At 69.3% G+C, this 57671-nt stretch carries 37 protein-coding genes and 1 pseudogene (2 of these 38 only partly in view); 14 read left to right on the top strand and 24 right to left on the bottom strand.

Going from position 1 to position 57671, the window contains the following annotated elements; genetic code table 11:
* The 3 genes in view from POL67_RS08580 to POL67_RS08570 are tightly spaced (each overlapping or abutting the next) and all read right to left on the bottom strand, a layout consistent with a single transcriptional unit that may run on beyond the window.
* Positions 1-1325 carry the 5' end (the start) of a VWA domain-containing protein gene (locus POL67_RS08580; RefSeq protein ID WP_271916629.1) on the bottom strand. 1819 nt of this gene lie to the left of the window's left edge, so only the first 1325 of its 3144 coding nucleotides appear in the window; its start codon is at positions 1323-1325; its stop codon lies beyond the left edge, outside the window.
* Complete coding sequence (locus POL67_RS08575) at positions 1322-3316, bottom strand: vWA domain-containing protein (protein ID WP_271916628.1); 1995 nt, start codon at positions 3314-3316, stop codon at positions 1322-1324. Before POL67_RS08575 ends, POL67_RS08580 begins: the two co-directional genes overlap by 4 nt.
* Positions 3317-4213, bottom strand: a complete 897-nt coding sequence (locus POL67_RS08570; RefSeq protein ID WP_271916627.1) for a DUF58 domain-containing protein — start codon at positions 4211-4213, stop codon at positions 3317-3319. It lies immediately after the preceding gene.
* A gap of 211 nt (positions 4214-4424) precedes the next feature.
* Between POL67_RS08570 and POL67_RS08565 the strand changes: the two genes are divergently transcribed.
* Positions 4425-7283, top strand: a complete 2859-nt coding sequence (locus tag POL67_RS08565; protein WP_271916626.1) for a hypothetical protein — start codon at positions 4425-4427, stop codon at positions 7281-7283.
* 63 nt (positions 7284-7346) lie between these two features.
* On the opposite strand, the gene POL67_RS08560 is transcribed toward POL67_RS08565, so the two are convergent.
* On the bottom strand, positions 7347-8771 hold the full coding sequence (locus tag POL67_RS08560) for a serine hydrolase domain-containing protein (protein ID WP_271916625.1): 1425 nt from the start codon (positions 8769-8771) through the stop codon (positions 7347-7349).
* 267 nt (positions 8772-9038) lie between these two features.
* Positions 9039-11639 carry a helix-turn-helix domain-containing protein gene (locus POL67_RS08555; protein ID WP_271916623.1) on the bottom strand — a complete coding sequence of 867 codons (2601 nt, stop codon included), beginning with the start codon at positions 11637-11639 and terminating at the stop codon, positions 9039-9041.
* A gap of 112 nt (positions 11640-11751) precedes the next feature.
* On the opposite strand from POL67_RS08555, the gene POL67_RS08550 reads away from it, so the two are divergent.
* Entirely contained in the window at positions 11752-12330 is a 579-nt protein-coding gene (locus POL67_RS08550; RefSeq protein WP_271916622.1) for a prolyl hydroxylase family protein, read from the top strand.
* A 3-nt stretch (positions 12331-12333) separates the two neighbouring features.
* Here the strand turns inward: POL67_RS08550 and POL67_RS08545 are convergent, their stop codons facing one another.
* The 5 genes from POL67_RS08545 to ybiA are packed head-to-tail and all read right to left on the bottom strand — an operon-like array spanning position 12334 to position 17345.
* Positions 12334-12933, bottom strand: a complete 600-nt coding sequence (locus tag POL67_RS08545; protein WP_271916620.1) for a Uma2 family endonuclease — start codon at positions 12931-12933, stop codon at positions 12334-12336.
* A gap of 19 nt (positions 12934-12952) precedes the next feature.
* The gene (locus POL67_RS08540) at positions 12953-14254 is read right to left on the bottom strand and encodes a beta-helix domain-containing protein (protein ID WP_271916619.1); all 1302 of its coding nucleotides are present in this window, start codon (positions 14252-14254) and stop codon (positions 12953-12955) included.
* Complete coding sequence (locus tag POL67_RS08535; RefSeq protein ID WP_271916618.1) at positions 14254-15276, bottom strand: peptidase associated/transthyretin-like domain-containing protein; 1023 nt, start codon at positions 15274-15276, stop codon at positions 14254-14256. Before POL67_RS08535 ends, POL67_RS08540 begins: the two co-directional genes overlap by 1 nt.
* On the bottom strand, positions 15273-16757 hold the full coding sequence (locus POL67_RS08530; protein ID WP_271916617.1) for a serine/threonine-protein kinase: 1485 nt from the start codon (positions 16755-16757) through the stop codon (positions 15273-15275). The genes POL67_RS08535 and POL67_RS08530 overlap by 4 nt, the downstream gene beginning before the upstream one ends.
* A gap of 30 nt (positions 16758-16787) precedes the next feature.
* A complete protein-coding gene (gene ybiA / locus POL67_RS08525) occupies positions 16788-17345 on the bottom strand; it encodes a riboflavin biosynthesis intermediates N-glycosidase (RefSeq protein ID WP_271916615.1) in 558 nt (185 codons plus the stop codon).
* A 126-nt stretch (positions 17346-17471) separates the two neighbouring features.
* On the opposite strand from ybiA, the gene POL67_RS08520 reads away from it, so the two are divergent.
* Entirely contained in the window at positions 17472-18029 is a 558-nt protein-coding gene (locus POL67_RS08520) for a hypothetical protein (RefSeq protein ID WP_271916614.1), read from the top strand.
* On the opposite strand, the gene lepB is transcribed toward POL67_RS08520, so the two are convergent.
* Positions 18026-18805, bottom strand: a complete 780-nt coding sequence (lepB, locus tag POL67_RS08515; protein ID WP_271916613.1) for a signal peptidase I — start codon at positions 18803-18805, stop codon at positions 18026-18028. The genes POL67_RS08520 and lepB overlap by 4 nt on opposite strands.
* A gap of 130 nt (positions 18806-18935) precedes the next feature.
* Between lepB and POL67_RS08510 the strand changes: the two genes are divergently transcribed.
* Both POL67_RS08510 and POL67_RS08505 read left to right on the top strand, forming a co-directional pair.
* A complete protein-coding gene (locus tag POL67_RS08510) occupies positions 18936-19463 on the top strand; it encodes an RNA polymerase sigma factor (RefSeq protein WP_271916611.1) in 528 nt (175 codons plus the stop codon).
* Positions 19460-21484, top strand: coding sequence for a YfbK domain-containing protein (locus POL67_RS08505; protein WP_271916609.1), 2025 nt, complete (start codon positions 19460-19462; stop codon positions 21482-21484). The genes POL67_RS08510 and POL67_RS08505 overlap by 4 nt, the downstream gene beginning before the upstream one ends.
* A gap of 20 nt (positions 21485-21504) precedes the next feature.
* Here POL67_RS08505 and POL67_RS08500 read toward each other — a convergent pair whose 3' ends face one another.
* Genes POL67_RS08500 through POL67_RS08480 form a run of 5 tightly spaced genes read right to left on the bottom strand, consistent with a single transcriptional unit; the run spans position 21505 to position 29469 of the window.
* Positions 21505-23223, bottom strand: coding sequence for an ABC transporter permease (locus tag POL67_RS08500; RefSeq protein ID WP_271916608.1), 1719 nt, complete (start codon positions 23221-23223; stop codon positions 21505-21507).
* On the bottom strand, positions 23220-24461 hold the full coding sequence (locus tag POL67_RS08495; protein WP_271916607.1) for an ABC transporter ATP-binding protein: 1242 nt from the start codon (positions 24459-24461) through the stop codon (positions 23220-23222). Before POL67_RS08495 ends, POL67_RS08500 begins: the two co-directional genes overlap by 4 nt.
* On the bottom strand, positions 24458-26560 hold the full coding sequence (locus tag POL67_RS08490) for a hypothetical protein (RefSeq protein WP_271916606.1): 2103 nt from the start codon (positions 26558-26560) through the stop codon (positions 24458-24460). Before POL67_RS08490 ends, POL67_RS08495 begins: the two co-directional genes overlap by 4 nt.
* Entirely contained in the window at positions 26557-27582 is a 1026-nt protein-coding gene (locus POL67_RS08485) for an AAA family ATPase (protein WP_271916605.1), read from the bottom strand. Before POL67_RS08485 ends, POL67_RS08490 begins: the two co-directional genes overlap by 4 nt.
* 30 nt (positions 27583-27612) lie before the next feature.
* A complete protein-coding gene (locus tag POL67_RS08480) occupies positions 27613-29469 on the bottom strand; it encodes a hypothetical protein (protein WP_271916604.1) in 1857 nt (618 codons plus the stop codon).
* 121 nt (positions 29470-29590) lie between these two features.
* On the opposite strand from POL67_RS08480, the gene POL67_RS08475 reads away from it, so the two are divergent.
* From POL67_RS08475 to POL67_RS08460, 4 genes are all read left to right on the top strand, one after another.
* Entirely contained in the window at positions 29591-33043 is a 3453-nt protein-coding gene (locus tag POL67_RS08475) for a hypothetical protein (RefSeq protein ID WP_271916603.1), read from the top strand.
* Between the two features lies 1 nt (position 33044).
* Entirely contained in the window at positions 33045-33497 is a 453-nt protein-coding gene (locus tag POL67_RS08470; protein ID WP_271916601.1) for a hypothetical protein, read from the top strand.
* A gap of 511 nt (positions 33498-34008) precedes the next feature.
* On the top strand, positions 34009-35241 hold the full coding sequence (locus POL67_RS08465; RefSeq protein WP_271916600.1) for an AAA family ATPase: 1233 nt from the start codon (positions 34009-34011) through the stop codon (positions 35239-35241).
* Complete coding sequence (locus POL67_RS08460) at positions 35238-35981, top strand: GNAT family protein (protein ID WP_271916599.1); 744 nt, start codon at positions 35238-35240, stop codon at positions 35979-35981. The genes POL67_RS08465 and POL67_RS08460 overlap by 4 nt, the downstream gene beginning before the upstream one ends.
* A gap of 53 nt (positions 35982-36034) precedes the next feature.
* Here POL67_RS08460 and POL67_RS08455 read toward each other — a convergent pair whose 3' ends face one another.
* Positions 36035-37087: an AgmX/PglI C-terminal domain-containing protein gene (locus POL67_RS08455; RefSeq protein ID WP_271916598.1), complete on the bottom strand. Its 1053-nt coding sequence runs from the start codon at positions 37085-37087 to the stop codon at positions 36035-36037.
* Between the two features lie 843 nt (positions 37088-37930).
* Between POL67_RS08455 and POL67_RS08450 the strand changes: the two genes are divergently transcribed.
* On the top strand, positions 37931-43543 hold the full coding sequence (locus POL67_RS08450; RefSeq protein WP_271916596.1) for an AAA family ATPase: 5613 nt from the start codon (positions 37931-37933) through the stop codon (positions 43541-43543).
* A gap of 97 nt (positions 43544-43640) precedes the next feature.
* On the opposite strand, the gene POL67_RS08445 is transcribed toward POL67_RS08450, so the two are convergent.
* The 3 genes from POL67_RS08445 to POL67_RS08435 form a co-directional block, all read right to left on the bottom strand.
* On the bottom strand, positions 43641-44384 hold the full coding sequence (locus POL67_RS08445; RefSeq protein ID WP_271916595.1) for an ABC transporter substrate-binding protein: 744 nt from the start codon (positions 44382-44384) through the stop codon (positions 43641-43643).
* 129 nt (positions 44385-44513) lie between these two features.
* Entirely contained in the window at positions 44514-45185 is a 672-nt protein-coding gene (locus POL67_RS08440) for a hypothetical protein (protein WP_271916594.1), read from the bottom strand.
* A 126-nt stretch (positions 45186-45311) separates the two neighbouring features.
* Positions 45312-46316, bottom strand: coding sequence for a hypothetical protein (locus POL67_RS08435; RefSeq protein WP_271916593.1), 1005 nt, complete (start codon positions 46314-46316; stop codon positions 45312-45314).
* 617 nt (positions 46317-46933) lie between these two features.
* Between POL67_RS08435 and POL67_RS08430 the strand changes: the two genes are divergently transcribed.
* Together POL67_RS08430 and POL67_RS08425 are read left to right on the top strand one after the other, a co-directional pair.
* Positions 46934-47830: a serine hydrolase domain-containing protein gene (locus POL67_RS08430; RefSeq protein ID WP_271916591.1), complete on the top strand. Its 897-nt coding sequence runs from the start codon at positions 46934-46936 to the stop codon at positions 47828-47830.
* Positions 47827-48150 carry a hypothetical protein gene (locus POL67_RS08425; protein WP_271916590.1) on the top strand — a complete coding sequence of 108 codons (324 nt, stop codon included), beginning with the start codon at positions 47827-47829 and terminating at the stop codon, positions 48148-48150. Before POL67_RS08430 ends, POL67_RS08425 begins: the two co-directional genes overlap by 4 nt.
* Before the next feature lie 156 nt (positions 48151-48306).
* Here the strand turns inward: POL67_RS08425 and POL67_RS54140 are convergent.
* From POL67_RS54140 to POL67_RS08410, 4 genes and pseudogenes are all read right to left on the bottom strand, one after another.
* Positions 48307-49011: pseudogene (locus POL67_RS54140) on the bottom strand (sterol desaturase family protein); the annotation flags it as partial.
* Positions 49012-50000: 989 nt separating this feature from the next.
* Positions 50001-51206: a tetratricopeptide repeat protein gene (locus POL67_RS08420; RefSeq protein WP_271916589.1), complete on the bottom strand. Its 1206-nt coding sequence runs from the start codon at positions 51204-51206 to the stop codon at positions 50001-50003.
* An 884-nt stretch (positions 51207-52090) separates the two neighbouring features.
* Positions 52091-52978 (bottom strand): hypothetical protein, encoded by an 888-nt coding sequence (locus tag POL67_RS08415; protein ID WP_271916588.1) that lies wholly within the window; start codon positions 52976-52978, stop codon positions 52091-52093.
* Positions 52979-52982: 4 nt separating this feature from the next.
* Positions 52983-53765: a hypothetical protein gene (locus tag POL67_RS08410; protein ID WP_271916586.1), complete on the bottom strand. Its 783-nt coding sequence runs from the start codon at positions 53763-53765 to the stop codon at positions 52983-52985.
* A 1433-nt stretch (positions 53766-55198) separates the two neighbouring features.
* Here POL67_RS08410 and POL67_RS08405 point away from each other — a divergent pair.
* The gene (locus POL67_RS08405; protein WP_271916585.1) at positions 55199-56491 is read left to right on the top strand and encodes a matrixin family metalloprotease; all 1293 of its coding nucleotides are present in this window, start codon (positions 55199-55201) and stop codon (positions 56489-56491) included.
* 251 nt (positions 56492-56742) lie between these two features.
* Positions 56743-57671: the 5' portion of a hypothetical protein gene (locus POL67_RS08400; protein ID WP_271916584.1), read on the top strand. The gene runs 184 nt beyond the window's last position; only the first 929 of its 1113 coding nucleotides appear in the window; its start codon is at positions 56743-56745; its stop codon lies beyond the right edge, outside the window.

The following is a 57671-nucleotide window of genomic DNA, read 5'->3' as shown; positions in this document are numbered from 1 at the left end:
AGGCCGCCGCCGAGGTCGCGCACGTAACTCGCGAGCGCGTCGATCTGGCCGGGCGACAGATCCGAGGCGCGCACGTCGCCCATCACGACGAGGTCGTAGCCGACGAGCCCCGCAAGATCCGCGGGCACGCTGCTCGTCGAGCCCTCATCCACCTGGAACGCCGCGGCCTGCAGGGCGCGCGCGACGAACGCCGTCTTGCCCGCGTCCCCGTCGAGTACGAGCGCCGATGCCTGGCCACGCACACGCATGAAGGCGCTGCCCGCGTTGTCCTCGGGCGATTGATCGAGCGCCGGGTCGGCCGCCGTGATCTCCACGTCGTAGCGATGAAACCCGGGGCCGGGCGCCTTCTCGCGGATACGCAAGACGTCCTCGCCCGCGGCGATCTTCGCGCCCGACTCCGCGATGAGCTCGCCGTCGCGACGCAGCCGGATCTGGATCGCGGCCGGGCTCGGCGACGAGGTCACGAGCCGCAGATCGATGGGCTCGCCCTCGTCCGCGCGCGTCGGCGCTCGGAGCGCGACGACGCGGATGTCCGGGATCGAGCGTTGTTCGAGCGGGACCACGTCGACCGGGATCTCCGCCGCGACGGCCGCCGCGGCCGCGGCCATCGTGTCGCCGCGCGTCGCCACGCCGTCCGAGAGCACCACGATGCGCGCGGCGCTGTCGGCGGGCACCTCGGCCAGCGAGCGCCGGATCGCCGCGCCGAGATCGGTCCCGTCGCGCCCGATGGAGACACGCTGCGGCGCGGGCAGGTCCGACTTCGGCCGCGGCGGGTCCTCCGTCGCCGCGTCTGCGCCGAAGATGATCGTGCCGATCCGATCCTCCTCGCGCATGCCGATCTCGGCCACCGTGAGCTCCTGCTTGATGCGCTGCTCGGCGCTCGGGACGAGGTCGATCGAGCGGCTGCGATCGATCGCCACGAGCACGGTGAGCCGGTCGAGCGGCCGCCCGAGCTCGGGGCCGGCCGCGGCCATGGCCGCGATGAACGTGGCGAACTGGGCGAGGAGATCGCCGAGCCGCGTGCGGAACGGGCCCTGGTTCGTCCAACCCGTCGCCATGCGGTACGCGACGAACATCGTCGACGCGAGCGCGAGCAGCGTGATCTGCGGCCGCGCGAGGCGTAGGTAACCGCCGGGGACGAGGCCCGTCCAGACGAGGCCCACGTAAAGCGCCGGCAGCGCGCCCGCGATCATCCCCGCGAGCAAGATCTTGCGTTTCGTGAGGCCCGCCTCGCGGATCACCCACCGCGCGAGCAGGACGAACACGAGCAAGCCGATGCCAACGACCACGAAAGGCACGTACGGGCGCAAGTGGCTCGGGATCACGCTGCGGCTCTCCTCTCCGGCGCCGGCGGACGCTTGGGCGCGGCGGGCGCAGCGGCGGGCGCGAGGCGGGGCTTGCGCGTCAGGTACCAGATGTCGAAGACCACGAAGCCGAGCGCCACGAGCGCGAGCACCCAGCTCCACTCGTTGTGCGCGTCGGGCTCGACGCCCGCGGCCGTCACCTTGATCTCGTCCTTGCCCGATCCAGCCGGGGCCATGACGCTGCCGAGGTCACTCTCGGCCGCGCTGGTCAGGTTCGCCGGGGCCACGATCGCGCCGCCCTCGGGGCCTTGCCACGAGAGCTGGTAGAGGCCGACCTTCGAGATCTCCGGCACGACCGCGAGCCCGCTCCGCAGCGACACGTCGAGCCGATCGCCGGTGGGTCCTTTCACCTCGACGTCTTTCGCCGACGCGGGCAAACGCACGCGGAGCGGCTCGCCGGCGCGCGCGGGCCCCGTGATGCCGTGCGCACGGTGGATACGCCCCTGCTCGAGGAGGTTTCGCATGAAGAGCACGAAGCTCGCCTTGAGCGGCCAGTCGCTGTCGCCGACGTCGAAGCCGAGCAGCGTGCCCGTGCGCGTCGGCGTGGAGATGTCGGTGGCGATCGTGCCGTCCTGCGTGCGGATGAGCTCCTGCGTGGGGCCCTCAGGCTTGAGCGCCATCGCGCGCGAGATCGACACGCCGTCGAGCGAGAGGAACCGCATGCGCGCGTCGCCCGTCTCCCACGACGTGATCGACGGGGCTTCGAGCGTCCTTCCGACCACGGTGCCGAAGCAACGCCCCGCGGGTGGCGCGACGATCAGGAGATCGCCGCCCGGCACGAAGTCCGGACATGCGCCCTCCACCACGACGAACGCGTCCATCTCGACCGCGGCCGGCTGCGCGAGCTCCGCCACCGAGAGCGTCTTCAGCGTCGTCGCCGGATCACTCACGATCGCCCGCTCGATCCACGGCGACGTTTTCTGCGGATCGGGCGCCGCGTACGCCACGGGCAGTTTGTCCCCGGCCGGCACGCGCGCGAAGGCCGCGTCGTCGACCTCCATCGCGTCGTGCGGCGCGATGTCGAAGATGAGCCCGCGCCGGTAGTCGCCGGGCGCCGGCAGGAAGTCGAGCACCACGGCCTGACGTTCGCCCGGCGCGACCAGGATCTTCCGCGATGCGAGCACGTCCGACGCGTTGTCCTCGCGCATCGTCACGTAGAGCTCGCGCGGCGCCTTGCCGAAGTTCGCGATCACGAGGAACGCCTGCACCTGCTCGCGCTTCAGCGTCGGCTCGATCCCCGACCGCACGTCGACACGCACGATGGCCGCGTTGTCCACCGGCGTGCCCACGGTGATCACCTCGATCGGGAGCGACGCACCCGAGAGCGCTGCCGGCGCGGCGAGGTTGCCGTCCGTGATCACCACGATCCGCCGTGATCCGCCGAGCTGCCGCAGCCGATCCACCGCGAGCGCCACGGCCGCGCCGAGGTCGCCCTCCACGTCGTGTACGCGCAGCGTCTTCAGCGCGGCCTTCAGCCGGACCGCGTCCCGATCGAGCGGCGCCACCACGCGCGCGTCGCGCCCCGCTTCGAGCAGGAGCGCGTCGCTGCCCGGGCCGAGCGACGACAGGATGTCCTCGGCGACCTTGCGCGCGAGCTCCATCCGCGTCTTCGTCTCCGCGCCGGCCACGCTCTGCGCCGACATCGACGCGCTCGCGTCCACGATGATCGCGAGGTGATCGCCCGTGATCGCCCTCCCCCGCGTCGCCGGCCGCGCGAGCGCGAACGCGAGCAGGAGCAGCGCCAGCGCCTGCAAGATGAGCGGCACCTGGGCGATGAGCTTCTGGAACGGCGAGCGCGCGATCAGATCCCGCTTCGCCGAGGCCCACAGCCACGTCGACGCGACGCGCTTTCGCTTCCGCCGCACCTTCAGGATGTAGAGGAGCACCAGTGGGCCGAGCAGCCCGAGGAGCGCGAGTCCCTTCGGCGCGAGCAGATCGAGCGGCGAGGACATTCAGTCGATGCTCCTCGCGACGATCCGCCGGATCGCGCTCTCCAAGGGTTCGTCCGTGCGAACCCGCACGTACGTCGCGCGCAACCGCTTCGCCATCTGCCGGAGCTCCTCGCAGAGGCCCGCGAACCGGAGCACGTACGCCTCGATCGACGCGGCATCCATGGTCACCTCGACGACCGCGCCGGTCTCGGCGTCCTCGAGCGCCCAGTCGCCCTCGTACGAAGGCTCGATCTCCTCGGGCGCGACGACCTGCACGAGCACGAGATCGTGCCCGGCCGCGGCCGCGCGGGTGAGCGCGGGGCCGAGCGGCCCGCCGTCGAGGAAATCGGAGACGACGAGGAGCATCCCTGCACGCTTGTTCTTTTGTATCAGCCGATCGACGGCGCGCGCGAGATCCGTCCCGCCGCCCGGCGTGATCCCGCCGAGCGCTCGCAAAAGCGCAGGCAGTCCACTCCGGCCCCGCACCGGCGTCTCTTCGCGCTGGATCCCCTCCCCGGCCGAGATCACCTGCACTCGCTCCGAGGCCGCGAGCGCCATGTAGCCGAAGGCCGCGGCGATACGACATGCGGACTCGAACTTCGGCGGCTCGCCGAAATCCAGGGACGCGGACGTGTCCACGAGGAGCCGCACGATCACGTCTTCCTCGGCGCGAAAGAGCTTCAGCACGGGCTCATCGGTGCGCGCGTAGGCGGCCCAGTCGATGCGGCGTAGGTCGTCGCCGGGGCTGTAGGGCCTGTGCTCCTGGAACTCCGCCGCGCCGCCGCGCCGCCGCGCGACGTGTTCGCCGGAGGCGCCCGAGCGCGCGCGGATTTCGAGCCGGCGCCTGAGCACCTCGAGCTCACGTACGAAGGCCGGATCGAGGAGCCGGGAGGGGATCCCCGGACGCGTCGCCTGCATCCGAGCCCTTCTGGCCCAGCGCCGCCGCGGCGTCGAGAGCGTCGCGCCCCGCAACCGGCCCCGGGCGTGAAGTGTTCTCGATCACCGCGCCATGGCGTCTCAAGAACGACCAAGCGCGAAGAGTAGCGGTAACAACATCTACCATCCTCCGTCGTTGAATTTTTGGGCTTACGCTGTGCTCGTCGGGCGGCTTCTTGCGACGGAGGGGGCGATGCTGAAGCGGCGAGGGTTCCAACGGCATTGGTTCGCGTGGGTGGCGATCGCCGCGATCGGCTGCGGCGACGGTGCGATCCTTCAAACCACGGGGAGCGGGAGCACGACCGGCTCCGGCGGCAGCGGCGGCATTGGAGGAATGGGCGGGAACGGGGGAAACGGCGGCTCCGGCGGCTCCGGCGGCACGATGGCCGGCTCCGGCGGCACGATGGCCGGCTCCGGCGGCACGATGGCCGGCTCCGGCGGCACGATGGCCGGCTCCGGCGGCACGATGGCCGGCTCCGGCGGCACGATGGCCGGCTCCGGCGGCACGATGGCCGGCTCCGGCGGCACGATGGCCGGCTCCGGCGGCACGATGGCCGGCTCCGGCGGCACGATGGACGGCTCCGGCGGCACGATGGCCGGCTCCGGCGGCACGATGGCCGGCTCCGGCGGCAGCGGCGGCAGCGGCGGCGGCGGCGGCAACGGAGGCTCGGGCGGCGTCGGCGGCGTCGGCGGCGTCGGCGGCATGATCGCCGGCTCCGGCGGCAGCGGCGGTATCGGTGGCTCGGGGGGCAGCGGCGGCGCCGGAGGCATCGGCGGCTCCGGCGGCAGCGTGATGGCCGGCTCCGGCGGCTCCGGCGGCGCGCCCGCATGCGTGAACGACGCCGACTGCGACGACGCCATCGGGTGTACCGCGGACGCGTGCGTGTCCGGCGCATGCATCCACCTGCCGAACAGCGCGTTCTGCGACAACGGCGCGTACTGCGACGGCGTCGAGGTCTGCGACCCCGTGAACGGCGCGGCCGGCACCGGATGCACGGCGAGCTCGGGATCCCCCTGCGACGACGGCATCGCGTGCACCGTCGACGCCTGCAACGAGCAGCTCGACGGCTGCACGAACACGCCGAACAACGCCCTCTGCGACAACAACATCACCTGCGATGGCGTGGAGACGTGCAGCGCGCTCGGGTGCGAGGCGGGGACGCCGCTCGCCTGCGACGACGGCATTGCCTGCACCAACGACTTCTGCGACCAGGCTGCCGACGGCTGCAAGCACGTCGAGAACGACGGCGCCTGCTCCGACGGCGCGTTCTGCAACGGCGCCGAGACCTGCGACAAGGTCGCGGGCTGCAAGCCCGGCGCGCCCGTCGACTGCAACGACAGCTTCCCCTGCACGGCCGATGGCTGCGACGAGGCCATGGACACCTGCACGCACGCGCCGAGCGACGTGGCCTGCGACGACAACGTCTTCTGCAACGGCGTCGAGACGTGCCAGGTCGGGCTCGGTTGCCAGGCGGGCACCCCCGTCGTTTGCAACGACAACCTCTCCTGCACGGCCGATAGCTGCTCGAACGCACAAAAGAAGTGCGTGGTTTCGCCGAACGACGCGGCCTGCTACGACGGCATGTCCTGCAACGGCGACGAGGTCTGCGATCCGGCCGGCGGCGCCGCCGTCACCGGCTGCAGGGCCGGCACGCCCGTGATCTGTCCGTCCGACGGCATCGCCTGCACGAACGAGGCTTGCAAGGAGCCGTTCGGCGCCTGCGGCTCCTCGCCCGACAGCAGCCAGTGCCCCGCCGGAGAGGTCTGCGTCCCGCTCCTCGGCGGCTGCACCACGGCGAAGCCCTGCACGACGGACGCGGAGTGCGACGACGGCGACGCCTGCGACGGCGTCGAGTTCTGCGACGTCGTATGCAAGGACGGCGTCCCGCCCAACTGCAACGACGGCGTTCCCTGCACCGTCGACGCCTGCGACCCGCAGACGGGCGCGTGTTCGAACCTGCCGAACAGCAACGTCTGCAACGACGGCCTCACCTGCAACGGCACCGAGACCTGCAACCCGTTCGTCGGCTGCATGGGCGGCACGCCCGTCAACTGCAACGACGGCGTCGCGTGCACGTACGACCTGTGCAACGAGCCCACGGGCACGTGCGCGCACTTCCTGCAGGATTACATCTGCGACGACGGCGTCTTCTGCAATGGCGCCGAGTCCTGCGGGGCCTCCGGCTGCAGCCCTGGCTCGCCGCCCGTCTGCAACGACGGCATCGCCTGCACGACCGACGTCTGCGACCCGATCCTCGACACCTGCAAGGGCCTCCCGAACAACAATCTCTGCGGCTGCGGCGAGACGTGCAACCCCGCGCAGGGCGGCTGCGGCAACTTCTGCCAGGTCGCGACGTGCCAGGGCAAGACGTACGCCTGCGGCGACTGCATCGACAACGACGGCGACTGCAAGACAGACGCGGCCGACGACCAGTGCCTCGGCCCCTGCGACAACACCGAGAACAGCTTCTACGGCGGCATCCCCGGCCAGAACAACTCGCCCTGCAAGTCGGATTGTTATTTCGATCAGGACACCGGCGCGGGCAACGACGATTGCTACTGGAGCCACAAGTGCGACACGCTCGAGGTCCCGCCGAACTACCCGCCGGAGGGCAGCCAGTGCGCGTACAACCCGAACGCGAACATCGCCGGGTACAACGGAACGTGCGCCATGGCGTTCGCCACGCAATCGCAGACCTGCCTCGATTATTGCGGCCCGCTCACGCCGAACGGCTGCGACTGCTTCGGCTGCTGCGCCCTGCCCGGCCTGAATCACACGGTCTGGCTCGGCTCGGAGAACCCGGCCGGCACGGGGAGCTGCAACGCGAACACGCTGAACGACGCGTCGAAGTGCAAGCCGTGCACGCAGGTCACCGCGTGCCTCAACACGTGCGAGCTCTGCGAGGTCTGCATCGGCAAACCGGACCTGCCGCCCGGCTGCATCGAGCAAGTCTGCCCGCCCGGCGTGCAGAAATGCGGCTTGCCCGGCCAGGACCCCTGCCCCCTCGGCGAGAGCTGCATCACCGGGTGCTGCCAACCGAATCCGCAGTGAACCCTTGAAACGAAGCGAGGGGACGCGCGCCGACCTCACGACGCGCGCCCCTCGGGCTTGGGATCACGGCCCCGTGATCGAGAGCTGCACGAGGTCGTTCACGACGTGCGGCTGGATCGCGCCGAGCATGTTCTCGTACCCCGGCCAGAGCAGGTTCCCGCTTCCGTCGACCTGAATGCCGTCGGGCCCGACGAACGACGGCAAACCGTGGTTCGTCAAGAGGACGATCACGAGGTCCCGCGAGGGATCCGGGTCGACCGTGAGGAACGTGCCGGAGCCGCCGATCTTCGAGGCCGCATACGGCGACGCGTAGAGGCCCGTCACGACGTGGGCCCCCGGCGAGGCGTCCGCGAGCTCCCAGCCGTATCCCTTGTTCGCGAAGAGCAGGTCGTCGAGCCAGCTCGACGTCGCGCCGTGGATGCCGAGCGGCGTACCCGAGGCGTCCTTCGACTGCACCTCCATCATCTCCTCGACGAGCGCCGGCGCCGCGAGCGAGTCGATGCCGCACGACCACATCCAGGGCGTGCAGTAGCCCCAGCTTGGATTGCCGAGGACGCGCGCGCCGCGGTTCAGGAACATCTGCCCGAGCAGCGCCAGATCCCACGCCGTCGAGAAGGTCCCGTCGCAGCCCGTCACGCCGTGCCCTTGCGACTCGATCCAGTAGTCCTGGTCGTCGGCCACCTCGCCGCGCATGTACCGGGGCGAGCCGTCCGGCTCGCGCACCGTCGAGTAACCCGTGCCGACGAAGCGGCTCGACTTCGACGGCATGGTCACGAGCGGCCTCCACGCCGTGTCCTTCATGCCGAGCGGGCTCAGGATCCGGTTCTTCGCGAGCACGTCGAGCGGCGCGCCGCCTGCCGCCTCGGCGACGCGGCCGAGCAAGCGATACGCGATGTCGCTGTAGAACACCGCCGTGCCCGGCGTGTAGGTGAGGCTCTCGGCGATCATCGTGTTCCACGGATCCGGGTCGCCGACGAGCGACGCGGCGGCGTCGATGGCGTGGCCCGACGTGAAGCGGACGAGGTCGGCCACGAGCACGCCCGACTTCTCCGGCGTGGCGAACTCCGGCAGGTACGCCGCGACCGGCGCCGAGAGGTCGAGCAGGCCTTGGTCGTGGAGATCGATCGCCACGAACGCCGTGAAGATCTTGGTGATCGATTGCAGGTCGAAGATGCCGTCTTTGGGCATCGAAGGGTTTTGCCAGGAAGGACCGGCGAAGTTCCCATCCCGGCGGCCGTACGCCTTGTGGAGCACGACCTTGCCGTGACGCGCGACGAGCAACACGGCCCCGTCGATGCCGCCGGCGTTCACGGCGTTCTGCACGTGCGCCGACGCCTGCGCGAGGCCGTTCGGGTCCATCGAGACCTGATGGGGCGTGACGGCGTACTGCAGGCTGTAGGGGCGCGATGCGCTGGAAGGCGTCGCGGAAGCGAGGGCCGGAGCTGCGAGGATGGAAGTTAACAGCGCCGCGAAAGCGAGACGTCTCATGGTTCCTCCGTCGGGGGAGCAAGGATCTTGGGTGCCCCGCAGGGTTTTTCGGATCGTGGCGGCGCTCGAGGCGTTTCGTGGGATCTCCGGGTCGACGCCGCGCCGGGGCGCGATCGTCGTGTCCCCGAGGCTCGGCGTGGGTACACCGCTCGTTACGAGCACTCGTCGACAATCCGGGGGCGTTACAAGGATAGTTGCCTTTCTGGATGCTTGTGAATCCTGGTACGTGACGAAACGAAATCGATTGCCTCCGTGGCAGACATAAAGTCAGCGCCGACACACCTCCTCGCGCGTCGCCTCGCACCCGGGATGGCCGATCCGCTCCCGCAAAACGAGCGCCTCTTCGAGGTACCGCTTGCCAAGCTCCGCTTCGCCCACGCTCGAATGACAGAGCCCAGCCCAATGCAACACGTCTGCGCGCCCCCAGGTATCTTCGCCAAGGGCTTGGCGCTGCACGTCCTTGGCCCGCCCCATCGCCGCCTCGTCGCCCCGCGCGTGCGCGATTTCGAGCCCGAGCGCGAGGAGCCGCGTCCGGAACAGCCCGAGCCCACACGCCTCCGCGAGCTGCTCGCCCGCGAGCGCCTCCCGCGCCGCCTCGAAAAACGCCCCCCGCGAAAGCGCGATCCGCGCCGTGAGCTCGTGCACGCGCGCCGCCATTTCCACCTCCCCGGAGACAGCGACCCACGCCCGCGCCGCGTGGAGACGTCGCTCCGCCTCCGCCGGATCCTCGTCCACCACGGCGAGCCCGAGCAGCACCTGCCCCTGCGCCGCGTGCCCGGCCCAGCCGAGGCGCTCACAGGCGGCCACGTTCGCCTCGGTCATCTGGACGGCCTCCTCGCGCTGCCCGAGCGCGAGCAAATGCTCCGCCTCCCATAAACCGCGCCGCGCGACCCGCGCGTCCCCCATCGCCACGAGCCGCGAAAACCCCGCGCGCGCAGCATCGATGTCCCCGAAATCGTGCGCGATCGACGCGGAGAGCGCGATTCCGCGGGCGATGTGCGTGCCGAGCCCGGCCGACTCCGCCATCACGAGCGACTGCGACACGTGCGCCCGCGCCGCCGAAAGCGCCCCCGCGAGCCGCTCGGTGTACGCCAAGGTACGCAATCCCGTCACGAGGTGAGACACCTCGGGTGTCCCTTCGACCAGCGTGTTGTGCGCCTCGTAGGAGCGCCGGGCAAACGTGAGGTCGCCGAGCGCCCCCGCATAAAGCCCGCGCTCGTAGAGCAATGCAAGACGAAAGCCCAACGCAAGCGACGCGGCGGGCGAGGCCGGATCGGTTGTCTCGCCAAACAATCGTAAAATCCGTGCTCCGCGGCTCATTTCACCGAGGACAAGCCCGAGGTGTGAAAAGGCGCCCAGGGTTTGCGAGTACACCCGATATGCCTCGGTCGGCTGGCCCGCGTCGTTCAAAGCCCGGATCACCTCCTCGACGGCGTCGAGGCGGCCGCGGTCCCGGGGTTTTTGCCGCGGCGCGAAGATCAACGTGCCCTCGGACGGCGCGGTCATCGCCGCCTGCACGGCCGAGGGCGAGACCGGGACCAACGAGCGGAAATGGTCCCGGACGAACGGGTGCGACGACCACCGCGGCGGCTCACCCCCGGCGCGGAAGACGAGCCCGAGCCGTTCGAGGCGGGCGAGCGCGCGGCGAACGCCCTCCGTGGAGGCCCCCGCGAGCGCGCCCGCGACACGCGGGGAGGCCGATGCAAGCGCGAGCAGCGCGTCCTCGTCGGCGCCGGACGAAAGCACGGAGAGGCGCGCGAGGAGATCCCGCTCGGCGTCGGGCAACGCGGCCGCGTACGCCGAGAGGACCCGCGCGAGGCGCCGGGCCAGCGGATCGTCACGCGCGGCCTCGGCGAGATCGAGCGGATCGAGCGGACGCAAATCGCCCCCGAGAAACGCCCCCGCATACGAGCCCGCGACCGCGAGCGAGAGCGCATGCCCGCCCGAGGCATGAACGACGCGCGCGAGCGCCTCCCCATCCCCGTCCGCGCCCCACGACCGGAGCAACCGCTCGGCGTCGATCGGCGAGAGCGGCCCGAGCTTCACGGTGCGCGCGCCCGCGTCCGCCCAGGGCGCGAGATCGCCCAGCAAAAACCTCGACGTGACGAGCGCGCGCGCCGCTCCGAGCCCCCGCGCGAGCGCCACGAGCAGCCGCCGGAGCAGCGGATCTTCGAGCTCGCCGTGCGCACGTGAGGCCCCGCCCGCGGCCTGCACGGTCTCCAGCCCATCGAGCACGACGAGGTGCGGCGGCCCGCTCCCGAGCGCCAGCAAGAGCGTCTCCAGCCGCTCCCCGGCTTGCGGCTCCGCCCCCGCGAAATACCGCACGGCGTGGGCCAAAAACGCCTCGGTTCGTTCGTCGTCGTAAAAACTCCACACGAAGAGCCCGCCGCGCCGCGGCGCATCCCCGATTCGCGTGACGAGCCGCTCGGCGATGGCTGTCTTCCCCGCGCCGCCCACGCCCACGAGCGCGACCACGCCCGGCCCCTTGCCTTTCTCGGGCGCCGACGCCCACGTCCAAAGCTCCTCCAGGATGTCCTCGCGCCCCACGAAATGCGGCGCGCGCTGGAGCGTGTGCACGTGCTCGGGCGAAAAGAGCCTCGGCGCGGGCGCGAGGGGCGCCGGGGCGGGCGCGGGATCGGCCTCGATCACGAGATCGGCCGCGGCGATCCCGAGCTCGGCGGAGAGCTTTTCGAGGAGCTTTCGCCGGGCGGGTTGCCGGACCGAAAAGCCGCCCTCGTTGACCTCGCCGGATTCGTACCGGCGATACGTGCGCACGTCCACGCCGACCGAGGCCGCGAGCTCCTCCTGGGTGAGCTCGAGCTCGAGGCGCGCCCGCAGCAAGGCCTCGTGATGGAACCGCTGCGCCATTCGCGTCGCGCATCATCCTTCCGCGCGGCGCTCCTGTCCACCGCCCGGCCCGCCCGGTTCCTGCCCGGTTCTGCCCTGTCCTGCCGCCCAGCGCGCCCGCATGGTGTCCTGCATGAACGCCATCGAGAAACGCCTGCTCTCGACCGATCAGGAGCTCTTCACGCTCGCGAACGTCCTCGCCCCCGCCGAGTGTGACGACCTCATCCGGCGCGCCGAGGCCCACGGCTTCACGGACGCGCCGATCACGGTGGGCCCGAACAAGTTCAGGATGGCGCCGGACATCCGCAACAACCGGCGCGTCATGCAGGACGACCCGGCCCTCGCGGCGCTGCTCTGGCCGCGGATCGCGGCGCACGTGCCGTCTCCGCTCGGCGCGTATCGCCCCGTGGGGTTGAACGAGCGATTTCGGTATTACCGCTACACGCCGGGGCAGCAATTCGACTGGCACCGGGACGGCGCGTATGTGCGGACGCCGGAGGAGCAGAGCCTGCTGACGTTGATCTTTTACCTGAACGAGGCGTGCGTCGGCGGGACGACGGACTTCGTGTTCGTGACCGACGACGAGCTCCGCGTGGCGCCGCGGCGCGGGATGGCGCTCGTCTTCTCGCACCCGATGTACCACCGGGGAGCGCCGGTGATCGAGGGGACGAAATACGTTCTCCGAACGGATGTGATGTATCGGCGAGGGTGAGGGTCAGGGGGTGGGGGGAGTGGCAGGCGTAGGGGCAGGCGGCATCCAGAGCCGGGAGAGCTCGATATCGACCGCATCAAAAGGCTCGGCGCGGACGCGCTCGTCCCCGCCAAACGTCGCGGCGACGACCCATACCTTGCCCTCCAGCCGGTAGACCTCGAGCGTCTGCCGCTCCGGGTCGATGATCCAGTAATGGTGAGCGCCGTGTTGGGCGTAGAGCCTGAGCTTCGCTGTCCGGTCCGAGCGCGCCGTGCTTGGCGAGACAATCTCGCAAACCCAGTCCGGGATCACGAGGAGCGGGCCTTCGTTCGGCTCCTCGAAGCGTTCGCTCCGCCAGCCCGCCAGATCGGGCACCCGGATCTCCTCCCCGAACCTGATGCCTGGCTCGACGCGGATCTCCCAGCCGCCCGGCCCCCCTTCGCCCAGGTCGAAGGCACCGCCAATTTTCGCGTGAAGCTTCGCCTGCGTACGCCCGTGCGGCGGATTCGGCCGCGGCAGGAGGACGATCTCCCCGCCCACGATCTCCCCGACGACCCCCTCAGGCAATTCCGCCAGGTCTTCCCAGGTCTTCGGATGTTTCGCCGTGCGAGCCGGATCCGACATGCCCGCACCCTACCACATCTCAACGGTCCGGAAACGCCGTCCACCCCTCGAAATCCGGGCACACCTCGCCGCAGGCGCCCACGAAGAGCGCGCTCGGATCGAAAAACCCGTCGTCCGGCGGCGCGATTGCGCCCGAAAGCGCCTCCGCCCCGCTCACGAGCGACAGATAGATCGCGCCGTTCGTGAACAACGGCAAACCACTCTCGCTCGCCGAAAGAGCACGATTGCTCCGCGCCGGATCCATGGCCCAATCCGACGCCGAGAACGCGGGCTCGTCGTCCACGAAGTTGTCGTCGTTCGCGAAAATCGAATGCCGGATGTCGAGCAGCCCCTCGTTCGCATTCTCTTGCGTCGGCGTCTCCTCGATGCCCAGGCCCGACGTCCCCGCGCTCGCCACGAGCATGTCGAACATCCGCCCCCGCGTCCCGCCCCGCAGCTTGACGTTCGGACCGTACTGGTCGTCCATCCCGATCAAGGTCACGTTGTAAAGCAAGGGATCCGATGGCGCCGAGCCCGCGCCGTTGATCTCGGCGTCGCTCGTGCCCTGGCCGGCCTGGATGCCCGTGTCGCCCTGCATGTTGCCCATCACGACGCCGATGAATTGGCCCTTGCCACGCCAGCCGAGCGCCCAATCGAAGCCGTCGTCCTCGAACATCGTGATGAGGATGTGCTTCACCGACACGGTTCCGCCCCGCAAATCCATGGCGTCGCTTTCGGTGCGGTGGACCTGCACGTGGTCGACGACCGTGCCGCTGCCGACGCCCTCCAAGCGGAATCCGCCCGGCGAGCCCGAGAAACCTTTGTTCCGGCCCGCAAATTCGATCCGCACGAATTCGAACTCGCCGCTGCTATCGTCCTCGACCGTCCCGCCGCAGGAGGCGCTGATGCCGGGAGGAAGGACATCCAAGGAGCGCACGCCGCCGGGGGCGCCGTTGATCGGGGCGCGGCCACAAAGGATGACGCCCCGCCAATCCCCTTCGGCGCGCTCGGACGCGGCGCTCGTGAAGACGATCGGCGCCTCCTTCGTGCCCCGCGCGAGGATCCGGGCGCCCGGCTTCACGAGGAGCCCGCCTTCCGACTGGGCGAGGACCTGCGTTCCCGCCTCGATCGTGAGCGTCGCACCCTCTTCGACCACCACGAATCCCGTGAGGAGCGTGGTCTGATCGGCATACCACGTCGTGTCCTCGCCGATCGAGCCGGACACCTCGATGCTCGGGCGGAGCACGCCCTCCTCGATGCCAAAAACCGAGGCGCACCCCGTCGCGCCCACGCCACCGAGCGCCCCGAGGACGAAAACGAGCTTGGCAGGACGAACGCGCATCAAAAGCTCCCTCGCGCGAAGATCCCCCCGGGCCCGAACGTCAACACGGCGCGCGGCTTCGGCGCCGCGTCTGCCGACCCCCGCGTCGCGAGCGATACGACGAGGAGCGCGGCGCCAGCCGCCGTGAGGACCGCGCCGGGCACGAAAATCGTCGTCCCCACGCCCGCGAGATCCTTCGCGTCCTTGCGAATCACGACGCCCTCCCGATCACAATACGTCGCGTCGCAAAACGACGACGCCTCGTCGAACCGCGCGCGCGCCGCGAGCCCCACGCCGAGGGACGCGCCCATCGTGAGAACGCCCGCCCCTCCCACCACGATGCCTGCAATCCCGAGCGCCCCGATTCCTTGGGGCGGCGGCCGAGGCAGGGGGGCTGGCGGAGGCGGAGGCGGCGGCAGCTTCACCGGCTCGGGCGAAGGCTGCGGCGGCGCCTCGATTGTCTTCGCGTCTTCGAGCGGCGGCAGGGTCACGGTCGTCGTCGCCGATCCCGGCTCGATGACAACAGACACCGAATACGGCGTTTTTCCGGGCGCGTTCGCCTCGATCTTGTACGTGCCCGGATCGATGGGCACGGCCGTGTTCCACAGGACGGCCGAGACATCCAGCGCGTCGCGGCGCACGACGAGGCCCTCGCGCGAAACCGAATCTGGCACCTCGATGCGGAGACGCGAAAGCTTCGATTCGAGGGCGTCCGCCCGCGCCCGCCCCATCTTCTCCCGCTCCGGTTGCCCCGCCCGGCGCGCCGCGTCGGCCGCCTCGCGGAACGTGGCCCACGCGGTCGCCAGCTTGCCGAGTTTTTCCTGGCAATCTCCGAGGTACAGCAGCGTCCCGACGCCCGAATCGAGCTTGTGGCTCTCCGCGAGCCGCGGGCACGCGTGCTCGTAATCGCCCTTCTCCATGAGCGCGAGCGCCTCCTTGAAGAGGTGCTCGGCCGCGGCCACGTCGCCCTGCTGGGCAACCCCCGGCCGCGTCGCGCCCAAAAGCGCCAAGGCGAGGAAAAACCCGGCGGCGCGTTTCTTCATTTGCGGCCTCCGAAATCGGGAAGGAGGCCGGGGGTGGGTGCCGCGCTCGGCGCCTGGGTCGAGGCGGGCTTCGTCGCACCGGTCTTCACGGGCGCCGCAACCTTGGGCACCGCCACGCTCGCGGCAGGCGCCCCCGACGTGCTCGAAGGCGCGGCGGTCGTCTCGGGCGTCGGAGCGGGCGCAGCCGTCACGCTCGGCGCGGGCGCCACGGTCACGGCCGGCGCGGGCGCCTCGATGGCCGGCGGCCGCGCCGGCTCCGCGGTCATGGTCTTCTCCTCGCGGCCCCCGAGCACCCGCGCCCCCACGATTCCAAGGAGCAAAGCGACCACGCCTGTCAGGACGAACCATTTCCCCGATCGCGACGTCGCCCCCGGCTGGGTCTGCGACCACTCCGAAGCCGTCTTCCCCATCGTCGGCGCCGAAACCCGCTCGCCCGTCGTCCCTCCAGACGGAGCCTCCTTTTTCCGAAGCGACGAGCCCGTCGTTTGTCCAGGCGATTTGTTTCCCGGTTTCGAGACCGGCGCCTCGGGCCGCAAGCTCCCCGCGTCGCGCGGCCCGGCGAGGTGCGCGTGAATGCGATCGAGCAGCGCCCTCGACCGCTCGGGCACGAAGGGGGCGAGGGCGTCCGCGAGCTCGGCGACGCTCTGGAATCGATCGGCCGGGTGTTTTTGCAGGCAACGCAGCACCACCTCGCCGAGCTCGGCCGGAAGATCCTCGCGGTGGCGCTGCGGCGGCTCCGGATCCTCGGTCATCAGCACCATGATGAGCGAACCGAGCGAATCCGCGACGAATGGCATCCCTCCGGTGAGCGCCTTGTACAGCACCACGCCGAGCGACCAGATGTCGCTGCGCGCGTCGACCTCCCGCGCCGCGCGAAACTGCTCGAGCGACATGTACATCGGCGAGCCGAGCAGCGCGTTGCTGCGCGTGAGCGCCGTACCGTCGATCGCCGCCGGATCCTCGTGCTTCGCGATTCCGAAATCGAGCACCTTCACCACCGGGCTCCCGTCGGCCCGCCGCGTCACGAATAGATTCGCGGGCTTGATGTCGCGGTGCACGATGCCGCGCCCGTGCGCCTCGGCGAGCGCCTCGCACGTCTGGAGCAGGATCTCGCACGCCTCCTCGATCGGCAGCTTGCCCGCCGCGCGGATCATCGCGTCGAGGTCCTTGCCTTCGAGCAGCTCCATCACGAGGTAGGGAACCCCGTCGTCGAGCGTGCCGAAGTCGAGCATGCGCGTGACGTGCTCGCTCCGGAGCTTCGTCGCGGCCTGCGCCTCGCGCAAAAAGCGCTTCTTGCCGACCTCGTTCTTGGCGGCGGCCTCGAGCATGAACTTGATCGCCACCCGCTGCTCGAGCTCCGTGTGCTCGGCCGCGACGACGGCCCCCATGCCGCCCACGCCGAGCACACGATCGACGCGGTATTTCCCGGCGATCACGTCGCCCGCCTTGACCGGAAGCTCGATTTCGCTGTCGCTACTCATCAGCCGCGCACATTGCCTCGGGGGCCGAGCCTATCGAGGACGCGCCGCGCCGGCAAGCCCCTCGCGCGCGTCCATGAGCGCAAACCCCAGCAAATTCAGCCCCCGCCAGGCCCGAGGGTCCGTCGCGCGCGGATTCGACGCGCCGAGCCCGATGCCCCAGATCGCGTCCTTCGGGCTCGCCTCGACGAGGATCTTCGACCCCGTGCCGACCAGCCAATCGCCGAGCGCCGTGTTCTGGCCGAACTTCGCGGCGCTCGCCTCCACCACGATGCCGTAGCGGTGCTCGCGCCAGCGCGCCTCGTCGAAATCATGCACCTCGCGCCCGAGCGCCTTTGCCTCGGCCGGATCCTCCGTCGCCAGGATCTTCGCGCGCGTCGCTTCGTCCCCGAAGAGCCGCGCCTTTTCGGCCATCATGAAATGCTCGGCGGCCGCGTACCTCTGTCCGCGCACGACGAACGGCGCGGGATACCATTGGCTCAAGATGAAAGGACCGAGCGTCCCCTCTTTGCTCGGCGTATGGCCCCAGAAGAACAGGAAATCGAGCGGCTCGCCGCGTTCTTGCTGGGCGATCAGGGTGGCGACGTCCATGGCGGGATCCTACCGCATCTCGAAGCGCGCGGGGAAGCGTCCTCGCCGTTCCTCTTGGACCAAAACCTGCTGCGGCGGTACTGTGTTCGCAAAACCGGCGCCCTGGCGCCGGAGGAGGACGACTTCATGCGCTCATTCGCTTTGCTTTTTGCTTCGGCTGTGCTCTTCGCCGCCCCGCCCGCCCTCGCCGACGTGGTCGACTTGCCCCCGACGAATTGCCCCGACGGCAGCGAGGGCGCCACGTGTCACGGCGGCCCGCACTGCGCGCCGCGGGACTGCATGACGGACGCCGATTGCAAGGGCGGCGCCACCTGCGCGGATCGCTCGTTTTGCATGCAGGAAATCAACTGCGTGGGCGGCTGGCTCAATCCGGACGCCGCCCTGCCGCCGCTCACGCCCATCGTGGTCGAGCCTTGCGACGCCGCAGGCGCCTGCGCGACCGGCACGTGCAAATCCATCAAGGTCTGCGTCGACGGCGCCCAGGCGGGCTCCGGCAGCGGCGGGAACGGCGCGGGCGGCGCAGGCGCGGGCGACGGCGCGGGGGGAGGCGAGGACGGGGGCGACCTCGTGGTGAAGTCATGCTCATGCACCGCCGTGGGCGACCACGCCGCGCCGTGGCTCGGGCTCGCCATGGTCGCCGTGGGCACCGGAATCGCCGCGGCGCGCAGGCGGCGCTCGCGTTAACGCGCGGGCGGCGTCGTCACGGCGGGTTTTTCCTTCAAGCACTTTTCCATCGCAGGCCCGAGCGACGCCGCGCCGGCCGGCAGGACGGGCGGCCCGTCCATGGGCGTGCCCGTCCTGCCGGAAAAACCGCCCATCACGATCCTCCCCACGTGCCCGATCACCGTGGAAATGGGCACACCGCTTCCGATTCCGCCCTTCCAGCTCCGCGAGTCGTGGCTGTTCATCCGGTTGTCGCCGATGACGAACACCTCCCCCGGAGGCACACGCCACGGTCCTTGCAACATCCCGCAAATCCCGCCCCGGCACGATTGCATCCCGCTGCAATCGATATCCTTCTCGCACGTCCCCCCGTCGACCGGTCCGTCGAGCAAAACGCCGTACACGTGATCGCCGATCCATTCGAGGAAGAGCTCGTGCCTCTGCCCCTCCCAATCGTATCGGCCCACGCGACACTGCGGGACGCGAAAGCCGTTGATGATGGGCCGCCCGTCCACGAACTGGATCTCGTCCCCCGGCATCCCGATCACCCGCTTCATGAAGAGCTGCTCCGGGTTCTCGGGGAACGGAAAGACGATCACCTCGCCGCGATGCACCTCGCCACCCCGCGTCGCGGAGACGTGGTCGCCGGGCACGAGCGTGGGTAACATCGCCCCGGACGGGACCTTGTACACCTTGATCATCACGCCGAGCACGACGAAGATCAGCACGAGGAGGCCCAGGATCACGTAGGCCCACTGCGCCGCGCGCGTCTTGCGAGCCGGGGAGGCGTTGGACATGACGGCCCCCTACCCCGATCCGCGCCCCGCGAGAAGCCGCCCGAGACAAAGACCCGAGCTCGTTCCTTTTTTCTCTAAGAAACCTCCCGCCCCCCCGTTCTTCGAGCGAACGACACGCTCTTTCGCGCCCATGCCGAGCGAACCGACGAGCCACTGGGTCCTTCTCGCGCTCTCGCGCTACGAAGCCCCTTTGCTCCGTTACGCCTCGGCCATCGTGGGATCCGCTCAGGCGGCCGACGTGGTGCAGGACACGTTCCTGCGCTTGTGCAACCAGGACCGGGCGGCGGTGGAGCCGCACCTCCGGGCCTGGCTCTTCACGGTCTGCCGGAACCGGGCCCTCGATGTGCGGCGCGACAAACGACACGTCGAGCCCGTGGCGGAGATGGACGAGGTCATGCCGAACAATCTACCCGGGCCCGCGGAGGCCCTCGAGCGCCGGGAGGCGATGCGCCGCGTCCTCGGCGCGCTCGATACCCTGCCGGAGCGGCAACGCGAGGCGGTCCTGCTCAAATTCAGCGGCGACCTGAGCTACCAGGAAATCGCGGAGGTGCTCGGGACGAGCGTCTCGAACGTGGGGTTTCTGTTGCATACGGCGCTGCGCGCGCTGCGCGAGCAGGTCGAGAAGAAGGACCGCGAAGCCGAAAGGAGGAACCGATGACGCTCTCGAAAGACGATCCGCGCCTGCTCTCGTACGTGCTCGGCGAGCTCGACGAGGCGGCATCACGCGAAATCGAGGCGGCCGTCGACGGCGATCTGGAGATCCGCGCGGAGATCGACGCCCTGCGCATGACGGCGGACATGCTCCGCGAAGGCCTCGCAGAGCGCGCGCCGAAGGAGCTTCCGGCGGAGCAACGAAAGGCGCTGGAGGAGGCTACGCGCGAGAAGGAAACCCCCAAGGTGGCTTCGCTCCGAAGGCGGCTCCTGCGCCCGGTGTTGCTCGCAGCGGCGGCCGTCGCGCTCGTGTCCATTCCGGTCGGGGTGATGGTCGCGCGCCGCAATGCCCAGCTCGCGGCCGAGCAAGCGAGGAAAGACTTTGCGGCGTTCGAGGCGCAGCAGAAGCAGAACGAGAAGGGCCAGAAAAAGACGACGGCCCCGCGCCCGAAGGACGACACGAAGATCGACGATGCGACGCGGCGAGAGGCCCTGAAAATGCTCCAGGAGGAGCGGGCGCATCAGGGCAGCGGGGTCCCTTCGCAAATCCCGAAGCCCCGCAGGTTGACCGCGCGCTCGAAGCCGAGCGCCGACGAGAACCCGTTCGTCTACACGACGAGCATCGCACGCTCGACGTTCCCGCTCGACGTGGACACGGCCTCGTATTCGCTCGTCGAGCGGTACATCCAGGAGGCCGGGCGGCGGCCGCCGAAGGACGTGGTGCGCGTCGACGAGCTCGTCAATGCGTTCGCCTACGAAGACCCGCCCCCGATCGGAGACGCGCCGCTCGCCGCCCGGGCCGAGGTCGGCGCGGCGCCGTGGAACCATTCGCACAGGCTCGTGCGCCTCGCGCTGAAAACAGCGCCGCTCGATCCGTCGGTCCGCCCCCAGGCAAACCTCGTCTTCGTGATCGACAAATCCTCCGACTTCACCTATGAGCCGGACAAACTGCTGCTGCTCCAGGCCGCCCTGCGCAGGCTGGTGTCGCGGCTCGACGCGCAAGATCGGCTGACGCTCGTCGAATACGGAGGCAGCTCGCAGGAGCCTTACCTGCCGTCGACGCCGGGCAACGACAAACCCCGGATCCTCACCGCCATCGACAACTTCAAGCCGGGCGCGACCGTGGACACGAGCGCTTCCATCGAGCGAGCCTTCCAGGAGGCGCAGGCGCATTTCGTCGCAGGCGGCGTGAACCGGGTCTTCCTGGCGACGGACGACCATTTCACGGCGGAGGACCCGAGCCGGCTCGCGGCGTCGATCCGGGAAAAATCGGCGACGGGCATTTCCCTGACGACGCTGGGCTTCGGTCGGATGGATGTCCCGGCCGTCGAAACCTTGAAGCGCCTGGCCGCGGAGGGGAAAGGCCATTTCGCGCAGATCGCGAGCCCGGACGACGCGCGCAAGGAGCTGGTCGACGAGGCGATGGGGGCGCGCACGCCGATCGCGAGGGACGTGCGGGTCGAGGTCGATTTCGATCCGTCGCACGTGCGGTCGTTCCGGCTGATCGGCAACGAGGATCGGACGGGCCCGGAGCGCGAATTTCTGGATGCCTGGAAAGGCCCGGTCGATCTTTATGCCGGGCAGGCGGTGACGGCGCTTTACGAGATCGAACCCAGGCTCCGCACCTCGGGGAGCTCCGACATGCCGCCCCCGCCGTACCTCCTCACGCTGCGGGTCCGTTACAAGGATGCCTCGGGACAAACGAGCCGCGAGATCGAGGTGCCGCTCATCGACGAATGGTATCAGCAAGAGGTGCGCACGGATCTCCAGTTCGCCGCGGCCGTGGCGGCGTTCGGCCTGCTCCTGCGGGATTCGCCCTACAAGGGAAACGTGACGCTCGCGGATGTCGTGACGATGGCCAAGAAAAACCTCGGCGCGGATCCCGGCGGGCACAGAGCCCGCTTCGTGAACCTGCTCGAACTCGTCGAGTTCACGCCCGAGACAGTGGCCAAGCCACCCCCCAGGAAGCCGCCGCCCCGCAAGCGGTCGCTGTGCCAGCCCGGAGATTCGCTTTGCAGTGAGCTTTGACCCGGCCGGCGCGCCCTCGCTCAGCCCGCAGGCTCGGGCTCGGGCGCGACCGCAGGCGCGTCGGCCGCCGGGGGCGCTGCCGTCGCTGCCGCCGCTTCCTCCATCGCCCGCACCGCCGCGGCGTCCTCCTCGGCGAGGATCCGATCACTCTCGCCGAGCGCGACCTCGTGCGCCGCGATGACGCGCCTCACGCGTCCTCGCGCGAGCGTGAGGAACAGGATCCCGAGCAGACCCCACACCACCGAGGCCGCCACCGAAGCCACGACGAGCAGCTCCTCGCCGGTCGAGTCCAGCGCGCCGACCGCGACGAAGGCGTAGATCGGCGACGGCGCGGCCACGATGAGCGCGCCTCGGCCCGAGGCCGACGCGAAGAGGCCCGCGATCGCCGCGACGATCCACGGCCCCACGGTGACGAGGAAATGCACCGCGAGGAGCAAGACACGCGAGAGCAGTGTCGTGCTGAGCCGCGCCCGCAGGAGCGCGCCGAGCCCCACGGAGAACAGATAAAACGAGGCCGCGTAGAGCGCGACGACGAGGATCTGCTGGATCTTCTGCACGGCGTCGACGTCGTCCATCACGGCCACGATCCCAGCCGCGACCGGCATCAAGAATGCGACCGCGGCCCCGCCGAGCTGCATCATCGACGTGCCGATGATGCCCGGCCCGAGCAGCCGCGCGAACGGGCTCACGCCCTGCCGATCCCAGTGGAGCCGCACGCGCCGCGAGGGCCCGAGCGAGTCACCGAGGAAGATGTAGACCGAGATCATCAGGAACACGAGAAGCATGCAGATGCCCGCGATCGAGACCTCCAGGCGATCGTGCGCGGGGACGGCGGCGACGGGCGCGGCCGAGCAGAGCGCGAACACCGGCGCGGCCACGAGGAACCAGCGCTTGAGGCCCGTCGAGCGATCGTCCGTGATGCTCGTGAGGTTCGCGACCGTGACCTCGTAGAGGAACCACGCCGGCAAACCCGTCGCGACGATCGGCAGGACGATCAAGCAGAGGACGTACGTGAGATCAAAGGGCGCGCGCGCGTACGCCGTCGGCAGCCAGACGGGCGGGCCGTCCGGCACGCCGGGCCAGGCGTGGTGCGCGGGAACCGAGAGGCCCACGCCGAACCAGCCGTAGACGTTGAGCGAGGCGATCACCGCGCAGATCAACGTGACCACGAGCGCGGCGCGCAGGCTGTTCATCTTCGAGCTGACCGCGAGCCCGAAAGCCACCGCGAGCGCCGCGATGAGGAACAGGAACCCGAACGCGACGATCGTCTCCGTCGCGGTGACACCGCCGAAGAGGAACGGCAGCGCGCCGACGGGCGCGAGCATCACCACGTACATGCTGATCGACGTGTACGCGGCGAGGAATTTTCCGCGCGCGATCACCGCGGGGCGGAGACCCGTGAGGATCACGGCTTCCCACGTGCGGCCCTCGCGCTCCGAGGCGATCGCGTTCGCCGCGACCGCGGGTCCAACGAACGTGACCACGAAATACGCGAGCGAGAAGAAGACCTGGAAGAGGACGTAGCCCGTGGTCGCGGGGCTCTCGTTGATCGAGACGAGGCCGCCGATCGAGGCGATCGCCAGCGTGGCCAGGATCGAGAGCACGCAGAGGATGATCGGCGTGCGGACGAGCCGCGCGGACTGGCGCAGCTCGCGGATCCAGATCGGGTTCGGATCGTCCTTCAGGCGATGCAGGAGCGAGGTGCCCGCGGCCCTTGCCGTTCCGGTCTGCGCGCTCATTGGACGTCTCCGCGCGTGACTTCGAGGAAGATGCGCTCGAGCTCGTTCCTCTCCGGCTCCACGCCCACGATGCCGATGTTGCGGTGCACGAGGTGGGTCACCATCTCCGCGATCTTCGTCTCCGTGCCCGTGTAGCCGACGTGCACGAGGCCGCCCATGACCTGGACCTCGACGATCCCAGGCCCGCCGCGCAGGAAGTACGCAGCCGCCTCGGGGTTGCCGAGGACGCGCAGCTTCACCCGACGGACGCTCGGCGCTTGCGGGATCGGCTGCGGCGGTTGCGGCTGCGGCGGGGCCGCGCTCGCGCTCGGATCGGTCGCGGGCACGGCGGCGCCGGCAACGGGCGCAGGTGGCACCACGCCCGCGGCCTGGGGCGAAGCCGGCGCGGCTTGCGCGGCTTGTGCGGGCACGAGCGCGCGCACGCCCGGCGGCACGTACCGCGGCGGCGGCGCATGACCGTGGGCCTCGGCTGCGCGGATCGCTTCGAGCCGCGCCGAGATCTCGTGGATCGGCCCTGCGACGACGAGACGGCCGCGTTCAAGGATGCCGATCGAGGTGCACACGTCGCTCAGCTCCGTGAGGATGTGCGACGAGAGGAAGATCGTCTTCCCGAGGCCACGCAGCTCCAGCAAGAGATCACGGATCTCGATGCGGGCGCGTGGATCGAGATCACTCGCCGGTTCGTCGAGGATGAGCACCTTCGGGTCGTGCAGGAGGATGCGCGCGAGCTGAAGCCGCTGCTTCATGCCCTTCGACATCTCGGCGACGAGCCGATCCTGCAGCTTGCCGAGGTCCGTCAGTTCGAGGACCGCGTCGACCACGCTGATCGAGGGCACGCGAAACGAGTCCGCGAAGAACTCCAGGTACTCGCGCACCGTGATGCGATCGTAGACGCCGGCGTGATCGGGCATGTAGCCGATCACCTTGCGCACGGCGTCGGGGTCGAGCGTGACGTCGATCCCGTCGATCTCCACGCGCCCGGCCATCGGTTCGAGCAGCGTCGCCATCACGCGGATCGTCGTGGTCTTTCCCGCGCCGTTCGGCCCGATGAAGCCGAAGATCTCGCCCGGGCCGACATCGAAGGTCACGTCGCGCAGAACGTCGCGGTTCGCGAAGCGGTGCCAGAGGTGGCGCACGCGGATCGTCGGTGGCGCCGACGTAATGAGCGCAGGCGGCTCCGGGGCCGCGGTGGCGGGCGAGCGCTCCCAGGTCTCGGGCGTCGCGACGGGCTCGCTCACGGCCGACCTCCGTATCCGACGATCCGCACGAGCAGCCGATCCCGTTCGAGCTTGAGGCCCGCGTCCGACGTCTTGCCCTCGCCGCCGTCGAGCTGACCGAGCAGCACCGGCACGTCCTCGGGGAACCAGTCGACGAGCCCGCCCGAGCTCTGCTCGACGGCGAGCCACGCCTCGGCGAGGCCGGGCGCATCGGGCTCGATGAGCGGGCGCACGAAGACCGCGCTGAGCGGATGCAGATCGAGCGTCCCCGCGCGCCGCGTGCCGCTCACCTGCCGGATCCAGGTCGTCCCCGCGGACACCGTCTTCAAGTCCTTGCCCGCGCTCGCGAGCACCCGCTCGCCGTCCTTGATCATCGGGAAATACCGCGGCTGGAGGCCCGGCAGGACGAGGAGCGCCGCCCGCAAATCGTGGCCGCTCCGGTTCGTCACGGCCGTGTCCTTCTCGCCCTCGTGCACGATCGAGATCCCCTCGCCGACGTCGGCGAACCCGTCCTCGCGCACGACCACGGTTTGCCAGGGCAAGATCGCGAGATCCACGAGGCGCGCGCCGTCGCGATCGACGAGCATGTGATCGTCGATCGTCGCGGGCGCAGCCACGACCGCGGTCGTCACCACGCTCGAACCGTCGCTCGTGCGAACCGTGAGATCCTTCGATCGCGGCGTGAAGAAGCCACGCCACCGCCGCGCCGTGCCCTTCGTCATGCCCGCGCCCGCCTCGACGAGCGTGAGGTGGCGCGACCGCCCCGTGAGGCCCTTCGCGAAGAGGCCGATGAGCACCACGGCGAAGAACGCGATCGCCGAGAGGATCGGCAGCCACACGAGCGCGCGCAGAGGTTTGCCCTTGTTCGCGTGCATCGTGAAGTTCACCGGCCCGGCGGCGACCGCGTAGGCGATGAGCAGGATCGCGGCGACCGCGATCCCCCAGCGCGAGCTCTCGTTCGGATCGAGCTCCTGCCGCACACGATCGAGGTCCACGGTGCCGGGCGAGCCGCCCTGCCGGTAGACGATCGAGCTCTTCCGGTCGAAGGCCCTGCGCGTCAGATCGAGGACACGCGCCTGCACCCAGGGGTCGTCCACGGCGGGCTTGCGCGTCGGATCAAAGCCGAGCAGGTGAACCTCGCCGAGCCCGTACGTCGCGGAGGCCCCGTAGCGGCTGCCGTGCAGGTTGCCCCCGGAGAAACCGACGAGCGTCTTGCTGACCTCCTCGGCCGGCGTCTCGGCGAACGGGATCGACTTCGTGGCGTTCGAGGGTGGCGCGGGCAACACGAGCTCCCGGAGCGTCTCGGAGTGCGGCGACGTCTGCGTGATCTCGCCGCCGACGAACGCGGCGAGGATGGAGCTCCGGAGATCCTCGGGGCGCGCGAGCGCCACGGCGAGCGTGCCGCCGGCGAGGACGTAGCCGCTCAGCGCTTCGAGCTCGGCCGCGCCGATCTTCACGAGCGTGTCCGAGCGCAGGAGCACGGCCGATGCGGGCGCATACAGCGCGGCGCGATCGGGCAGGATCGGATCACCCGTCGCCGGATCGAAGCGCGGCGCGCCCACCTTGAGCTGCGGCCCCGTCCCGTACGCGCCGTACCCGCCCCACGGCGAGAAGAGCGGCGAGATCGCGGCGTCGTGCAGCGCGCCTTTCAGCCGCGAGGTCTCGCTCACGTCGAGCAGGAAGAGCTCCTGCATGTTCGTCACGGCCGTCGTGTGGCTGCCAAGCACCACGCCCGCGTCGTCCCGCGCGATGACGCTCGTCTCGCCGTACACGCTGCCGTGTGTCGGCAGCCGGACGACCACGCTCGTCCCCGCGCCGACGACGAACGGCGCCGTCGCGCGGAAGCGCATATGGTCCGAGTGCAGCCGGCTCAGGACCTCGACCTCGCCCCGCAGCGGCTTGGCCTCGTTGTTCTGGAGCCGCACGATGAACCCGCTCCAGCCCGCGGGTGTCGGTGAGGTCGTGCCGAGGATCGGCGCGACCTCGAAGGACACGCTCGCGCGCCCCGGCGGCGGCACCTCCGCGATGGAGGTGGCGGCGAGGACGGGTGCAGGCTCGGCGTGCGTCGCGAGCGGCGCGAGCGCGAGGATCGGGACCAGCGAGAGCGCGCGGAGCCTCATCGACGGATCGCCTGCTCCACGTTCTCCGGACGGGCGGGCACGCTCTCGATGAGCGCGTCGACCACCTGATCGGTCGTCACCCCGTCGGCCTCGCCCTCGAACGATCGGATCAGGCGGTGGCGCAACACAGGCTTCGCGACCCGCTGCACGTCGCCGAACGAGACGTGCGCGCGGCCTTCGAGCACGCTCACGGCCTTGGCCGCCAGCACGAGCGACTGCCCGCCGCGCACGCCCGCGCCGTAGCGGATCGCGCGCTTCACGAGGTCGGGCGCACCTTGTGTCGCCGGATCACTCGCGCGGACGAGGCGCGAGGCGAAGCGCATGATCGGCTCGGCCACGGCCACGTCGCGGCACGCCGAGCGGATCGCCAGCACCTCGTCTCGATCGAGCACGCGCGGCGGCGCGTCCTTCGGTTGCCCCGTCGTGCGGGTGAGGATCTCGGTCATCTCGTCCTCGGTCGGGCTCGGCACGATCACTTTGAGCAGAAACCGATCGAGCTGCGCCTCGGGCAGCGGGTACGTCCCTTCCATCTCGATCGGGTTCTCCGTGGCGAGCACGAAGAACGGCTCTTCCATCGCGTGCCGCACGCCGGCGATCGTGCACGCGTGCTCCTGCATCGCTTCGAGCAGCGAGCTCTGCGTCTTCGGCGTGGCGCGGTTGATCTCGTCCGCGAGCACCACCTGACCGAAGATCGGCCCCTTGTGCAGGGCGAAGTGCCGCGAGCCGTCGGCCGAGGTCACGAGGATGTTCGTGCCCGTCACGTCGCTCGGCATGAGGTCGGGCGTGAACTGGATGCGCGAAAATTTCAGGTCGAGGCAGCTCGCGATCGTGCGCACGAGCAGCGTCTTGCCGAGCCCCGGCGCGCCTTCGAGCAGCACGTGCCCGCCGGCCACGAGACCCCAGAGCGCCTGCTCCACGACCTCGCCCTGGCCCACGATCACCTGACCGATCGCGTCCTTGAGGCGCGCGCTCGCCTCGCGGGCCCGATCGAGCCTCTTCTGAAAGTCGCCCGTCGTCGTCATGCGGAGGCGCAGCGTAGCCGCGCCTGGCGGTCATTTGGGCTGGAAATAGCGCCCGACCTGCTCGCGGTACTCCTCGGGCACGTCGCTCCGCTCGATCGCCCCGAGCTCCCCCGCCGCCGCTTGCCCGAGCGCGCCCGTCCCCTGGATGTTCGCCGTGTCACCCGCGCGCCCCGAAGTCCGTCCCATGACGAGCCCCGGCATCGGCTTGCCCTTGTTGATCGGGCCGGTCGCGCGGGATTTGACGCCGGGACCGTCGACCACGCCGGTCTGGCCCTTGTGGTCGCCCGGACCGCCGCCCTCGCTGTGACCGGCGTACGGCTGCCCCTCGTCCTTGCCGCCGGGGCCGGGGGTCCCGTTGTTCCCCCCCGGCTTCTGGCCGGCCTTGTTCCCTTGCCCGGGCTTGTTCCCGCCGCCCTGTCCGGGCACGGGCATCGGCATCGGCGCGCCGAGCTGCCCTTCGGCCTCGCCGATGCCCTTTTGCGCGTCCTCGAGCCGCTTCTGCCGCTCGCCCTCCTCGCTGCCCTCGGGCTCGGGCTCGGCCATCTTCTTCAGCTCCTCGGCGAGCCGCTTCTGGCCCTCCTCGGATCCGAGCTCCTCGGCGAGATCTTCGAGCTGCTCCTTGCTCGGCCCCTCGCCCGGCGCCTCCTCGCCGCTCATCTCCGCGGCGCGCTTCTTCATGTTCTCGGCGAGCCGCTTGCGCTCCTCGGGCGTCAGCTTCCCGAGCGCCTCTTCGAGCTTCTCCGCGAGCTTCTGCTGCTCCTTGCCGCCGCCCTTGCCGCTGTCGAGATCCTTCAGCGCTTCCTTCGCGTCCTCGGACAGGCCTTCGCCGATCGCCTTGCCGAGCTCCTTCAGCTTCTCGTTCTTCTTGGCCATCTCTTCGAGGCGCTTCTTCTGCTCCTCGAGCGCCTTGGCCACGTCCGGCGCGTTTTGCTTGCGGGCGGCCTCGGCGGCCTCTTCGAGTGTCTTCTTCGCGCGCTCGCGGTCCTCTTTTTCGAGCTTGTTCGCGAGGTTCTCCATCGCGTCGTCGAACGAGACGAGATCCCTGTCGCCGAGCGCCTTGGCCGCGTCCTTGAGGTCGGGGTTCTCCGCGAGCTTGCCGAGCGCGCTCTCCAGCCCCTGGCGCTGCTCGCCCTCGCCGAGCGAGAGCCGCTCGGCCGTGATCGCGTCCTTGAGCTTGCCGATCTCGGCCTGCGCCTCGCGCTTCTCCATGCCGTCGCGCAGTTTTTCGCGGAGCTTCTTCGCGTCCTCGGCGATCTTGTCGAGCCGCTTGCGCTGGGCGTCGTCGCGCGCGTTCGCGTTCGCGAGGTCGATGATCTTGTCGAGCCCCTTGATGTCCGCGAGCTTGACCTGCTCGGCGCCGGGCGGCGGCGGAGGCGGCGGCGGGAGCGCGGGCAGCGGCAGCAGGCTCATGTAGCCGATCGCCGCGAGGCCGAGCGGGATCGCGAGGTGGTAGGCCCGAACGAACCGCGGACGCGCGTCCTTGGGGTTCGCCTTTTCGAGCACGGTCGTGGCCTGCGAGAGCACCACCGCGCGCGCCGGATCGTCGCGTTCGTCCTCGCGATCGAGCTCGATCGCCGTGGAGATCGACTCCTTGCCGCCGAGGCGTCCATCCAGGAACAGCGCGACCTCCTCGTCGCGCCAGCGCTTGCGGCGGGCCACCATCGCGCCAACCGCCGCGCCGAGCGCGCCGCCCGCGGCCATCCACGGCCGGAGCGCGCCGTGCCGCGTTTGCCACGCCGCCGCGGTCGCGCCCGCGCCGATCACGAGCCCGAGCGCGGCGCCCGAGAGCATCCGTTCGAGCGCCAAGCGCCGCCGCACACGACCGGCGAAGCTCCGGAAAGCGTCGCGGAAGGGGCGATCCGTGGGGGAAGGCGGGCGCTTGCTCATGGCAGCTTACTTTCTACCTTTTGCCCGGCCGCGACGCCACGGCGGCGAGGGTTCGGCGCTCCGTCCCTCGCCGACCCCGTGGTAGGCTTGGCGCGCTCGCCCCGCGGCGCGCCAGATTTCCATGGAGACGACCCTCGGCTTCCCCACTCCTCCGGACGCCCACGTCGAGCACGGTGTGGCGCTCTTCGGCCCGAGCGAGTTCGAAGGCGGCGCGCTCGCCGCGGGCCGCCCCTTCCAGGAAGCGCTGCCCTTCGGCGGGCGCGCCGAGATCCTCGCGGCGCTCGTCGACTTCGCCAGCGCCCGCGGCCCGGCGCGCGTCGCCGTGCTCCCCGGGCGCACGGGCACGGGCAAGACGAGCCTGCTCTCCGCGCTCGCCGACGCCCTCGCTGCGCAGCGGATCGGCACCATGCTGCGCTTCGCGACCGACGTCGCCGTCGCCGGCGCGCCCCCCACCACGCGCCTGCCGCCCGGCCCGTGCCTCCTCGTGATCGACGACGCGGGCCGCAAAGCCGCGCCCGCCACGCTCCTTCCCATGGCGCTCGATCGCCGCGACGTCCGCTTCATCCTGACGACGCGCCCCGCAGGCCTGCCGCGCCTCTCGGCGCTCTTCGCGCAGGTCGGGCTCTCGTCGGACGTGGTGCGCGTGCTCCCCGAGCTTGGCGCGCTCTCGCCGAGCGAAGCCGAGGCGGCCGCGCGGCACGTGCTCGGTGAAGAGGCGGAGGCGCATGGGGCGCGCCTCGCCGAGCTCGCCGAGGGACATCCGTTCGTGATCGCGCTGGCCGGCCGCCTCATGCAAGAAGGCGCCATCCATCCAGTCGCGCTCGGCAAGGGCGAGCTCGCGGCGTGCGCGTTCGATCGGGGCCATGAGCTCTTGCTCCTTCGCTCCGCCGCCGCGGGCGACCCCAAGCTCCTCGCTGGCGTCCTCGCGCTCGTCGCGCTCCTCGCGCCCGTGCGCACCTCGGACGAGCGCTTCCTCCAGGGCGCGGGCGATCTGCTCGGCTGCCGCCGCCGTGATCTCGTGTCGGCGCTCCGCGCGCTCGAAGCCGCGGGCGTCGTCGAGCGTGGCCCGCATGGCGCGCGTGTCGTCCCGGGCGCCCTCTCGGACCACGCGCTCCACCGCGTGCTCGTCGGCCCCTCCGCCACGGGCGGGCTCACGGGCTCGCTCGACGAGCGCGTGCGTGCGCTCGAAGCGCGCTTCGGCGCCCAGGCCATCGTCCCGCTCATCCGCAACGCCGGCGAACTCGACGGCCCCTCCACGCCGGAGGGCGCGTCCGGCGAGATCGTCGCCTCGCTCTTCCGCCACGTGCGCGAGAGCGTCGAAGCAGCCTCTGCGGCGGATCGATGCCGCCTGCTCGCCAGCCTGCGCGAGCTCTCCTCGGATCACCCGGCCGCGATGCTCGACCTCGCCTCGACGGTCCTCCGTTCTCCTGCGCTCACCGAGGCCACGCGGGGCCCGGGCGCCCTCTTCTCCGCCGCGTCCGTCCTCTACGAGCTGCCCGCGATCCTGCGCCGCGTGGGCCTGCACCTCGCGCACCTGCCGCGCGCCGCCGACCTCCTCTGGCAGCTCGGCCGCGACGATCTCCGCCTCCAGAGCCCGCACCCCGACCACCCCATGCGTGTCCTGCGCGAGCTCGCGTCGCGCTCGTCCGCGCGCCCTGCGGGGGTCCACGAGGCCCTGCTCGAAGCCGTCGATCGGTGGCTCCTCGCGAACGACGCGCACGAGCACAAGCACTCGCCGCTCGACGTGATCGACACCTTCCTCTCCGAGGGCGCCGTCGACGCCGGCCCCTCCGACGAGCGCCGCCGCGCCCTGCGAACGCAGGCCCTCGCCGCGCTCGCGGGCTGCGCGCGATCGCCGAAACGACGCGCCGCGCTCTCGGGCGTCAGCGGCCTCGAACGGGTCCTCTCCGACGGCTCCGGGGGTTCCCTCGGCGATCGGATGGAGCCTGGATGGCGCGACGAGGAGCGGCTCGACATCCTCACGATGCTCGGCGCCGCCGCGAACACCTCCACCGATCCGCTCGTCCATTTTGCGGTCGCCGACGCGCTCCGGCGCGCGGCCCGGCGCGCGAGCTCCTCCGAGGTGCGCGCGGCGGCCGAGACGGCCCTTGGCACCGTCCCGACCTCGGCCGAGCGCAGGCTCTACGAGGCCCTCACGCAACGCTCACCCGCGCAGCGCGGCATGATCGACCTGCCGGCGAGCGAGATCCCGGGCTCGGGCGAGGTCGATCGCGGGGGCGTCGAGCGACGCTCGGCCGACGCGTGTCGCGCGGTCGTCGACGAGATGCTCGCCGAGGGCCACCCGCCTGCGCAGACGGCCGAATGGCTCGGCGCGGCGCTCGAAGCCCTCGCGCTCGCGGGCAAGTCCGGCTCCCCGCGCCTCCTCCTGCACGTCCTCTCCCGCATGCATCCGGCGGCGGCCGCGGCGATCTGCGAGGCCGTCATGGGCGCGCCCGAGAGCCCGCTCGGCCCGCACGTCGCCTCCTTGTTGCATGCACTCCGCGAGGCCGCGCCCGATCGCGCCGAGGCCCTCGTCGACACCATCGTCACGGGCGGCAACCCCACGCTCTGCGCCTCGCTCGCGCAGGTCTTCCATCGCTGGGTCGAAAAGCCCCTGCCCGGCGATCGCGAAGCGCTCCGCCACCTCCTCGGACACCGCGACGGCTTCGTCCGCCGCGCGGCGCTCGGGGCGCTCCGCACCCTCGCCAAATCCTCCCCGCGCGACGCGGTCGAGCTCGCCGTCGGCGTCGACCTCTCCGAGGGCCCCGAGGTCGCCGAGGCCCTCTTCGGCGCCCTCGACGCGGGCGGCCTCTTCTCCGAAGGCGCGCTCTCCGAGGAGGAAATCATCCTCTTCCTCACGCGCCTCGGCGCGGCGCGTAGCCTCGACGGCCACTCCACGATGCGATTCCTCCACCACGCGGGCAAACGCCTGCCGGAGGACGTCGCGGGCCTCTTCATCGAGCGCATCGCGCGCGCCGCGTCCGGGGCCGTCGCAGGGGCGGAGGAGTACGAGCCGCTCCCGCCGGAGGGCCTCTCGGCCATCCTCGCCGGCCTCACGCGCTCGCCGGAGTGGCTCTCGCTCCTGCGCCGCGTCCGCCACCTCGCGCGGGCCCGCATTGGCTGGGTCCGTTTCCACGCCGCGCGCCTCTTCCACGACGCCTCGCGCTCGTTCGCCTTGCCGACGGTCGAAGTCCTCTCCGAGTGGGTGCAGGACGGCGGCGAGAGCGAGCTCGAAGCGATCTCCGCGCTCCTCGAAGAGGCGCCGCCCACCTTCCTCTTCGCGCACCTCGAGCTCGTCGCCACGCTCCTCCGGCGGGCGCACGCGACCGGCGAGGGCTGCTTCGAGCGTGTCCGGAGCGCGCTCTTCTCGGTCGTCACGGGCCAGGCGCGGCCTCGCTCGGGCGCCCGGGCGGATCGCAGCGAGACGCTCCTGCGCTCGCAGGCCCGCGAGGCCGCGGCCCGATTGCCCTCGAAATCACCCGAGCAAAAATTCTTCGAATCGGTCGCCAAGCACGCGGAGGCGCTCCTCGCCGAGGAGGACGCGGGCCAGGACGACGAGCTCTTCGACCTCTGACATGCGCTCCCTGCCCTTTTTCCTGGCCGCCCTCGTGCTCCCCTCGATCGCCTGGGCCGAACCCCCCGCGGCGCCGCCGCCTCCGCCGGCCCCCTTCTGGACGGGCCCCCGCATTGCGGCGGCGCTCGTCATGACCACGGGCGCCTCTGCGATCGTGGCCGGCGCAGTGTATGCGTCTCGCTCGGACGAGGCGAATGCGGCGACGAAGCAGCATTGCCTCACGTCGGATCCGGACAAATGTGACGCCGAGGGGTATGCGCTCCGCGAGAAAGCGACGACCGACGGGCGGGTCGCGACCACGGCGCTCGGCGTGGGCGCGGCGGGGGTCTTTCTTGGATTGGTGCTCGGGTGGATCAATCCCGAAGCGCACCCGAGCCCGGCGCCAGCGAAGGTCACCGTGGTGCCGGTCGTGAGCGGGGCGATGCAGGGGCTCGTGGTGATGGGGCGGTTCTAGCGTCGCGTCGCGCTCCCGGCGGACGATGGCGTGCTCCCGGCGCGCGTCGTCATGCTCCCGGAGGACGACGGCGTGCTCCCGGCGGACGTCTTCATGCTCCCGGCGGACGTCTTCATGCTCTCGGCGGACGTCTTCATGCTCCCGGAGGACGACGGCGTGCTCCCCGCGGACGTCGTCATGCTCCCCGGCGGACGACGGCGTGCTCCCCGCGGACGTCGTCATGCTCCCCGGAGGACGACGGCGTGCTCCCCGCGGATGTCGTCATGCTCCGGGAGGACGTCGTCATGCTCCCCGCGGACGTCGTCATGCTCCCCGGAGGACGACGGCGTGCTCCCCGCGGATGTCGTCATGCTCCGGGAGGACGTCGTCATGCTCCCCGGAGGACGACGGCGTGCTCCCTTCTGCGAGCAAGGAGGTGGGCTCATGGGGCAGAGGGGTGCGCTTGCGTGGGCGACGGGGCGGCCGGCTTTGGCCCTATGCATCCGGGGTGGGCGACGGTAAGAAGACCCGCATGGTGCGGCTCACGCGGCTCCGGATCGACCGATTCCGCAACGTCAAGCCCGGGACGGATCTCCGCTTCGGCCCCACGTTCAACGTCCTGCTCGGGAAAAACGCGACGGGCAAGTCGACGCTGCTCGATGTGATCGCCGCGGTCACGAATGATGACCTGTCGGGATTCGCGAAGGAGGATGCGGGGTTCGATCTGACGTGGTGGCTGGAGGAGGGCGATACACAGCTCGAGATGCGGGCGATTCGTACTCCAGCCAAACCCAGGGGCCTCGCACCGCTATTCGGCGAGGAGGCAGAGTTCGACGATGCCTGGACGATGACTGTTCGTGACGCGGGCACTACGATCGGATGCGCCGAGGTCACCGGCACGCGAGTAACCTGGACGCCTGCGAAGGGGTCCGCGAAGACTTTCGAGGGGAGGGCGGGGGGCCGGGCGGGTATGCGGGTGCTCGTCGCCATGTTGAGCATTCCCGACATAATCGACAGCCTCCCCTCCCAAGTTTGGGATGTCATTTTTGAAACATTCAACGTCTGGGGACGTGTTGACCGGCTCGATGAGGCTGTCGCTACTTTGGATGTCATCACGCAAGCTTCCTTCAAAGTGCACGGGCCCCGGATTGAATTCGGCGAATGGCTACCCAAAGGCTTCGTGAACATTGCATCACACAAGCCCAAATCGCCTGAACCGCTGTGCATTCCCTTCGATGAGCTCGGCGTGCTTTCGCGGATTCCAACCGCGCTCGGCTTCGCTTCCGCCGAGCTATACCTGCGAATGCTCCAGCAATCGCAGGCTGGGACGATCTATCAGGGCTTCGATTGCCTGTTCCGCCGTGCAGACGGCTCTCAGGTTTCCCACCAGCTCCTGAGCTTCGGTCAGAAGCGGCTCTTCTGCTTCCTGTGGTACCTCGCCGTCCGGCAGGATCTCCCGCTCGTCATCGACGAACTCCTCAACGGCCTGCACCACGAATGGATCGAGCTCTGCTTCGACCGCATGCAAGACCGCCAGAGCTTCCTCGCGACGCAACACCCTTTCCTCCTCGACCACATCCCCATCGAATCCGCCGAAGCCGTCCGCACCACCTTCATCCGGTGCACCACGGCCCTCGGCCCCGACGGGCGCGAGCAGATGGTCTGGCGCAATTTCAACGAGGAGGAAGCCGAGCGCTTCTACGTCGCCTACCAGACCGGCATCCAGCACGTCAGCGAGGTGCTCCGCACCGAGGGCCTCTGGTGAGGCCGCGCTTCTCCATCGCGCTGCTCTCGGAGGATTCGAGCGAGCCTACATGGCGTGGCCTCCGGGCCATTGTTCAGAAGTTGCTGAACCGGTTCGAGGAGAATGGGTACACGCCCCGCGTCGAGCTCGTCCCCGTCGATGACGACATCCGGCCCGTCCTGATCGCGAATCAATGGCGGAGCACGAAGGCCAAAGACGAGCGTAAAAAGCGAGACCTCTGGCATTACATCGCCCGGAAAATCGCCGAGCCCGGCGGCTTCGTCGTCTTCCACTATGACGGCGACACGGACACGACGTGGTCCCGCAGAGCCGAGGCGAAGACCCCTGCGCAGTTTGATCGCGAGGTCCGCACGCGTGTCGCGCAGGTCCTCGCCGGGAAACACTCGCCCGACGAAATCGCGCAGAAGCTCGAACGCATCATCGAGTGCGTGCCGTTCTACAGCACCGAGGCATGGACCTACCAGGCCACGGAGCGGGCCATCGCCCTGTGCCGGGAGAAACACCGCTGCGCCGACGCCACGACCTTCGAAGCCTGGGGCGCGGACCGCACGAAGCTCGATGATGTGCCCAAACCCAAGGAAAAGACCTGCCTCGGCGGCGAGCACAACGAGGTGCTCGGCAAATCCGTCGCCGTGTGGGACGTGGTCCAAACGGGCGGCTCGATGATGTGGTTCGTCTGGAACCTGCATGCGTGCCGGGCTCTCGAAGACGCGCTCGCCCTCCCCAGCTCCGGCCCCTGAACGATCACGCTCGCCCTGGGCGGGAAGCACGCGTTCGACGGGCCTTTGCCCGCTCAGCTTCCCGGAGAGAATTGGATGGGATACACCACGGTCACGATCCCCCCCTCCGGCGCAGGAAAAACGAGCTTCTCGAACGCCCCGACGACGCACGCGACGACCTTTTCGTCTGGCAGCAGCGGCTCCGATCTCTCGGTCGCGAACTCCGCGGTTGGGTCCGGGACCGCACCGGCTTTCGTCACGCGACCGTCCTTTCCGATCACGAAACGCACACCGATGCGCCCTTCCAGGTTGGGATTCCGCTTCAACCCCTCCTCGTAGCAGGCCCGGAATGTGCCGAAGTTGCTCCGAGCGATGCGCTGGATCTCCCCCGGTGGGAGACGGCCGGATACCTGGAGGCTTCCGAGCCGAATGGCAGGAGGGAGCTGATCGATAGGCCCGGTGCCACGGGACCGAAAGCTCACCAAGACCTCCGCTGCCCCACCACCAGCGGCGGGAGCTGCCTTCTGCACGTCGACGATCGCCCCGAGAGCGCGCGCGGCCTCGCTGAAAAGCACGTCCGCATCCGCGGTCAACCACAGGCCTGCTGGACAGGGACGCGGAGCCTGCTGGCAAGCCCCGACGAGCGCGCTGCCGAGCTCGCGGGCCGCCGACGTCCCACGCTCGACCGTCCGATGCACGACTTTTTCGAGCTGCTCGCGGCCCGCGCCGGAGGCGGGCGGCACGACCGCGAAGACCGTGAGCTCGAGCTCCGTCGGGCCGATGTGCAGCGCGCTCTGCCGGCGCGAGGGAACTCTGCTTTCGGGCGCCGGGAGCGGCGTGCCGGGAGGCAGCGGAAGGGGCGTCCGCAACTTCAGCCACCCCGAGCCGGTCGACACCCATGCCACTGGGCAGCCTGCAAACGCGCTCGTCATGATGGCGCTGGCCGCGGCCGTGAAGGGGACGTCGGGCTCGACCTCGAAGACGCATTCGCCGGAAGCAAGCCGGTCGATTCCGGGCTTGCGAAGCTCGCGCAGCGCCTCGAAGAGGGGATCGATCTTCTGGAGCCGGTCTCGAAGGAGCGCGGGGTCCCAAGGTACGGCCGCATCGTCGACGCGAATTTCCTTCAAGGCGACGCGAATGCGCGGACCATCGACCTGAACCTCGGCGACAGGGGGCGGCGGTGCCGCAGCGGTGGCGGGGGAGGGAGACACCACCTCCTGTCGCGCCTGCGGCGGTGCTTGCGGCGGTGCTTGCGGCGGTGCTTGCGTGCAACTGACGACCAAGGCAGCACATGCGAGCGCCGCGAACCGCTGTGGATGCGAGGCTCGCCGGCTCGAGCAGCGGACGCCGTTCATGACCGTTGTGATCTTCATCTGCGAGCCTCGCAGGGTTCCTCAGGAGCCGCTGGGTGGCAAGGAGAGATGAGGGCTTTCGGGGCGCGAGGCCCATCGCGCCTCGAACGTGCCCATTTGCATCGAGCCCCGGACGCGCCACACGCGGACCTTCGGTGTCCCCGGGACTGCGCCAAGCAATGACCTCGCCCATGCAAATCCAGAAGCTGCAATGGACCCCTGCGGACGGACGCGCTCCCCGCACCATCACGGTCACCATCCGCCCCCCGTCGCCACAAGGAGACATGTACGCCGCCGAAATCGATATCGCCGGCTTCGAGTTGCTCATATCTCGCCGAGATCGAGCGGGAGAGCGGTTCGCTTCCCCTTGTAAGCATCGATGTCGCGACTCTCCGACGTCACGCTATAAGCACCTGGCAGGACGACCGGGGCGGGCTTCCCCTCCCGCTCCCGCGCCCGCCTCCGCTCCCGCGGTCCGTCACCGAGAGCCGTGCGACCCGATCTTCTCCGGTGATGGTGATGTCTATCGGCTGGCGTTCCCCGAACTTGCTCACCCTTCGGCATATAAGTAGCTTGTCATATGCGCCGCCTTGCACGGGCGAGTGAGCAAGGTCTTCAATGGTCGTCGGGAGAGGCTACGCGCTCCGGGAGAAGATCGAGGAAAGCGCCGATTTTAGCCTGTACCGCGCGTACCGCGAGGGCGACGGCGTCCCGGTTTTGCTGAAAATCCTCCGCGCGGAAGGATCGACGCGCGCCGAGGTCGCGCGCTTCAAGCACCAGTACGAGCGCATCGCGCGCATCGCCTCGCCCCGCCTCGTCGCGCTGCGCGGCGTCGAGGAGCTCGCGGGCTCCTTGATCGTCGTCCTCGAGGACTTCCCGGGCCGCGATCTCGCGCGGATCCTCGCCGCGCGTCCGTCACGCAGAATGCCCGTCGTCGATGCGCTCGATCTCGCGGCCGCGCTCGCCGAAGGCCTCGCCGTGGTGCACGCGGCGGGGCTCGTCCACCGCGACCTGCGCCCGCAAAACGTGCTCGTCGGCGCGCACGGCGCGGTCAAGATCAAGAACTTCGGCGTCGACGCCGAGATCACCCGCGCGCACGAGCGGCTCTACGAGCCGGCGGTGATCGCCGACGTGCTGCCCTACATCTCCCCCGAGCAGACCGGCCGCATGAACCGCGGCGTCGACTACCGGACCGACCTTTATGCGCTCGGCGTCATCCTTTACCAGATGCTCACGGGTCAGCGCCCCTTCGAGGTCCTGGACCCGATGGAGCTCATCCACGCGCACCTCGCCCTCGCGCCCGCGCCGCCGTCCCGCGTCGATCCGACGATCCCCGAGGCCGTCTCCGACGTCGTGCTCAAGCTGCTCGCGAAAAACGCCGAGGACCGCTACCAGAGCGCCGAGGGCCTGCTCGCCGACCTCGAGCGCTGCCGTGAGGCCCTGCGCGGCACGGGGACGATCGAGCCCTTCGTCGTGGGCCAGCGCGATCGTCAGGACCTCTTCCGGATCCACCAGAAGCTCTACGGCCGCGAGCATGACATCGAGGCGCTCACCGCCGCGTTCGAGCGCGCGCTCGCGGGGAGCCGCGAGATCGTCCTCGTCTCCGGCTACTCGGGCATCGGCAAATCCTCGCTCGTTCACGAGATCCTGAAGCCGCTCGCGCGGCAGAAGGGCTATTTCACGAGCGGCAAATACGACCAGTACAACCGCGACACGCCCTACAGCGCGGTGATCCAGGCGTTCGACGGCCTCGTGCGGCAGATCCTCACCGAGAGCGAGGCGCGGAGCGAGGCGTGGCGGCGGTTGCTCCTCGACGTGCTCGGCCCGAACGGGCAGGTGATCTGCGACGTCATCCCCTCGTTATCCCACGTGCTCGGCGCGCAGCCGCCCGTCCCCGAGCTCGGGCCCGTCGAGGCGCAGAACCGCCTGAACCGGTGCTTCTTGCTCTTCGTCTCGGTGTTCGCGCGGCACGCGCACCCGCTCGTCCTGTTCCTCGACGATCTGCAGTGGATCGACCCCGCGAGCCTCGGGCTGCTCCGGGCGCTCCTCGCCGACGACTCGCTCGAGGCGCTCTTCTTCTGCGGCGCTTACCGCGACAACGAGGTCTCGCCCGGGCACCCGTTCGTCCTGGCCATCGAGGAGCTCGAGCACGCCGGGCTCGTCGTGCGCGACATCGTCCTCGCCCCGCTCGCGCGCCCGCACCTGCTCGAGATGCTCTCGGACAGCCTCAAGCGCGACGACTGCGGGCCGTTCGCCGATGCGGTGCTGAAGAAGACCGGCGGCAACCCGTTCTTCGTCAAGGAGTTCGTCCGGTCGCTGCACGACCACGGCGTGCTCACGTTCGCAGCCGGGTCGGGATGGCGCTGGGACCTCGCCAAGATCGATGCGCTCGCGTACACGGACAACGTCGTCGACCTCATGGTGCGCACCATCGCGCGGCTACCCGCGACGACCCAGGCGGCCCTGAAGCTCGCCGCGGCGATCGGCAACCGGTTCGAGCTCGACGTGCTCGCCACGGTGAGCGAGTGCTCGCCGGAAGACGCGTACGGTCGCCTCGATCCCGCCGTCAGCGAGGGGCTCGTGATCGCCCGCCGCGAGGGCTACCGCTTCGCTCATGACAAGGTCCAGGAGGGCGCCTATGCGATGATCCCGGAGGCGGACCGGCCCGCCTTCCACCTCCGGATCGGCCGGCTGCTCGCGGGCAAGCTGGACCTCTCCGAGAACCAGAACCTCTTCGACGTCGTCGGCCACCTGAACAACGCGGGCGACCTCGTGTCGGACCCCGCGGAGCGCCTGCGCATCGCCCGCATGAGCCTCGAGGCCGCCTGCCGCGCCGAGGACGCGGCCGCCTTCGGCGCCGCCCTGCGCTACCTGAAGCTCGGCCTCCTGCGCCTTCCCGAGGATGCCTGGACGTCGCAGTACCCGCTCCGCCTCGAGTACGCGAAGAAGACCGGCCTCATGCTCTCGCTCTGCGGCCGGCACGACGACGCCCTCGCGGTCCTCTCCGACAGCCTGGAGCGGACCGCGAGCCGGCTCGATCGCACCGAGGTGCTGCGGCTCAAGATGAACGTGCAGGTGCTCAAGAACGACCTGCCCGCCGCGCTCGCGGAGGGACTCGCGGCCCTGCGCCCGTTCGGGCTCGACCTGCCCCCGTTCCCCGACGAATCCATGGTCAACGCCCAAGTCCAGGCGACGATGGATCTCGTCCGGGAAAAGACGCTCGATGCGCTCCCAGGCCTGCCGCCGCTCGTGGACCCGGAGATCCGCGCCATGCAGGACGTGCTCCAGGAGCTCTTTGCTCCCGGCTGGTTCTTGAGCCCCAACAACCTCACCATCATGGTCGCGAAGATCCTCGAGAACACGCTGCGCCACGGCCTGTCGAAGCACGCGATCTACGGCTGCATCACCTTCGGGACGTCCCTCTGCGCCCGCGGCGACGTCGAGCTCGGCTACCGCTTTGGCCGCGCTGCCATCGACCTTTCGGAGCGCCACCCGGACAAGAAATCCGAGGCGATGCTCCGGCACTTGTGGGGCGGCCACGTACAGCACTGGAGAGAGGGCTACCCCGCCTGCCAGAAGTCGCTGCTCGCGGGGATGCACGCCGGGCTCGAGACGGGCCAGTACATCTGGGCGTTCTACAACACAGTCAACGCCATCACGAACAGCCTCCTGCGCGGCCTGCCGCTCTCCGACCTCCTCGCCGAGGCGCAGAGTTACCAGCCGATATGCAAGCTCGACGAGTTCGACACCATCACCTGGATAGTCGACGCGATCGGACAGTTGGCGCACCAGCTCTCGGTCGAGACCGCGCGCCCGGCCAAGCTCAAGGGCGCATGGGTCGACATCGACGAGGTGATCGAGGAGTCCCGCCGGATGGACAACCTGGTCTCGACTTCCCTCGCGCAGTTCTACGTCGTGCTCCTCGGCGTCTTCCAGGGCGCGTTCGAGGAAGCGGCGCGCACCGCGCTCTCGCTGAACATCGAGATCCCGACCGTGGTGTCCTGGCAGGGCGCCGCTGCGTTCCATGTCTACGCCGGCGTCGCGCTCACGCAGGCGGCGGACGTGGTCTCCCCCGACGAGCGCGTGCTCTTCCTCGCCCGCGCGGAGATCTTCGCTAAAAAACTCTCGCGCTGGGCGGACCTCTGCCCGGAGAACCTGGCGCACCGCAGCGCCCTGCTCGACGCCGAGCTCGCGCGCGTCCGCGGCGACGCGCACGCCGCGTGGGAGCGCTACGACGAGGCGATCGCCCTCGCGCAGCGCGGCGGCTACCTCCACGACGAGGCGCTCGCCAACGAGCTCGCCGGCCTGTCCTTCCGCGCTCTCGGCAAGACCACCGTCGCCTGCGCCTACCTGACCAAGGCGCACCGGGCGTACGGCCGCTGGGGCGCGACCGAGGCGATGCGGCGCCTCGAACGCGCGTACCCCGACCTCGTCCCCAGCGAGATCCTTCGCGGCGCGATGGGCCCGGAGGCCGCTGCGCCCGCCAGCACCGCGCTCGACCTCGGCTCGGTGCTCAAGGCCTCCCAGGCCATCTCGGGCGAGATCGTCCTCGAGCGCCTGCTCGACGCGCTCATGCGCATCCTGGTCGAGAATGCCGGCGCGCGGCGCGGCGTCCTGCTGCTGCTGCGTGACGGACGGCTCGTCGTCGAGGCCGAGCACCGCATCGGCGAGGCGGCCGTCCACGTGCTTGGCGCGGCGCCCCTCGAGGACCGCAAGGACCTGCCGGCCAGCGTCGTCACGTACGTGGCGCGGACGCGCGAGACCGTCCTGCTCGACGACCTCGCGATCGACGGGCCGTTCGGGCGCGATCCCTGCTTCGCCGGCGGTGCGCCGTGCTCCTCGCTCGCCGCGCCCCTCGTCTACAAGGGCCGCCTCGCCGGCGTGATCTATCTCGACAACGACCTCACCCGCTCTGCTTTCACCCCCGATCGCGTCGAGGTGATCCGGCATCTCTCGGCCCAGGCGGCCAACTCCATCGAGAATGCGCGCCTCTATGCGGATTTGCAGCAGGAGAACGCGGAGCGACGGCGCGCCGAGGAGGTGCTCCGCCATTCCTACTCGCTCCTCGAGGCCACGCTCGAATCGACGGCGGACGGCATCCTCGTCGTCGACGACGAGCAGCGCGTCGTGCGTCAGAATCACAGGTTCGCGGCGATGTGGCGCATCCCGGACGAGATCCTCTCCACCGGGTCGGACGACACGTTCCGTACGTTCGTCTGCGACCAGCTCCTCGATCCCGAGACGTTCCTGCAAAGGATCCGCGCTCTCTATGCCTCGCCCGAGAAGTCCAGCTTCGATGTCATCCCGTTCGCGGACGGGCGCATCTTCGAGCGTTATTCGCAGCCCCAGCGCCTCGGCGGGCGCGTGGTCGGGCGGGTCTGGAGCTTCCGCGACATCACCGCGCGCGTGCGCGCCGAGCAGCAGCGCGATCAGCTCCTCCTGGACGAGCGGCGCGCGCGCACGGCAGCGGAGGAGGCCGTGCAGCTACGGGACGAGTTCCTTTCGATCGCCTCGCACGAGCTCCGCACCCCGCTCACCAGCCTGCAGCTCGCCATTCAATCGCTGGGGCAAAGGCTCGCGCGGGGCATGGACGTCGAGCGCGTGCGATCCGCGGTCGCCCTCTCTGACCGCCAGGTCAAGCGCCTCGCCGACCTCATCGATATGCTCCTCGACGTTTCCCGGATCCAGGCGGGGAGGCTCGAGCTGTACCCAGCGCCCGTCGAGCTGCGCGCGCTCGTCGACGAGGTCGTCGCCCACCTCGGCGATCAGATCGCGCGGTCAGGCAGCGCGATTGCCGTGCGCGCGGAGCAGCCGGTCATCGGCCGGTGGGACCCGCACCGCCTGGAGCAGGTCGTGACCAACCTCCTCACCAACGCGATCAAGTTCGGGGAACGCCAGCCGATCGACATCACCATCACCGGAGAAGATCGGGTCGCACGGCTCTCGGTGACGGACCGCGGGATCGGGATCCCGGCCGAGGTGCAGGCGCAGCTCTTCGAACGATTTCGACGCGGCGTCTCGTCGCAGCATTACGGGGGGCTCGGGCTCGGCCTCTACATCACGCGCACCATCGTCGAGGCGCACGGCGGCCGAATTCGTGTGTCGAGCGAGATCGGCCGGGGCTCGACCTTCTGCGTCGAGCTGCCGCTCTCGACCGAGAGCGAAGGGGCGTTGCCCCTTCACCCCACAAGGGCTTCCGCCCTTGACCCGACCCGGGGCATTGCCCCTTGAACAAACATGCGACGATTGCCGAGCACGACATCGCTCATCCCTGGCAGCCGCCACCCTCCGCCATGACGGGCCACCCCCGCGACGGTGAATGCGCGGATCAAATCGGCGTCGGCGGCGCGACGACCGCCTCGTTCTGGCCGCTGCGCTCGAGTGCCCTCGCGACGAAGCCGGACGCCTTCATCTCCTCGACGAACGCGCGGAGCGCGCGCACGCCTGCGTCGCGGCCCTTCGGCATGCCCATCGCCTGCTCGATCGCCATGAAGCGGCCGGGGATCAGGCGCGTCTCGGGATGCTCCTCGGCGAATTTGGTCATCGGCTGCTTCACGCCGGCGGCGACCTCCAGTTTGTCGCGCAGGAACATCTCGCAGGCCTCGGAGCCGGTCGGCTGTGTGACGACTTTGGCGCGCTCGAGTGTCCGCGTCAGATGAAGTTCATACGCGCTGCCCTTGGCGGCGGCGACACGGATGTCGTCGCGGTCCACCTCGTCGGTGGTCTTGATGGGCGAGTCCTTCGGCACGACGTAGGCGCCCTCGATCAGCACATAAGGCCCCGTGAAGTCGATCTCGGCCGCGCGCACCGGATCGATCGCCAGGAAGGCGATGTCCCATTCGCCGCGCTTCAAAGCCTCGAATACCTTGCCAGCGGCGTCGAAGGTGACGAACTCGATCGGGATGCCGAGTCGTTTGGCGAATTCGCGCGCGAGCTCGCCGGAGACCCCGCGCGGCTCGCCGGTGATGGGGTCTCTCTGCGCCAGGACGGTATTGCCGAAGTTGATCGCCGCGCGGAGCCGTCCGGTCGGCGCCAGGGCTTGAACGACGTGGGACGGAATCGCGTCTGCCATGATGGCCGGAGACTAGCCAAGCGCTGCCATCGGCACAATCTTCCGCTTCCGCTCCCGCTTCCGCTCCCGCTCCCGCTTCCGCTTCCGCCTCCGCTCCCGCTTGCCGCTTCCGCTCCCGCTTCCGGGCGCTCAGCCCTTGCGGTGGGCGAGCGTCTTCGTGCCGATGGCGAACGCAATGGTGACGGTCGACTCTTTGACCGTGCGCACAGTTCCCGAGCCGAACACGCGATGCGCGACGACTTCCCCCACGGTGTAGGTGTCCTCGATCCGATAGGGACGACCTTCGAGCGTCGCGACGTCGTGGGGATTCCGTCTGGCTCTTCGAAGCTCCTCTTCCACTTCCTTTGCAGAGAGCCCGGTGCCCCAGCCGAAGTCGACCAGCAGCGTCGTGGCGGTCAGTTCCTCGCGCCGCACTCGTTTCTCCGCGCTTTTGAGTTGTTTCCGGGTGAAGGGGACGAAGTGGTCCATCATCCATTCCAGCTCGGTCGTGTCTGCGAAGAGCCAACCCTCAGCGAAGTGGGTTGTCAGCCACGCGTAGACCCGGGCCGTCAGGCCGTCTCCTTCGAGCCTGATTTTCGCGCGCTTCATCCGCTCTGCGAACCGCGCGAGCGCGGCGGGTGCTTCCGCGAGGAGATAGGACGTCGTGATGGGCTTGCAGGCGTCCGGCACCGGACAGTCGTTGCCGTTATGGAAGTCCGAGGGCCCGAAAAGGTCGCACCACGCGTCCGGAAGGCTGTAGGCCGCCGTGACCTCGTGATCCGAGCGTCCCTGAAGGCACCGAAGATAGGCTCGGTTCGCCATGATGCGTGCGCGAGATTATGCTGCGCCCAGAAGCAAGTCAACACGGCCCTCGAAAACGGTATACAAGGCGATTCCGCTTGCCGCTTCCGCCTCTGCTCCCCGCTGCTCGCAAAGCACCGGCCGTGATCACCGCTTCGGCGGGTGAGGCGCGTGATCCGCCTGGAAATGCTCCGTGTGCGATTCCACGACCTTCTCGTGGCAGTCGAAGGTGAGGTGCACGGTGTCGCTCCACGGCTCGCCGTGGATCATGAATCCGCGCTTCGAGACGTAGTCAGCGCGCTGGAGCGTGCCGTCCGCGCGGAAGCGGAGCTTGGCGCCTGCCGGAAAGCTCTGGCCCGCGAGGTCGCGTGGCTGCGCCAGCACGATCTCGGCGAGCTTGCCGTTCGGGTGGACCTTCACGTCGGAGCGGACGACGAACCCTTGGATCTCCCATGGTTCCGTCACGTAGGCGCCCGCGAAGGAGCCGTCCTCGTGCCAGCTCAGCCTCTTCCCCTCCGGAAACGTGATGCCCAGCGCAAGGACCGGCGCGTCGATGGTCGCGGCCCAGAGCCGGCCGCCCGGGTGAAAGGCGACGCTCTCGCCGGCGCGGCAGGCGACGCCGTCGAGCACCATCGGGCGATGGAGCTTGCAGTGCTCGAGCGCGCCCGTTTTGGAGAAGACCACGAGATCGGCGGCGCAGGGCACCACGACGCCGGCCGCGGTCTTCCACGTGATCGGGTGCGCGACATGGGTCTGCCAGGGGTGGCCGTTCGCGTGAAAGAGGGTGTATGCATCGGCGCCGATGTCGATGCCGGACACCGTCACGGGGCGCGCGACCGTGCAGGCGCGGACCTGGCCGGTGGGATCGCGCCATACGCCCTGTTTCGCCTTGCAGACGACGGCGCCGAAGCGCGTGTCGTGCTCGGGGACCACGTGCGTATGCGTGGCCTCCTCGCGGCGCATGGCGGCGAGGAGCTCCTCGTACTTGTCGGGGGAATCAGGCGGGCACGCGCCGTTGGGACGCGGCGGCACGGCCCCTGGTGTCGAGGGAACCGAGGGCAGAACAGGGATCACAGGCGCGGGCTCAGGCGCCGCGCACGTGAGGAGCGATACTGCAAGGACCGCGGGCACGAGCATGTGAGCAGAGGGCATGACAGGCTCGCCCGAGGGTAACGCGAGCCGGCGGCGGGGCTCAACCCTTCACGGTGCAATGCCAAGAACGGTACACAAACAGATTTCGCTTGCCGCTCCCGCTCCCGCTTCCGCTCCTATCGCATAAGGGTCACGCTGTTCAGCGGATCTTCCACGGGTCCGGATGACGCCGCATGTGCATGACCGCGATGATTTCTATTCTACCACGGGTTTCATGGGAAAGGATGCCATAAGGAAAACGCCGGGTCTGACATCGGCGCACCCTTCGGCTCGCGACTCATAAAAGCGGATTGCATCTCGCAGCTCTTTGCGGGCCGCCGGGTGGAAAAAGAACCGCGCCCGCGACGAGCACCTACCACCACGACCCCGAAACTCTTTCGAAGGCGTGCTGCACGGGAAAAGGTCTCCGCGCGGGAAACCGACGCGCCGTGCGCGGTTTCGTTCGCCGCACGATGGGCCCCTTGCTGCGTTCTCTCTCCCTTTTGTGCTGCACAGCGGTCACGTTGTCTGCCTGCGTGCGGCCCGTTGTCACGCACACCGCTCCACCCGCAACCACCTCGACCGCAAGCTCCGCCGCCGGCCCGACGAGCGCTGCCCAGGAGCCGCACGTCGCCAACGTGCTCCGCGGCCTGCGCCCGTTCGTCGAGATCGCCGGCCGGCCGCCCGTCCGCTGGACGCTCGAAGAGCGCATGGCCCACCACCACGTGCCCGGCGTCAGCATCGCCGTCATCGAGGGCGGGCGCATCGCGTGGGCCCGCGGCGCCGGCGTGAAGACGGCCGGCTCGGCCGACCCGAAGGACGCGGTCACGCCCGACACGCTCTTCCAGGCCGGGTCCGTCAGCAAGCCCGTCACCGCCACGGCGATGCTCCGCCTCGTCGAGCGCGGGACGCTCGAGCTCGACACCGACGTCAACCGCTACCTCACCACGTGGAAGGTGCCCGACAACGAGCACACCGAGAAGGAGAAGGTCACCCTCCGCCGGCTCGCCAGCCACACCGCCGGGCTCACCAACTACGGCTTCCCCGGCTACGAGCGGAACCAGCCGATCCCGACGCTCGCGCAGATCCTGAACGGGACGGCTCCGGCGAACACCGAGCCGGTGCGCGTCGAAGCCGTCCCGGGCTCGATCTCGCGCTACTCCGGCGGCGGGACGCTCGTGATGCAGCTGCTCATGACGGACGTCACCGGCAAGCCTTTCCCTGCCCTCATGCAGGAGCTCGTGTTCGGGCCGGCCGGGATGACCCACAGCACCTTCGAGCAGCCGCTGCCCGCCGCGCGCGCGGACGAGGCGGCCCGCGCCCACCTCCGCGAGGGCGAGACGATCCCTGGCGGGTGGCACGTGTATCCGGAGATGGCCCCGGCCGGGCTCTGGACGACGGCGAGCGACCTCGCCCGGTGGGCGATCGCGATCGCCGACGCGCGCGCCGGGCGGTCCAAGGCGCTGCTCTCGCAGGCGACGGCCGAGCAGATGCTTGATCCGGCCAGCCGTACTCCGCGGCCAGCGCGAGCGTGACGGCCATCGAGCTCAGCGCGGCGTCGGCGGCCGGCGTCGTGGGCAGCTACGTGCTGCAGTTCGACTCGGACGGTCCGAGCGGCACGGCGGAGGTGAAGCAAGAGGGCGGGCGCCTCGTGATGCTCGCGCCGAGGCTCCCCAAGGAGGAGCTCATCCCGCAGTCGGAGACCGAGTTCGTGATGGGAACGCTCGGCTGGCGCGTGACGTTCAAGCGCGAGGCAGGCGGCAAGGCGACCGGGATGACCGTGGACGGGGGGGGATGGTCGTCGAGGGGACGAGGAAGCCGTAGCAAGCGGACGGGGGCGGCGCGCTCGAGGTGAAGCGGCCGCCTCCTGCTCGCGCTTGCGCCAATGGTCCGAGCGAAACGGGACGAGGAGCTGGCCGACGTAGCTCTCGGGAAATTCCGCCGCATCCTCGCCGAGTCCCACGTCCTCGGGTGGAGCGACGTCGGGGCGGAAGCGATAGCTCCCGAAGACGTGATCCCAGAGCATCACCCTCGGACTGTAATTGGCATCGGCCTCGTGACGGCGGGGCGAATGGTGCCAGCGATGAACGCGCGCGGTGCTGAAAAATAGATCGAGAAAGCCGGTGCGAAGATCGACGTTCGAGTGCTGCAGCATGCCGTGCGCGCCGGAGAAGGCCGCCATCAGCGCGAGCGGCTCATCACCGACGCCGAGCAACGAAAGCGGCGTGAAGGCGGCGACCGCGCTTATCAGGTTGTCGAGCGGGTGGGTGCGGGCGAAGTTCCACCAATAGAGCCGACGCGAGCTGTGGTGCACCGAGTGCACGCGCCACAAGGGGGCCCAGAGATGCTCGAGTCGGTGGATCCAATACCAGGGCAGCTCGAACACCACCACGGCGAGCAGCGCTTGCAGCGGGAGGGGCCAACCGTGCGGCCAGAGGCGTGTGCCGAGCCGAGATGAAAGCGCCTCTCCGAGCGGGGCAAACACGCCGATGGCGACAAGCGTGCCGACGTCGAAGGCGCGATTGGAGAAGACGAGGTGCCAGAAATCGGTGAGCCGGTCACCGTGCGGCTTCGCCCAAACTCGCGAATACGGGATGATCCACTCGAGCAAGGTGACGAGCACCGCGGCCACCACGACGACCACAACGCCGACAGCCCAGGCTGGCCAATGTCGCGCGATGGCCCAGAGGCCAAACGCGACCGCTCCGCCGGTCATCGCCGGATAACAGCCCCTGCGATCCCATCCTCCCCGCGGGCCGAGCCATCGGCGGGAAGTCCGTCACGGAACACGTCTACGTCAAGGGCACGTGCGAGGCGGGCGGTGGGGAGCCTATCGGTGAGGCGGTCGAAGATGAGGAGAACGCTGTGACGTTCTGCTGTCGACCCTCGTACATGTTTGACGAGTGGGCACCTGGTATGCTTCCCCTCCTGCCACACGCATTGACGGTGGGGATAAAGCACCTTGGGCACGCATCGTTGATCCCCCGCGCCGCAAAGCGACGTATCGAGGCTCGACCGACATGCAAGCGCGCCCGTCTCCCACTCCGTGATCTTCGTCCCGCTCACCTTGATGATCTGCGACGGCTTGACGTCGCACTTCTCGTTGGCCGGAGGCGGAAGCGCCGAGAACGTGATCGACTGCGCGCACGGGACGCCGCTCCCCGGGGGACACTGCGCCCCCGCGGGTACGGCGTTCGTGTCCGTGCAGCTCCCATCCCACCCCCCCGGGCCGTCAAAAGGGAGCGACGGCGCCCCCCCTGCGCCGCACATGCCAGCCCCGATCGTGATTTTCCCCGGGACGCCGCTGCATTGCCCCGTGGCTTCCTGGCATTCGCAGGGGTCGCACTGCGCGGGGGGAGCGGTAAGGCCGGCGTAAAGCCTGAGCTGCTCGCCCCCGACGAAGGGGCACTCCTTCGGTATGTCCGCGGCCGGGCCGAATCAGACGGCCCACGGAACCTGGCTCCAGAAGCCGGCCTCGGGATCGTCGGGAATCTCGACGCATTCCCCGCCCCTCGATGTGCAGGCGGCTTGGGGATCGGCATCCGGAGCGTCGGAGCCGGCGTCCGTGCCCCCGTCGATGCACTCGGGCGCTGGGAAAAACGAATCTGGATCGCACTCGAAGTCGTAGAAAGATGGCGCCGCTGTGCACGAGGCAACGATCAGACCCACGCTAAAAATGAGCAATACAAACGCTGTGCGCATAGCCTAAAACTCCCAACCTCCGCCAATCTGCACGCCCAGCATGACCGGCGGCTGATCGGAGAGGACCGTTGGTCCAACAACCACCTGAACGCCGCTCGACAGTCCGAGGACGTCGACTGCCCCGTGGATCGTTAAGGACTGTGTGACTCGAACCCTGGCACCGATGCGCCCACCCGCTCCGGGTTTGACATCAGCGAAACTCGCGGGCTTGTAGCTACGCGATGTGGATTCGACACGAATTACGCCCAAATGACCAAGCGCGCAGCCATAGAACCACTTGTAGTGCCCGCACAGAGTCGCCATTCCGCCCGCCGTCATCGCATTGATCGGCCGATCCGCGACGCCCGTCGTCAGCCAAGCCGCGCGCGCCTCCAGGCCGATCGAAACGTAGTCGTTGGGCTGCAACCCTCCGGCGAGTGTCGCCCCGACGGCAGGCATCCACGACGCCACGCCAAACACCACCACTGGCCCCGCTTCGACATAACCCCGCATTCCCTTCTTGTCTGTATCCGCGAACGGGTCTTCCTGTTTCGTGAATCCAGGCCCCGAAACCACCACGGGCAACGTCACGGTCGGGGCCTTTTCGGGGACATGGACCGCCGGCTCCTGCTCCACCGTGCGCGCCGTCAGGGGGACGGGAACCTTCATGTCCTCCCCCTTCACGGCCGTGAACGTCACGACCGCCTCTTCGAAGCCGTCGAGGGTCGCGCGGATCTCGTGCTCTCCCCCCGCCACGAACGTCCAGAAGGCCGAACGCCCAAGAGCGTTCCGATCGATGCCGTCCACCATCACACGCGCGCCCGCGTGAGAGACGATCACTTCGACCCACGAGCCATGCGCGCGCGCCACCTCGTGCGCCTCGAAAAAGCGCCTGCGCTCGGCTCGCTCCGCGGGCGTCCTGGCGGGGGCCTGATGAAGCGCGTAGAGCAGGAGCTCGGTCGCATCCTCGGGCCTGCCGCCCTCGACCAGCACGAGCCCGAGACGCCCCGCGATGAGCGGATCGGACCGCACGTTGAGCGCCTGGCGGTAGGCCCGGGCGGCTTCGCGCAGCCGCCCCGCGGCGCGCTCGTGATCCCCGAGCTGCGCGAACGCCCGGAACTCCAGGTCCCTGTCCGCCTCGGGGCTCTCGTCGGTGGCGCTCGGGAGGCTCTGCGCCCGCGCCGCGGGCGACGCGAGGAGCAAGATCGAACAGCACACGATCACGCGCATGAGGATCGAACTTGAGCACACTCGGAGGCTCGGATCCTAGAAGGAAGAGTCCGCGGACGAACCCTTCTGGTCCGCGGACAAACCGCTCGTGGGGATGCCTTGTTTGTCGCTGTCGACCAGGGGACGCCGCAGCGTGGGCCGCTGCTTTTTCGGTGTGGGCGGCGCTATGACGGGCACGGACACGGATGCAGCCGCGTGATCGAACGAGGGCGCCGGCTTCGGCAAGGTAACGCGAAAAGTGACGGACCTCCGGCCGCCAGGCGTTTGGTGGAGGACTGTTATGTGTCGGGGGTCACGTCCGTCCATGTCCTGGGCGGGGCCATCCACCATGGGCCGCAGCATCGAACCCCCCGGCTTTGCCGGGGGATTGATTGTTTGTCACTCGCCTGGAATTAGTGGGCTTGGGGGATCGCGGTCTACCCGCCCAACCGCCGCAAGGAATGCAGCCCTTTTGGCAGCATTTGAAGCAAACAATTCTTTGAATGCGCTCCGGGCCGTATCTGGACACGGTTCGGATCCACATGAATCACACAATGCCCCGACAACGCGATCGGATATGGAGTATCGTGCAACGAGCCAAGAGAGTCACTGCGCATTTCCGTTGCCCCACTTGAGAGCTCCGCATCGCCTTGCGATTGCAAGACGACCCAGAGTGCTTTGCGAAAGCAATCGCCCTGCGCGCGCTCGTTCAGCTTACGGTCGACGAGCGGGTGATTCTGCACTTGAACGCAAAGGTGTGCCATGCGACCGAGGAGAAGCGCGATGTGGGACGTGTACGACAACTCCAACATAGAATCGATCCGCAGGGATCCGGAGTCACGGCGATGAGCCCGCACCCTTGTGAATTCCTGCGGGTTGTCAGCGAGGCGTAGGGCAAGGTCACGTCAGTTGGTCAGCTCGAGATGGAAGCAGTTGTTGTTCGGCTCATCGAGGAGCCGCGTCACACGGGCGGAGACTGAAGTGCGGAAGAGGGGACGATTCGTCGCGTTGAAGGAGTTGTATGAAATGTCGACCACGCTGCGGACCGCCGGATCGCCGCAGTGCCTGGAGACGTTCTCCGGTCCCTGAGCATTGATCTCGTCGGTCATCGCCTGCTGGATCTGCGTGCTCTGTGCCTGGATCTGGGCCGGGGTCAGGTTCTGCGTTGCGTCGATGTATCTCTGGATCACCGCGTCACCGGCGGGGCCGTACAACTGTTGCTGCTCGGCCGTGCCAGTATTCTGGATGTTGTTGAACATCGCTCGCGCCTGATCGGCGGGCGTGCGCGCGGTGCTGGTGATTGTGCCCACCGCGGCGCCCGCGGCGCGGAGGCCGTCCTTGACAATATCCGTCATGCCCGCGGAGACCGCTCCCGCGTCCGCGTTTGCGCCGAAGACGATGCGGACGTCTGCGATCGGGCCGACCAAGGTGGTCGGCTTGCCCGTGGCGATGAGGTGCGTCGTGCCAGCGGGATCATTGCTGAGATCTCCTCCGGGGACGTGGACTGGCCCGCCCTGACCAACCGCGGTGCCGGCGGGGACCACATGCGTGAAGACCGCGGTCTCGAGGCGGTCCGCGTAGGCAGGGCCGCTCGCGAAGTAGACCTCGATGGTCACGTCGCTCTGCAGCGCACAGTCGAGCACCTCCCAAGTCAGGTTCAGGCCCCCTAGCTGGTCGTTCCACGCCAAGGCGGGTTGGAGCCGATCGAGAGGGCATGCCGCCACCGCTTCCGCAGCTTCGCTCGATGCAGTGGTGCCCTGCGCCGGGTTCGTGGGTTCGGATCCTAGCGGCATGTGTCTACCTGAAGGTGTGTTTGGTCTCGGCGAACGGAACGCGTGCCTGATCGAGCCACGCCGACAGACCCTGCTCCAACCGTTTTGCACGACCGATTGATTCGGTGATTCCGTCGTTGCTCAAGGCTCGCCCGATCCACGGATGGAGGGGATCGTCGATGCAGCCGTGGCCGAACATCAGCATGAACACGACGATGAAAGCGACCTCGCGATCGGTGGAGGATGCTAGTACGCGTGCCTTGTCGAGCCCCTCACGGACGAGCGCCGCGAGGGCGCCCGACCCAAGAAAAGCGGCCTTCTGGGGATGGATCGACGCGATCCACGGTGGCAGAGTTGTTTCCAGGTCTCCCGCGAGCGGCGCGAAGGCTTGCCGCGCCAGGGCTTGGATTCCTCCGAACGCGTCCAGGGTATGCACATCCCCAGGGCCGAACACGGCGGTTCGATACTCCAACGTCTTCTGGTAGAGCAGGGTTGCGCGTTGCATCTGGGGGCCCGAGTCCCGGGCGTTCAGGATCTCGCCGGCCCAAGGGTATTGAGGATCCGTGTCGAAATCGCTCCCCAAGAGGGTCATCAACTCGAGGTAGAGACGGACCGGCCCCTCGAACGTGAGACCGTACGAATCCGCCCTGCCCAGGCCGAGATGAACGACCTTCCGCCTCTGATCCTCCTCCAGGGCCCCGAAGGACGGGCGTGAGAAGCGTGCGAGGTGAACGATCATCTGCTCCACAAAGGCGTCGCGGAGCGCCGCACGCAGCGCATGCATCTGCGCTTTATGGATGGTCAGCACGTCGATGCCATTCGCTGAGGGTCAGTGGAGGCTGGGTTCTCGGACCTTGTCATCTGCTTGACTCGCCGTCGCTCGGGCGACCCTCGTTCGGCCGTTCCAACTGTGCAATGAGCCTGCCGCCGCATAACCTGCGGCCTAACCATACAATTCCGTGCTATATATAGCCGCCGTCGAACCCGCGGAGTTCTGCAATTCGGCAGCAGCGGCCGGTTGCTGCCAGCATCGAGTGCGGCGCTTTGGGCGTCGTTGTTCTGCTACCTGTGAACCGTGAGATGCAAATGCCGATACGCATGTTCGCTGACCGGAGCCGCGCGACAGCGCCACAATTCACAAGGCAACAGATCTCACAACTTACGCCCGACGACAAGCAGAATCCACAACCGTCCGCCACGGCAGAACTCCCCGCGGTCCCCCGTCATTGACCGAATGGTGGGGCCTTTCACCCGCGGGCGGCGCTTGCTGGCCTGTGCAGCTCCGCTCCGAGGTGGGGACTTCGGCTTCGCCCTCGCGCTCTCAGGCCGCCATGTGCGCAACCCCTGGCAGCGGCATCCGAGCCCGTCCGGTGGAGCGCGAACGCGTTCACGGGACCGCCTCCACGCACGCCGGAAGGCGTCCACGTACCCACCACGCAACTCGCGACGCCACACGAGCACGCACCCCGGCCACGACGCACAACTCGACGATTACGACGACGAGCGAGCACGATGACCCAGCGCTCGCGTGCTGGATCCTGCCCGCGAGGCCCGATTTTCCCAGGACACGCGCAAGCCACTTGCGAACGCAAGCCCGCAAGCTCTTCGTGTCATGCCTCACCGTCGCTTGCCGCTGCCGCTTCCGCCTCCGCTTCCGCCTCCGCTCCCGCTTCCGCCTCCGCTCCCGCTTGCCGCTCCCGCATCCTGCTGGAACTCCGCGCCCACGGCGGCCACCTGACCCCCATCGATTGAGCAACCCCTCACCCACCCCCGCGCCACCCGAAAATCCCCCACGTTCGCCCTCACCTTCCCCCGCGCACGTCCCGCGCCGCCCAGATCCCCCCTCACCTCCCGCCCATCACGCCCGGTAACCACCACCTCCCTCCCGATCCACCCCCGCGCACGCCGTGACCTCGCCCAGGTGACGCCTCGCCCCACCGCCGCCACGCCCGTCCCTGCCTCGAACCGGGCTCACCTGGCCGCTTCACCACGCGCGCGGACCTGGGTGACGCCCCGCCCCCACCTGCTTCGTCACGCCGACGGTCCCATTGGCGGTTCCCACCTCCATGCCTGGAGGCTGCCACCGCCAGGTCCCGACGCGCCCCGTCCTCCGCCGCCGCGCGCCGAAGCAGAAAACCTCCTTCCTTCCCGCAGGATAGCCCCAACGTCGTCGCCCCCAACCGCCCTGGCATGCCCGTTGCGATAGGGGTCCACATCCCTCGCACACGGAGAATGGATCCCATGGCCTCGACGAACCGCTTCGATTCTCGCCTTGCTCTCTTCCTCGCGCCCCTCGCCGCCTCCGCCTCGCTCGCCCTCGTGGGATGCGCGGCCGACGACGTCACGACGCTCGGTGACGAGAATGCCGTGGCCGCCGAGGGCGCCGCGGGCCTCGGCCTCGGGGCGCAGGGCAAGGACGTGCGGGCGGTGTACGAGTATCTGCGCCGTTATGGTTACTTCCAGAACGAGGAGCTCGCCGAGCATTACCCGGATTGGACCCCCGCCGTCTCGCGCGAGCCGGCCGATCCGGAGCTCTTCGACGAGGCGCTCGAAGAGGGCGTGCGGCTCTACCAGGCCCAGCAGGGCCTGCCCGTGACCGGCGTCGTCGACGCCGAGACGCACCGGATCATGCAGATGCCGCGCTGCAGCCACCCCGATTATTACGATCCGCCGAGCGTCGTGCCGACCCTGGACATCGACAACCCCTACACCCACTTCGGGGGGACCTGGTCGTCCACGGCCCTCTCCTATCGATTCGCGAATTATACCTCGGACTTCGCCCAGGCCTCGGTCCGATCCGCCATTGAGAGCGCGCTCTTCTCGTGGACCTCGTCCTCGACCTTCAGCTTCTCCGAGGTGAGCTCGGGCGAGAACATCTCGTTCGGGTTCTATACCGGTAGCCATGGGTGCAGCAGTGCCTTCGACGGCTCGTCCGGCGTCCTCGCCCACGCCTATTCGCCGGGCAGCGGCCTCGGAGGCGATGTGCACTTCGACGACGCCGAATCGTGGTCGTCGGCGTACCTCGAGACCGTCGCCCTGCACGAGGTCGGGCACGCCCTCGGCCTCGGCCATTCGACCGTCTCGAACGCGACCATGTACGCGTATTACACCGGCAACGACACCTCGCTCGCGGACGACGATCGCGCAGGCATCTGGTCGCGTTACGCCTCCTATGCGTCGCCCTCGGGCTGCGGCTGGCTGAATGCCGGCCAGGGGCTCGGGACGGAGCAGTCCGTCTGGTCGTGCGACGGCCGCTTCCAGCTCAAGTTCCAGAGCGACGGCAACCTCGTGCTCTACATGGGCGGCAATGCGCTCTGGGCCTCGGGCACGAACGGCGACGGCGGGGACCGCGTCATCATGCAGGAGGACGGAAACCTCGTCATCTACAAGTCCACGGGCGAGCCCGTGTGGGCCACGGGCTCGAACAGCACCGCGAGCCGTTATGCCAATCTCGCCGTGCAAAACGACGGCAACGTCGTGATCTATCGGTCCGGCGGCAGCGTGGCCTGGAACAGCAAGACCTGCTGCCACTGAGAGGCACAATTCCGGCGCGCGGGGCACGATTCCAACAGGATCCACGAGCGCGCGCGCCGAAGGCCCCGACGCGCATGTCCTGCCGGCGGCGCAGAGTGCGCGTACCCTGGCGCGACGAAATCCCCACATTCCCGAGGGTGTGCCCGGCAAAACCCGCGACATTCCGAGATGGTACGGCGGTTGCCAAGGGGCGCGCCGCATCCGCGGTCCACATTGTGCGGACCGCAGGTACACCTCGGAGCTCATCGATCATGCACGCTCGTACTCGCGTTCTTCTCGCGTGTCTTCTCTTCACATCCCTCGCGACCTTTGGATGCTCGGAATCGAACTCCGGCGGCAGTGGAGGCGCCGGTGGCAGTGGCGGCACTGGTGGCGCCGGCGGCAGCGGCGGCGGGCCGGACTGCGCCGATTTCTCCGGCACGTTCGTCGTGGGGGAGGTCCTTTCATGCAGCGCCGGCATAGGAGTGATGCTCAAGGGGGCCTGCGTCGCGCAGAATAGCTGTGCGCTCACCGTGTCCACCAACATGGGCGTGCTGACCGGCACCGTCGAGGGCCCCACCGCGACCCTCTCGGGCGTCCTCCATCACGTCACCACGACGAAGTTTCCTTATGAATGCACCGCCAAGCTCGAAAAAAACGGCAGTCTGATGCTGGACTGCAGCTACATGACGGACGAAAGCGCCGGCTCGTGCAGCATCGCGCTCCCCGAGCAAGCGCTCCCCGCGGGCGCCACGAGCGCCTGCTGTGACCTCATGGGGCAAACCTGCGGCGCCGGGAAGGAATGCACGATGGTCGACCCTGCGGGCCAAAAGACGAGCTACTTCTCGGTCTGCGAGGCCGCCGGCGGCGCCGTCGCGGAGGGCGCGACATGTACGCGCACCGCCTTCGGCGAGGACAACTGCGCCCCGGGCTTGCTCTGCACCGACGACGCGAAGCCGGCCAGCAGCTTCGCCTGCCGCTCGTTCTGCACGAAGTCGACCGATTGCAGCGCGAACGAGCTCTGCCTCGCCTACCCGTACGCTTCGCCCCTCGGCGGCCTCTGCATCCCGACCTGCGCGCCGTTCGGCAATGGTTGTGAGGCGGGCGCGACCTGCCGCGACCGCACGGTCCTCGACAAGGACGGGATCGTGGATTTCTCCAGCACCACCGGCGGCTTCGCTTGTGGTCATGCCGGCGCGGT

The organism is Polyangium mundeleinium (assembly GCF_028369105.1).
GTDB lineage: Bacteria > Myxococcota_A > Polyangia > Polyangiales > Polyangiaceae > Polyangium > Polyangium mundeleinium.
Note: the sequence above shows the minus strand (reverse complement) of the source record. Positions and strands in the feature narration are given on the sequence as shown.

Coding starts and splice junctions, on each gene's coding strand:
- POL67_RS08575 (WP_271916628.1), bottom strand. CDS start 3,316: ATGTCCTCGCCGCTCGATCTGCTCGCGCCGAAGGGACTCGCGCTCCTC.
- POL67_RS08570 (WP_271916627.1), bottom strand. CDS start 4,213: ATGCAGGCGACGCGTCCGGGGATCCCCTCCCGGCTCCTCGATCCGGCC.
- POL67_RS08565 (WP_271916626.1), top strand. CDS start 4,425: ATGCTGAAGCGGCGAGGGTTCCAACGGCATTGGTTCGCGTGGGTGGCG.
- POL67_RS08560 (WP_271916625.1), bottom strand. CDS start 8,771: ATGAGACGTCTCGCTTTCGCGGCGCTGTTAACTTCCATCCTCGCAGCT.
- POL67_RS08555 (WP_271916623.1), bottom strand. CDS start 11,639: ATGGCGCAGCGGTTCCATCACGAGGCCTTGCTGCGGGCGCGCCTCGAG.
- POL67_RS08550 (WP_271916622.1), top strand. CDS start 11,752: ATGAACGCCATCGAGAAACGCCTGCTCTCGACCGATCAGGAGCTCTTC.
- POL67_RS08545 (WP_271916620.1), bottom strand. CDS start 12,933: ATGTCGGATCCGGCTCGCACGGCGAAACATCCGAAGACCTGGGAAGAC.
- POL67_RS08540 (WP_271916619.1), bottom strand. CDS start 14,254: ATGCGCGTTCGTCCTGCCAAGCTCGTTTTCGTCCTCGGGGCGCTCGGT.
- POL67_RS08535 (WP_271916618.1), bottom strand. CDS start 15,276: ATGAAGAAACGCGCCGCCGGGTTTTTCCTCGCCTTGGCGCTTTTGGGC.
- POL67_RS08530 (WP_271916617.1), bottom strand. CDS start 16,757: ATGAGTAGCGACAGCGAAATCGAGCTTCCGGTCAAGGCGGGCGACGTG.
- ybiA (WP_271916615.1), bottom strand. CDS start 17,345: ATGGACGTCGCCACCCTGATCGCCCAGCAAGAACGCGGCGAGCCGCTC.
- POL67_RS08520 (WP_271916614.1), top strand. CDS start 17,472: ATGCGCTCATTCGCTTTGCTTTTTGCTTCGGCTGTGCTCTTCGCCGCC.
- lepB (WP_271916613.1), bottom strand. CDS start 18,805: ATGTCCAACGCCTCCCCGGCTCGCAAGACGCGCGCGGCGCAGTGGGCC.
- POL67_RS08510 (WP_271916611.1), top strand. CDS start 18,936: ATGCCGAGCGAACCGACGAGCCACTGGGTCCTTCTCGCGCTCTCGCGC.
- POL67_RS08505 (WP_271916609.1), top strand. CDS start 19,460: ATGACGCTCTCGAAAGACGATCCGCGCCTGCTCTCGTACGTGCTCGGC.
- POL67_RS08500 (WP_271916608.1), bottom strand. CDS start 23,223: ATGAGCGCGCAGACCGGAACGGCAAGGGCCGCGGGCACCTCGCTCCTG.
- POL67_RS08490 (WP_271916606.1), bottom strand. CDS start 26,560: ATGAGGCTCCGCGCGCTCTCGCTGGTCCCGATCCTCGCGCTCGCGCCG.
- POL67_RS08485 (WP_271916605.1), bottom strand. CDS start 27,582: ATGACGACGACGGGCGACTTTCAGAAGAGGCTCGATCGGGCCCGCGAG.
- POL67_RS08480 (WP_271916604.1), bottom strand. CDS start 29,469: ATGAGCAAGCGCCCGCCTTCCCCCACGGATCGCCCCTTCCGCGACGCT.
- POL67_RS08475 (WP_271916603.1), top strand. CDS start 29,591: ATGGAGACGACCCTCGGCTTCCCCACTCCTCCGGACGCCCACGTCGAG.
- POL67_RS08470 (WP_271916601.1), top strand. CDS start 33,045: ATGCGCTCCCTGCCCTTTTTCCTGGCCGCCCTCGTGCTCCCCTCGATC.
- POL67_RS08465 (WP_271916600.1), top strand. CDS start 34,009: ATGGTGCGGCTCACGCGGCTCCGGATCGACCGATTCCGCAACGTCAAG.
- POL67_RS08450 (WP_271916596.1), top strand. CDS start 37,931: ATGGTCGTCGGGAGAGGCTACGCGCTCCGGGAGAAGATCGAGGAAAGC.
- POL67_RS08445 (WP_271916595.1), bottom strand. CDS start 44,384: ATGGCAGACGCGATTCCGTCCCACGTCGTTCAAGCCCTGGCGCCGACC.
- POL67_RS08440 (WP_271916594.1), bottom strand. CDS start 45,185: ATGGCGAACCGAGCCTATCTTCGGTGCCTTCAGGGACGCTCGGATCAC.
- POL67_RS08435 (WP_271916593.1), bottom strand. CDS start 46,316: ATGCCCTCTGCTCACATGCTCGTGCCCGCGGTCCTTGCAGTATCGCTC.
- POL67_RS08420 (WP_271916589.1), bottom strand. CDS start 51,206: ATGCGCGTGATCGTGTGCTGTTCGATCTTGCTCCTCGCGTCGCCCGCG.
- POL67_RS08415 (WP_271916588.1), bottom strand. CDS start 52,978: ATGCCGCTAGGATCCGAACCCACGAACCCGGCGCAGGGCACCACTGCA.
- POL67_RS08405 (WP_271916585.1), top strand. CDS start 55,199: ATGGCCTCGACGAACCGCTTCGATTCTCGCCTTGCTCTCTTCCTCGCG.